Raw genomic sequence first — 57,671 nt, forward strand, 5'->3', positions numbered from 1 at the left:
CGGGCTTTGACACCGCGCAATACACCACCGCCACCGACAACGACGCCGCCGAGCCGCTGTACAACCGGCTGGTGGAGTTCGAGAAAGGCGCCACCAACGTGCTGCCCGCACTGGCCAAGAGCTGGGACATTTCCGAAGACGGCCTGACCTACAGCTTTCACCTGCGTGAAGGGGTGAAATTCCACAGCACGCCCTACTTCAAGCCAAGCCGCGACCTCAACGCCGACGATGTGCTGTTCACCTTCAACCGCATGCTCGACGCCGATCACCCGTTCCGTAAGGCCTACCCGACGGAGTTCCCCTACTTCAACGGCATGAGCCTGAACAAGAACATCGCCAAGGTCGAGAAAACCGGTCCGCTGACCGTGGTCATGACCCTCAATACCGTGGACGCGGCGTTCATCCAGAACCTGGCCATGAGCTTCGCCGCGATCCTCTCCGCCGAATACGCCGAGCAACTGCTCAAGGCCGGCACCCCGAGCCAGATCAACCAGAAACCCATCGGCACCGGGCCGTTCGTGTTCCAGCGTTACCAGAAAGACTCGCAGATCCGCTACGCCGCCAACCCACACTACTGGGACCCGAGCCGGGTCAAGCTCGACCGGTTGATCTTCGCCATCAACACCGATGCCTCGGTGCGGGTGCAGAAGCTGCGGGCCGGCGAATGCCAGGTGACCCTGCACCCGCGCCCCGCCGATATCGATGCGCTGAAAAACGACCCGAAACTGCAAGTCATCGAAAAGCCCGGCTTCAACCTGGGCTACATCGCCTACAACGTGCAGCACAAACCCTTCGACCAGCTCGAGGTGCGCCAGGCGCTGGACATGGCGGTGAACAAACCGAGCATCCTCAACGCCGTGTACCAGAGCGCCGGGCAACTCGCCGTCAACGCCATGCCGCCGACCCAGTGGTCCTACGACACCACCATCAAGGATGCCCCCTACAACCCGGAAAAGGCCCGCGAGCTGCTCAAGGCCGCCGGGGTCAAGGAAGGCACGGAAATCACCCTGTGGGCCATGCCCGTGCAACGCCCCTACAACCCCAACGCCAAGCTGATGGCCGAAATGCTGCAGTCCGACTGGGCGAAGATCGGCCTCAAGGTGAAGATCGTCAGCTACGAATGGGGCGAGTACATCAAGCGCACCAAGAATGGCGAGCACGACATCAGCCTGATCGGCTGGACCGGCGACAACGGTGACCCGGACAACTGGCTGGGCACCCTGTACAGCTGCGACGCCATCGGCGGCAACAACTACTCCATGTGGTGCAACCCGCAATACGACAAGCTGATCAAGCAGGCCAAGGTCGTCACCGACCGTGAGCAACGCAGCCTGCTGTACCAACAGGCCCAGCAGTTGCTCAAGCAACAGGTGCCGATCACACCCGTGGCCCACTCGACGATCAACCAGCCATTGAGCGCAAAAGTAGAGGGTTTCAAGGTCAGCCCGTTCGGCCGTAACGCCTTCTCGGATGTCAGCCTGGCCCCATAACCGATGAGCCAAAACCCTGGGGGCGTTTTTCGCCCCCACGCAGGCGCTTTGCCTGAATTTGGCGAATCAGCCTGATGCAAACGTTTGCGATGCCTTGAATGAGTTCCAAAAACCAGCCGGCCCAAAAAAACCGGCATCTAAAAAAAGAAAACAAAGGAGCTTCACCCATGAAACTGAGCAGCAGCGCATTGTTAGCCTTGGCTATCAGTAGCATCACCGCCACGGCCTATGCGGAGAACGTCAGCCAGGACTTCGTCCCGACTGAACTCAACAGCACCAAGGCCCAGGCTGAAGCCAAGGGGTTCATCGAAGGACAAAGCCTGTCGGGCACCACGCGCAACTGGTACGCCAACGAGCTGAAACGTCGCAATGACCGTTTTTCGTACAACCACAATGGTGTAGATACCTCGACTCCGCGTCGGATCAACTGGGTCCAGGGCACCATCCTCAACTACACCTCGGGTTTCACCGAAGGCACCGTGGGCGTCAGCACCGAAGTCGCGGCCTACAACGCTATTGCTCTGGATCGTGACCGCAAGGACATCGCCGGCAAGAACAACCGCACCCTGACCCATTCCGACGGTGACGCCGTGGGCCAGTGGAGCAAGCTCGGCCTGGCCAACGTCAAGTTCCGCGTGTCCAACACCACCCTGACCGCCGGCCGGCAGAACTTCAGCACGCCGATCGTCGACGTCATCGGCAACCGTGCACTGCCTTCGAGCTTTGAAGGGGTGAGCATCCACAGCGAAGAGTTCAACAACCTGTCGTTCGATGCCGGCACCTTCGACCGGGTATCGCCACGGACCGAACAGAGCCTGTCGAAATTCCGCTCCGAATACACCAGCAACACCGCCGAGACCGACCGCGTGAGCATCGTCGGCCTCAACTACCAGCCGCTGAAAAGCCTGAAGACCAGCCTCTACGCCTCCAAGGTGGAAGACTTCTGGAACCAGTACTACTTCGGCGCCACCCACGAGCTGGGCGACAGCTCGGTGCTGAGCCTGACCACCGGCCTGAACTACTACAAGACCGTCGACACCGGCAAGAAAGAGATGGGCGAGATCGACAACGATACCTACTCCCTGTCCATGGGGTTGACCCACCAGGCCCACAGCCTGACCTTCTCGTACCAGGAAGTCAGCGGCAACGAGTACTTCGACTACCTGCACGAAACCAACGGCATCTACCTGGCCAACTCCCTGCTCTCGGACTTCAACGGCCCGAACGAGAAATCCTTCCAGATCGCCTACGGCCTGAACATGGCCGAATACGGCGTGCCCGGCCTCAAGTTCAACGTCTACCAGGCTCGCGGCTGGGGCATCGACGGTACCCACTACACCGGCAGCGCCTACGGCGGCATCAACTCCGAAGGCAAGCTCTACGGTGTGAGAACCATGGATGGCGAAACCCACTACGAATACGGCATCGGCGCCTCCTACGCCGTGCAGAGCGGGCCACTGAAAGCCACCGCGATCCGTGCCACCTACACCACGCACCGCGCGAGCAAGAACCAGGCCGACGGCAACATCAACGAGTTCCGCCTGGTTACCACCATCCCGTTCAATATTCTCTAACCCACCAGTTGAAGGGCGGATTCATGACGAATCCGCCGTTCAAGCTAATCTGGTTCAATCGATTGCAGAGGGTTCCTGATGAACATGCTTCCCCTGAAAGCGGCCATTGGCGCCGCCCTGCTGAGCGCCGCCCTCGGCGCCACAGCCAAACCCTTGGTGGTCTGTACCGAAGCCAGCCCGGAAGGCTTCGATATGGTCCAGTACACGACTGCAGTCACGGCCGACGCAGTGGCGGAAACCATTTTCAACCGACTGGTGGACTTCAAGCCCGGCACCACTGACATCGAACCGGCACTGGCCGAGTCCTGGGACATCAGCCCGGACGGCCTGCAATACACCTTCCACCTGCGCAAGGGCGTCAAGTTCCACAGCACCGACTACTTCACCCCGACCCGCGACATGAACGCCGACGACGTGCTCTGGAGCTTCCAGCGCCAGCTGGACCCGAAGCACCCCTGGCATGACAAGTCCAGCGTGGGCTTCCCCTACTTCGAAAGCATGGGTTTCAAGGAACTGCTCAAAAGCGTCGAGAAAACCGACGAGCACACCGTGGTCTTCACCCTGACCCGCCGTGAAGCGCCATTCCTGGCCGACATCGCCATGGCCTTCTCATCGATCTTCCCGGCGGAGTACGCCGACAAGCTGCTCAAGGAAGGCAAGACGGCCGACCTCAACAGCAAGCCCATCGGCACCGGCCCCTTCATCTTCAACCGCTACGCCAAGGACGCCCAGGTACGCTTCAAGGCCAACCCGGACTACTTCCGCGGCAAGCCACCGGCCGACCCGCTGGTGCTGGCGATCACCATCGACAACAACGTGCGCCTGCAGAAGCTCAAGGCCAACGAGTGCCAGGTTGCCCTGTACCCCAAGCCCGATGACATCCCCAGCATCAAGGCCGACGCCAACCTCAAGGTCGACGAACTGGCGGCCATGACCACCAGCTACATCGCCATGAACACCACCCGCAAATACATGAGCGACGTGCGGGTACGCAAAGCCATCAACATCGCCTTCGACAAGGAAGCCTACGTCAACAGCCTCTACGGCAAAGGCAACGCGCTGATTGGCACCGACCCCTATCCGCCGACCCTGCTGGGCTTCAACAACAGCCTGAAGAATCCGCCCCGGGACCTGGACAAGGCCCGCGCCCTGCTCAAGGACGCCGGGGTGCCGGACGGTACCGTGATCACCCTGTTCACCCGCAACGGCGGCGGCCCGACCAACCCCAACCCCCTGCTCGGTGCGCAGATGATGCAGGCCGACCTGGCCAAGATCGGCCTCAAGCTTGAGATCCGCGTCATGGAATGGGGCGAGATGCTCAAGCGTGCGAAAAACGGCGAACACGATATGGTGTCGGCCGGCTGGGCGGGGGACAACGGTGACCCGGACAACTTCCTGACCCCGAACCTGAGTTGTGACGCGGCGAAAAACGGCGAAAACTACTCCCGCTGGTGCAATAAGGCGTTCCAGGAGCTGATCGACCAGGCCCGCGGAGACACTGAACCTGCCACGCGCGCCGCGCTCTATGAAAAGGCCCTGCTAGTGTTCGAACAGGACCAACCGTGGATCCCCATGGCCTATCCGAAAGTGTTCACCGCCATGCGCAAGAACGTCGAGGGTTATCACCAGAGCCCCCTGACCACCAACAACTTCGCTACCACCCAAGTGAAGTAATAAGAAACGCCCGCCGTCCTTGACCCCAAGGATGGCGGGAACGCCTAACCGGCTGATTGAGGTACTTCAGAAGATGTTTAGTTTTATTGCCCGCCGTGTGGGGTTGCTGATTCCCACATTCTTCGGCATCACCTTGCTGACCTTCGCCTTGATACGCATGATTCCCGGCGACCCCGTGGAAGTCATGATGGGCGAGCGTCGGGTCGACCCTGAGATGCATGCCCAGGCAATGGAACGCCTTGGATTGAACAAACCGCTGTACGCCCAGTACCTGGACTACATCGGCAAGCTGGCCCAGGGCGACCTGGGCGAGTCCCTGCGTACCCGCACCAGCGTGTGGAGCGAATTCACCTCGCTGTTCCCCGCGACCCTGGAGCTGTCCATGGCCGCCCTGCTGTTCGCCGGCGTACTCGGCTTGCTGGCGGGGGTGATCGCCGCCTTGAAGCGAGGGTCGCTGTTCGACCACGGGGTGATGGGCATCTCGCTGGCGGGCTATTCGATGCCGATCTTCTGGTGGGGCCTGATCCTGATCATGTTCTTCTCGGTAAGCCTGGGCTGGACCCCGGTGTCCGGGCGTATCGACCTGCTCTACGACATCGAGCCGAAAACCGGCTTCATGCTCATCGACACCCTGCTGGCCGAAGACACCAGCGCCTTCTTCGATGCCCTGCAACACCTGATCCTGCCAGCCATCGTGCTGGGCACCATTCCGCTGGCGGTGATCGCCCGGATGACCCGCTCCTCGATGCTCGAAGTGCTGCGCGAGGACTACATCCGCACCGCCAAGGCCAAGGGCCTGTCGCCGGCGCGGGTGGTGTTCGTCCACGGCCTGCGTAACGCGCTGATTCCGGTACTGACCGTGGTCGGCCTGCAAGTCGGCACGCTGCTGGCCGGTGCGGTCCTGACCGAAACCATCTTCTCCTGGCCGGGCATCGGCAAGTGGCTGATCGAAGCCATCGGCGCCCGGGACTACCCCGTGGTGCAAAACGGCATCCTGCTGATCGCCTGCCTGGTGATCATGGTCAACTTCGTGGTGGACATCCTCTACGGCTTTGCCAACCCACGCATCCGTCATCAGCGCTGAGATCAAGACTAATGAGCACTCCAACTTCCTCAGTAGCAGTCGATCAAAGCCTGCTCTATCCGTCCGTCTACAAAGAGTTCTGGCAGCACTTCTCCCGCAACAAGGGCGCGGTGGCCGGCTTGCTGTTCATGCTGCTGATCGTGTTCTGCGCACTGTTCGCCCCCTGGGTGGCACCGCACAACCCCAGCGAGCAATACCGTGACTTCCTGCTGACCCCGCCGGCCTGGCTCGAAGGCGGGCAGATGCAGTTCCTGCTGGGCACCGATGAACTGGGCCGCGACCTGCTGTCGCGCCTGATCCAGGGCTCGCGCCTGTCGCTGCTGATCGGCCTGTCGTCGGTGGTGATGTCGCTGATCCCGGGGATTCTCCTGGGGCTGTTCGCCGGGTTCTTCCCGCGCTTGCTGGGCCCGACCATCATGCGCCTGATGGACATCATGCTGGCCCTGCCCTCGCTGCTGCTGGCCGTGGCGATTGTCGCCATCCTCGGCCCAGGCCTGATCAACACCGTGATCGCCATTGCCGTGGTGTCCCTGCCGTCCTACGTGCGCCTGACCCGCGCCGCGGTGATGGGCGAGCTCAACCGCGACTACGTGACCGCTGCGCGCCTGGCCGGTGCCGGCCTGCCGCGCCTGATGTTCATCACCGTGCTGCCCAACTGCATGGCGCCGCTGATCGTCCAGGCCACCTTGAGCTTCTCCTCGGCGATCCTCGACGCCGCCGCCCTGGGCTTCCTCGGCCTGGGCGTGCAACCGCCGACGCCGGAGTGGGGCACCATGCTGGCCTCGGCCCGCGACTACATCGAACGCGCCTGGTGGGTGGTGAGCCTGCCGGGCCTGACCATTTTGCTCAGCGTGCTGGCAATCAACCTGATGGGCGACGGCCTGCGCGATGCGCTGGACCCGAAACTCAAGAACGCCGCCTGAGGAGATTCCCATGTCACTGCTAGAAATCAAGAATCTCAATGTCCGTTTCGGCGACGCCACGGCGGTGCCGGTGGTCGATGGCCTCGACCTCAAGGTCGACAAGGGCGAAGTGCTGGCCATCGTCGGCGAATCCGGCTCCGGCAAATCGGTGACCATGATGGCCCTGATGGGCCTGATCGAGCACCCCGGCATCGTCACCGCCGATGCCTTGAGCTTCGACGGCCGCGACATGCTCAAGCTCAGCGCCCGCCAGCGCCGGCAGATCGTCGGCAAGGACCTGGCCATGGTCTTCCAGGACCCGATGACCGCGCTGAACCCCAGCTACACCGTGGGCTTCCAGATCGAGGAAGTGCTGCGCCTGCACCTGAAGATGTCCAGCAAGGCCGCACGAAAGCGCGCCATCGAACTGCTGGAGAAGGTCGAAATCCCCGGTGCTGCCAGCCGCATGGACGCCTACCCGCACCAACTGTCCGGCGGCATGAGCCAGCGGGTGGCGATTGCCATGGCGATTGCCGGCGAACCCAAGCTGCTGATCGCCGACGAACCCACCACTGCCCTGGACGTGACCATCCAGGCGCAGATCATGGACCTGCTGCTGAACCTGCAAAAGGAGCAGAACATGGGCCTGGTGCTGATCACCCACGACCTCGCCGTGGTGGCCGAAACCGCCCAGCGGGTGTGCGTGATGTACGCCGGCCAGGCGGTTGAAGTCGGCCAGGTGCCGCAGCTGTTTGACATCCCCGCGCACCCCTACAGCGAAGCGCTGCTGGCGGCGATCCCCGAGCACAGCCTCGGCGCCACGCGCCTGTCGACCCTGCCGGGCATCGTCCCCGGGCGCTACGACCGGCCCCAGGGCTGCCTGCTGTCGCCGCGCTGCCCGTACGTGCAAGAGAAGTGCCGTGCGCAGCGCCCCAGCCTTGATCCGCAAGCCGCCAGCCTGGTGCGCTGCTTCTACCCGCTGAATCAGGAGGTGGCGTAATGGCCGTCGTTCTTACCGCCCGCGACCTGACCCGTCACTACGAAGTGTCCCGAGGCCTGTTCAAGGGCCACGCCACCGTACGCGCCCTCAACGGCGTGTCCTTTGAGCTGGAAGCCGGCAAGACCCTGGCCGTGGTCGGCGAGTCCGGCTGCGGCAAGTCCACCCTGGCCCGGGCCCTGACCCTGATCGAGGAGCCGTCCTCCGGCTCGCTGAAGATCGCCGGGCAGGAAGTCGCCGGTGCCGACAAGGCCCAGCGCAAGCAGCTGCGCAAAGACGTGCAGATGGTGTTCCAGAGCCCTTATGCCTCGCTCAACCCGCGGCAGAAAATCGGCGATCAACTGGCCGAACCGCTGCTGATCAACACCAAGCTGTCGGCCGCTGAACGCCGGGAAAAAGTCCAGGCCATGATGAAACAGGTGGGCCTGCGCCCCGAGCATTACCAGCGCTACCCACACATGTTCTCCGGCGGTCAGCGCCAGCGCATCGCCCTGGCCCGGGCGATGATGCTGCAACCCAAGGTGCTGGTGGCGGATGAACCGACCTCGGCCCTGGACGTGTCGATCCAGGCCCAGGTGCTGAACCTGTTCATGGACCTGCAGCAGGAATTCAACACCGCCTACGTATTCATCTCCCACAACCTGGCGGTGGTGCGTCACGTCGCCGACCAGGTGCTGGTGATGTACCTCGGCCGGCCGGTGGAAATGGGCCCCAAGGAGGACATCTACACCCGCCCCCTGCACCCCTACACCCAGGCCCTGCTGTCGGCGACCCCGACCATTCATCCAGACCCGGACAAGCCGAAGATCAAGATCGTCGGCGAACTGCCCAACCCGCTGAACCCGCCACCCGGCTGTGCCTTCCACAAGCGCTGCCCCTACGCCACCGAGCGTTGCAGCACCGAAGAGCCGGCCCTGCGCCAACTCGACAGCCGGCAAGTGGCCTGCCACTACGCCGAGCAATTCGTGCTGTAGCGGCCATGAAAAAGGCGCTCCCGAATGCCTCCGGGAGCGCCTGAACCTTGTTCGACCCGCCCCTGGCGACGGATTGCGCATCAGTCCGTCGCTGGGGGTTTCTTTTAGCCCTGGCTGTCGCCTTCATCGGTGGTCTGATCGTCATCGCCTGAACTGCCGCCCTGGCCTTCATCGCCCGGCTCCGAGTCGGACTTGGCAAGCATCTGCACCGGTGCGCTCTGGCTCGACTGATAGCCCGGCTCTTTCACCTGCATCAGGTTGTGGGCCCAGGCCGCCGAAGTTCCGAGCGACAGCATCACCAGCACTTTGATCAACAGCACAACGCGTTGGAAAATTCTCATAGCCGATTCCATCCCTTCATAGGTGAATCTTCGAAGGCTGCAAGCCCTGCCGTACAGTGACCACAGCACTGTCTGAAACCTAGTCGTGATCTCCCGGCTTTTCCAGATAGCCCCCTATCGATACCCGAGCCGTCCAAGCCCTTCCGACTAACGGCGCTCCCAGGAAGACACCACAACCCGCAGGGGCGGCGACGGGCCATTCCTGCGCGCATAAAAAAGCCCCGCAGTCTGCACAGCGGGGCTTCGGGGCTTGCCGGCGAACTTAGTGGTGTTCGCGGGTGGCGCGGAATTTCACGTCCGGCCAGCGCTCTTCCATCAGCGCCAGGTTGACCCGGGTCGGCGCCAAGTAGGTCAGGTGACCACCGCCGTCCAGGGCCAGGTTTTCCACCGCCTTGTTGGAAAACTCTTCGAGCTTCTTCTTGTCGCTGCACTCGATCCAACGGGCGGACCACACGGTGATCGGCTCATAGGAGCACTCCACCTTGTATTCCTCCTTCAGGCGGCTGGCCACCACATCGAACTGCAGCACACCGACGGCGCCGAGAATGATGTCGTTGCTGCGCTCGGGGAAGAACACCTGGGTCGCACCCTCTTCGGCCAGCTGTTGCAGGCCCTGACGCAACTGCTTGGACTTGAGCGGGTCCTTCAGGCGCACGCGGCGGAACAGTTCCGGGGCAAAGTGCGGGATCCCGGTGAACCCCAGGGCCTCGCCTTCGGTGAAGGTATCGCCGATCTGGATGGTGCCGTGGTTGTGCAGGCCGATGATGTCGCCAGCGTAGGCTTCTTCCAGCTGTTCACGCTCGGAGGAGAAGAAGGTCAGGGCGTCGCCGATGCGCACGTCCTTGCCGGTGCGCACGTGGCGCATCTTCATGCCCTTCTCATACTTGCCCGAGCAGATGCGCATGAAGGCAATACGGTCGCGGTGCTTGGGGTCCATGTTGGCCTGGATCTTGAACACGAAACCGCTGAATTTCTCTTCCTGCGGCGCCACGCTGCGCTCATTGGCTACACGCGGCAGCGGCAGCGGCGCCCAATCCACCACGGCGTCCAGCACGTGGTCGACACCGAAGTTGCCCAGGGCGGTACCGAAGAACACCGGGGTCAGCTGGCCGTCGAGGAACTCCTGCTGGTTGAACTCATGGCAGGCACCCTGCACCAGCTCCAACTGCTCGATGAAGCGCTCGTACTCGTCACCCAGGTGGGCGCGGGCTTCGTCGGAATCGAGCTTCTCGATGATCTTGGTTTCGGTGCGCTCGTGGCCGTGGCCTGGGGTGTAGACGATGATGTAATCGTCCGCCAGGTGGTACACGCCCTTGAAGTCGCGGTAGCAACCGATCGGCCAGGTGATCGGCGCAGCCTTGATCTTCAGCACTGCTTCGATTTCGTCCAGCAGCTCGATCGGGTCGCGAATGTCGCGGTCGAGTTTGTTGATGAAGCTGACGATCGGCGTGTCGCGCAGACGGCAGACGTCCATCAGGGCGATGGTCCGGGGCTCAACGCCCTTACCGCCGTCGAGCACCATCAGCGCCGAGTCCACCGCGGTCAGGGTGCGGTAGGTGTCTTCCGAGAAGTCTTCGTGGCCCGGGGTGTCCAGCAGGTTGATCATGTGTTCGCGGTAGGGGAACTGCATGACCGACGTGGTAATGGAAATACCCCGCTGCTTCTCCATCTCCATCCAGTCGGAAGTGGCATGGCGGTCGGACTTACGCGATTTGACCGTGCCCGCCACCGCAATGGCCTTGCCCATCAGCAAGAGCTTCTCGGTGATGGTGGTCTTACCCGCATCCGGGTGGGAAATAATGGCGAAAGTGCGGCGTTTCGCGACTTCGGCGGCCTGTTGGGTCATGGGAAATCGCCTGGCGGTGATCAAAAAAGGGCGCAGATTATAGCCCAGACAACCGCTCGCGGGCCACAGCTGCCCCCACCGGCCAGGCGACCGACTGGCAAATGAACGGTGGCTAAATGCTGCCAATTATGGAACCTTTTAAAACGTGGAGACGTCCACTCCCCTGTCACGCTCTGTCGTCTGGGGCTGAAATATCAGCAAGTTAGCTTGACGAAGCTGCGCTCATGGCTCGTTCACCCGCCGCTCTGCCGGCACTCGACGAGCTGCTTTTCGCGCGTACTTTCGCGGCAGCCAGGAATGGCCCTGCCACACGGGAAAGTGCCCGCCGACCGAAAAAAGGAGTCCGCCTGTGGCTATTCGCTATGGCAAAGGGCTGATAGGAGGCGCTGCGGTCATCGCCCTCCTGGCCCTGCTGGTCCACTGGATCGGCATTACTACGATCGAACACTACCGCGACGATCTGTTGTTCTACCTGCAAGCTCATCTGTTCCTGGTCCTGGCGTCCATGCTCGCCGCACTGCTAGTCGGCATCCCCGCCGGCATCTTCCTCAGCCGCCCGAGCATGGTCAGACGCGCCGAACGCTTCATGCAAGTGTTCAACATCGGCAACACCGTCCCCCCTCTGGCCGTCCTGGCCATCGCCCTGGGGATTCTCGGCATCGGCAGTGGCCCGGCCATCTTCGCGTTGTTCCTCGCCTCCTTGCTGCCCATCGTGCGCAACACCTATGAAGGCCTGAAAAACGTTCAGGGCTCCCTCAAGGAAGCCGCGGTCGGCATCGGCATGACCCCGCGCCAAGTGCTGTGGAAAGTCGAATTGCCCAACGCCGTGCCGATCATCATCGGTGGCGTGCGAGTGGCCCTGGCGATCAACGTCGGCACCGCGCCCCTGGCCTTCCTGATCGGCGCCAACAGTCTGGGCAGCCTGATTTTCCCCGGCATTGCCCTGAACAATCAGCCGCAACTGCTGCTCGGCGCCGCCTGCACCGCACTGCTGGCCTTGCTCCTCGACGGCCTGGTCACCCTGGCCAGCCGCCTTTGGCTGGAACGCGGCCTGCGCCCGTCCTAAGCCCGCCCGAGACAAGGAACCGACATGAAAAAACTAAGCCTGATACTTGGCTGCGCCCTGCTGTTTGCCGGGCTGGCCCACGCTGCGGAAAAACCGCTGATCCGCATTGGCGCCCGAGTCTTCACCGAACAGACCCTGCTGGCGGAAATCACCTCCCAGTACCTGCGCAGCAAGGGCTATGACACCCGCGTTACTGGTGGCCTGGGCAGCAACCTGGCCCGCAGTGCCCAGGAAAGCGGGCAACTGGACCTGATCTGGGAGTACACCGGGGTGTCGCTGGTGGCCTACAACCACATCGACGAGAAACTCGACAGCCAGCAGTCCTACGCCCGAGTGAAAGAACTCGACGCGAAAAAAGGCCTGGTCTGGTTGGCGCCGTCCAAATTCAGCAACACCTACGCCCTGGCCCTGCCGGAGAGCGTGGCCAAGGAACACCCGCAGATCAACAGCATCAGCGACCTGACCCAGGCCCTGGCCGAAAAGCCCGAGGAGAACCGCCTGGTGGCCCTGGACACCGAGTTCGCCAACCGCTCGGACGGCATGGCCGGCATGGTCAAGCTGTATGACATGAACCTGACCCGTAAAAACACCCGGCAAATGGACGCCGGCCTGGTCTACACCGCCCTGCGCAACGGCCAGGTGTTTGCCGGCCTGGTCTACACCACCGACGGTCGGCTCAACGCCTTCAAGCTCAAGCTGCTGGAGGACGACAAGCACTACTTCCCGGACTACACCGCCGCCCCCGTGGTGCGTCAGGTGTACCTCGACGCCCACCCGCAATTGGCCGCAGACCTCAAGCCGCTGGCGGCGCTGTTCGATGACGAAACCATGCGCCAGCTGAACGCGCGGGTCGACGTCGACCATGAAAGCCCTTCCGCCGTGGCCGCCGATTTCCTGCGCCAGCATCCGATCAACCACTGATAGAGAGGAGAAGACATGGAATTTTTAAACGCCTTTTCCCATCTCGATTGGGCTCAGGTCCTGCACCTGACCTGGCAGCACATCACCCTGGTAGGCATCGCCGTGACCCTGGCCATCGTCTTTGGCGTACCGCTGGGCATCCTGATGACCCGCTTCCCGACCCTGGCCGGCCCGCTGCAGGCCAGCGCCACGGTGTTGCTGACCATCCCCTCCATCGCCCTGTTCGGCCTGCTGCTGCCGTTCTACTCCAGGTTCGGCCAGGGCCTGGGCCCGCTGCCGGCCATCACTGCGGTGTTCCTTTATTCCCTGCTGCCGATCATGCGCAACACCTACCTGGCGCTGACCGGCGTCGAGCCGGGCATCCGCGAAGCGGCCCGCGGCATCGGCATGACCTTCGGCCAGCGCCTGCGCATGGTCGAGTTGCCGATCGCGGTGCCGGTGATCCTCGCCGGGGTGCGCACCGCCGTGGTGATGAACATCGGCGTCATGACCATCGCCGCCACCATCGGCGCCGGGGGCCTGGGCGTACTCATTCTTGCTTCCATCAGCCGCAGCGACATGTCGATGCTGATCGTCGGCGCGGTGCTGGTCAGTCTCCTGGCCATCTTCGCCGACCTGCTTCTGCAATGGCTGCAACGCTCGCTGACTCCAAAAGGACTGCTCAAATGATCGAACTTCAAAACCTGACCAAGACCTTCCAAAGCAACGGCAAGACCATCACCGCCGTTGACTCCGTAAGCCTGACCGTCAATGAAGGCGAGATCTGCGTGTTCCTCGGGCCGTCCGGCTGCGGCAAAAGCACCACCCTGAAAATGATCAACCGCCTGATCAGACCCACCTCGGGCAAGATCCTGATCAACGGTGAAGACACCACCGGCCTCGACGAAGTGACCCTGCGCCGCAACATCGGCTACGTGATCCAGCAAATCGGCCTGTTCCCCAACATGACCATCGAGGAAAACATCGTGGTGGTCCCCAAGCTGCTGGGCTGGGACAAGCAGCAATGCCACGACCGCGCCCGCGAGCTGATGAGCATGATCAAGCTCGAACCCAAGCAGTACCTGCACCGCTACCCGCGGGAGCTGTCCGGCGGCCAGCAGCAGCGTATCGGGGTCATCCGCGCCCTGGCGGCGGACGCCCCGCTGCTGCTGATGGACGAACCGTTCGGCGCGGTGGACCCGATCAACCGCGAGATGATCCAGAACGAATTCTTCGAGATGCAACGGGCACTGAACAAGACCGTGATCATGGTCAGCCACGACATCGACGAAGCCATCAAGCTGGGGGACAAGATCGCCATCTTCCGCGCCGGCAAGCTGTTGCAGATCGACCACCCGGACACCCTGCTGGCGCACCCGGCGGACGACTTCGTCAGCAACTTCGTCGGCCAGGACAGCACCCTCAAGCGCCTGTTGCTGGTCAAAGCCGAAGACGCGGCGGACAACGCACCGTCGGTGAGCCCGGAAACCCCAGTGGCCGAAGCCCTGGAACTGATGGACGAGCACGACCGGCGCTACGTGGTGGTGACCTGCGCCGAGAACAAGGCCCTGGGCTATGTACGCCGCCGCGACCTGCACCGTCAGACCGGCACCTGCGCCCAGTTCCTGCGCGAATTCAACGCCACCGCCGCCTACGACGAACACCTGCGGATTCTTCTGTCGCGCATGTACGAGTTCAACCGTTCGTGGCTGCCGGTGCTGGATGCCGAACGGGTGTTCCTGGGTGAGGTGACCCAGGAATCCATTGCTGCCTACCTGAGCTCGGGGCGTTCGCGGGGGATGAAGACCAATATCGTTTCGCCGGCTGAAGCGGTGGTTGCCTGATCAATAAATAGCCAACAACGAACCTGTGGCGAGGGCGCTTGCTCCCGCTGGGCCGCGAAGCGGCCCCTCTTGGCAAAAAAGAGTGGAACTGCTGCGCAGTCCGCGGGAGCAAGCTCCCTCGCCACAAGGTTTTTTGCTCGCCAACGCGCCGGAAAAAAATATCAACAGCCACCCCCTTGAACGCTGTCCGGCGACACCTTCCGAAACAGCCAAAATCCCCCTCACACCCGCCTCTCGCCGCTAACGTCGCCGATGTTGACGATTTCACACTTACCAGCCACTTGGCGCGCAAAAGCGTCGAACGTGCAGGTATTTTTAACACTGGCGATTTCTTCGGGAACATCTGCCCGTCATCTGTGTCGGCTACAAAGAGAGGTGTCGTTAACGCACGTCAGACAAGTGCAAAAACGCGACATTTTTTGTTGATCTCAGGCCCCTCACCGCCTAAAGTTCGCGCCGAACGTCCATGCTGGAAACGATCCATCCGGCTCAAGTACTGACGACGAGACAGCAAGGCCAAGGGCAGATTTCCCATGGCCTTTTTGCTTTCGGCGACATGCCTTGGGAAGTAGGCGAACCAAAGTGGGGATACGGAGGACGTTCATTTGCACCCATTGATTTCTAACGTTTGCCAGTAGGAGCTCCCAACGCATGTCGATTAACGTCGAAGACTATTTTGCGCGCGAAACCTTTCAAAAAATGAAGGCGTTCGCCGACAAGCAAGAAACCCCATTCGTGGTCATCGATACCCAGATGATCGCCCAGGCCTACGACGACCTGCGCGCCGGTTTCGAATTCGCCAAGGTCTACTACGCGGTCAAGGCCAACCCGGCCGTCGAGATCATCGACCTGCTGCACGAAAAAGGCTCCAGCTTCGACATCGCCTCGATCTACGAGCTGGACAAAGTGCTGGGCCGCGGCGTCAACCCGGCCAACATCAGCTACGGCAACACCATCAAGAAGTCCAAGGACATCCGCTACTTCTATGAGAAGGGCGTGCGCCTGTATGCCACCGACTCCGAAGCCGACCTGCGCAACATCGCCAAGGCCGCCCCGGGCTCGAAAGTCTACGTGCGCATCCTCACCGAAGGCTCCACCACTGCCGACTGGCCGCTGTCGCGCAAGTTCGGCTGCCAGACCGACATGGCCATGGACCTGCTGATCCTCGCCCGCGACCTGGGCCTGGTGCCTTATGGCGTGTCCTTCCACGTAGGCTCGCAACAGCGCGACATCAGCGTCTGGGACGCAGCGATCGCCAAGGTCAAAGTGATCTTCGAACGCCTGAAGGAAGAAGACGGCATCGAACTCAAGCTGATCAACATGGGTGGCGGCTTCCCGGCCAACTACATCACCCGCACCAACAGCCTGGAAACCTACGCCGAGGAAATCATCCGCTTCCTCAAGGAAGACTTCGGTGACGACCTGCCGGAAATCATCCTGGAGCCGGGCCGTTCGTTGATCGCCAACGCCGGCATCCTGGTCAGCGAAGTGGTGCTGGTGGCGCGCAAATCCCGCACCGCCGTCGAGCGCTGGGTCTACACCGACGTGGGCAAATTCTCCGGCCTGATCGAAACCATGGACGAGTCGATCAAGTTCCCGATCTGGACCGAGAAGAAAGGTGAAGTCGAAGAAGTAGTGATCGCCGGCCCGACCTGCGACAGCGCCGACATCATGTACGAAAACTACAAATATGGCCTGCCGCTGAACCTGGCCATCGGTGACCGCCTGTACTGGCTGTCCACCGGCGCCTACACCACCAGCTACAGCGCGGTGGAATTCAACGGCTTCCCGCCGCTGAAGGCCTTCTACCTGTAAGGGCAGTGGCTAGCTGTTAGCGACAAGCTGCAAGAAAAAGCCCATGACCGGTCATGGGCTTTTTTATGCGTGCGATTCAGTGGCTCAACGATCTTCCCGGACATGCCAAATACGCAGGATGGACAAGGCCATGCCTTGAATCTCATAACGCACCTCGTAATGCCCCACCAGCAACCGTCGAACATCCCTCGGCTTGAATTCCTCCAACTGCTCTCCCAATCGAGGGTTAGATAGAAGCGCATCTGGAGCCCGCACGAGGGATTGCACGGTCCGAGCAGCAGCCGAGCGATTAACCTGGGCGAGAAATTCAAACAGCCGAGCCAGATCGGATAGCGCCTTGCTCGTCCATTTCAACTGTCTCATTTTGGTAAAGGCAGAGGGTTGTCGCCAGACAGACTCTCTGCCCAAGCCAGCACTGACTGATGATCGACAACCCTTCCAGCATCGACATCTGCCAAGGCCTCAAGCGTCAGTCGGCGGCGCTCTTCTTCCTGGTCAACCCAGGCCACCAATGCTTGCTTCACGATCCAGGCACGGGAGCGCTCCAGGCGAGAAGCCAGTTGATCGACCTTATCCGCCAGATCCAAGGGAATGTGGGCGGTCAGTACTTTTGTCGCGGGCATGAGGTAGACCTGCATCAGAATGATTAAAAGCGATTAGCTTTGAATCATAGTGATTTAAGCCAACACAGCAAGCCGCGCTACGTCCCGTTCATCACCCAATTGCGCGGCGCGCTGATGATAAGCCTGGGCCAATTCGCGAATCTCGGGATGCGTGGCATTGAGCAACGCGGCGCAAGCCACTCGCAGGAAATTCAGATTGCCGCCGGCCAGGGCCTGTTGCAGCCAATCTACGGCTTCGTCGATACGACCGGCATCGGCCAGCACCGCCGCATAGCTGAACTGTCCGCGAAAATCTCCACCCTCGGCCGAGCGCCGGTACCAGTCCCGGGCCGCCTCGGGGTCGGCCGGACACACCAGCCCTTCCTCCAGGTAACGCCCCAGCAGGTTCATCGATTTGGCATGGCCAAGGTCCGCCGCGCGGCGGTAGCAGGACAGGGCCGTGGCATGGTTCTGCGCCACGCCACGGCCGGTGGCCAGCAGGTTGGCGTAGTTGTACAGGCCCCAATCCAGCCCCGCTTCGGCGGCCTGGCGATAGTGCCCGGCAGCGCGGGCGGCATCCGCCGGGCAACCCCAGCCGTGCTCATGGCAGCGCCCGAGCATGTTGCGGGCCATCAGGTGACCGCCTTGGGCGGCGATGTCGAACCAGCGCAAGGCCAGGGCCTGGTCCTGCTGGATGCCGTGGCCGTCGAGCAGAATCTGCCCCAGCAGCGCCTGGGCCTCCACCAGCCCCTCGCGGGCCGCCACCAGGATCGCCTGGGCCGCGCGGGCCGGGCTCTGCTGGAGCATGGCGCTCAGTTGCGCGCCGTCGAGGACTTCCTCGCGACGAAGTTGAAAAGTCACCGCTTACACCTCGACCCAGCGCCGCAGCAGGTTGTGATAAGTGCCGGTCAGGCGGATCAGCGAAGGATGCTCGGGCACATCCCGGGTCAGTTCCTGGATCGCCCCGTCCATTTCGAACAGCAAGGCGCGCTGGCTGTCTTCGCGCACCAGGCTCTGGGTCCAGAAGAACGAGGCGTAGCGGGCCCCGCGGGTCACCGGGTTGACCTTGTGCAGGCTGGTGCCGGGGTACAGCACCATGTCCCCCGCCGGCAGCTTGACCCGCTGCAGGCCATAGGTGTCCTGGATCTCCAGCTCGCCGCCGTCATAGTCCTCGGGGTCGCTGAAGAACAGGGTCGAGGACAGGTCGGTGCGCACCCGCTCCGGGCTGCCCTTGGGCTGGCGCACAGCGTTGTCGATGTGGAAGTCGAAACTGCCGCCGGCGGTGTAGCAGTTGATCAGCGGCGGGAACACCTTGTGCGGCAAGGCGGCGGACATGAACAGCGGGTTCTGCCACAGACGATCGAGCATCGCCGCGCCGATCTCCTGGGCCAGCGGATGCCCTTCGGGCAACTGCAGGTTGTGCTTGGCCTTGGCCGACTGGTAACCGGCGGTGATCTTGCCATCCGCCCAGTCCGCCTGCTCCAGGGCTTCACGAATGCGCCCCACTTCATCACGGGTGAACACGCCGGGGATGTGCAGCAACATGGTCAGGTACCTGAGCAGCGAAAGACCGTCAATGATATTGATTCTTATTGCCTGTGTAAAACCCGGTGACGAATGAGAACGCAAAAACCGTAAGGATAAATTGTAAAGATTGTAAATTCAGTGCGAATAGTAATGTTTCGCAATTGATAACAATTGTTTCTTTCCCCTATATTCCGCGGCCTCAAATCCTTGGGGAGGGGAACAACCATGCCACGCCAACAACCACCATCCGCTGTCAGTTCACCACGCCTGCTGGCGTCTGCAATTGGCGTGGCGCTCAGCGCCGGCTCTGCGGGCCATATGGTCCAGGCCGCCGAAGACACTCAGCAAAAGACGGCGGGCAAGGCCATTGCCCTGGATGCCACCAGCATTACCGGTGAGGCCCAGGACAACACCTCCTACCAGGTCGAAAAAGCGTCCTCGCAGAAATACACCGCTCCGCTGGTGGATACACCGCGTTCGGTCACCGTGGTTCCTCAGCAAGTCCTCAAGGACACCGCTGCCACCTCCCTACAAGATGCGCTGCGCACAGTACCCGGCATCACCTTTGGTGCGGGTGAAGGTGGCAACCCTCAAGGTGACCGTCCGTTCATTCGTGGTTTCGACGCCCAGGGCGACACTTATCTGGACGGTGTACGTGACACCGGTGGCCAGAGCCGCGAGATCTTCGACATCGAAACCATTGAAGTGAGCAAAGGCCCGAACTCCGCCTTCGGTGGACGTGGCTCGGCGGGCGGCAGCCTGAACCTGACCAGCAAGATGCCCAAGCAGCAAGACTTCCTCAACGGTGGATTCACCTACGGTTCCGACCAGACCCGACGCTACACCCTGGACGTCAACCGGCAGTTCCTCGAGGGTGCCGCGTTCCGTCTGAACCTGATGAGCCACGAACAGAATGTGGCGGGGCGTGACGCCGTCAACTACGACCGCTGGGGCGTGGCACCGTCGCTGACCTTCGGCCTGGGCACCCCGACCCGGGTCAACGTCAGCTACTACCACATGGAAAGCGACGACCTGCCGGATTCGGGCATTCCCTATGGCTACGGCTCAAAAGCCCCCAAGGCCGCGCATGTCCATGACAAACCCACCGATGGCGGTGATAGCAGCAACTTCTACGGTCTGAAGGACCGTGACTTCCGCAAGACCCGTGCGGACATCAGCACCTTCTCCATCGAACACGACCTGAATGACAACATGACGCTGAAAAACACCCTGCGTCATGGCAGTACCGGCCAGGACTACATCCTCACCCAGCCGGACGACAGCCAACACAACGTCAGCCAGTTCGGCACCGTATGGCGCCGGGCCAACTCGCGAGTGTCCACCACCGAGACCACCACCAACCAGACCGACCTGTTTGGCGAGTTCCACGCGCTGGGTTTCAAGCACAACTACTCCACCGGGCTTGAGTTCACCGGAGAAGAAACCCGGGTCAGCAGCTACAACATCGCAGGCAACTCCGCCCAGGTATGCAATCCGGGCAACACGCCCAGCTGCACCTCGCTGGGCAATCCGAACCCCAACGACCCTTGGACCGGCAGCATCACTCGCAACTACAACGGCACCAACACCAAGGCCACCAGCCGCGCCGCGTACGTCTTCGACACCATCGAGCTGGACCCGCAATGGCTGTTGAACGTTGGCCTGCGCTACGACACCTTCGACACCGTGGCCAACACCAACGCCGTCCCTACGCCCACGGTCAAGGCCAGGAGCAAGCTCAAAGACGACAGCCAGTTCTGGAACTGGCAGGCCGGCCTGGTCTGGAAGCCAATGGAAAATGGCAGCGTCTACGCCTCCTACGCGACCTCGGCCACCCCGGCCGGCGCCCTGGTGGGTGAAGGCGCAGAAGGCAACCCCCTGGCCGCAGGCGCCAGCACCAGCGACCTGCAACCTGAAGAGACGGTCAACTACGAACTGGGCACCAAGTGGAACGTGCTCAACGACCGCCTGTCCCTCACCGCTGCGGTATTTCGCACCGAGAAGAAAAACACCCGGGTCCTGGTCGACGCCCTGACCTACCAGAACGCCGGCGAGTCCCGTGTCGATGGCCTGGAGTTGGGCGCCAGCGGCAAGATCACCGACAAATGGCAAGTCTTCGCCGGCTATAGCTACCTCAAGAGCGAACTGGTGGAGGCAGGCCTGACCGGTCGTAACGGCGTGATCACCGCCGGTGCAGCCTCGGCCAAAGGCAATGAAATGCCCAACACGCCGAAGAACAGTTTCAGCCTGTGGAGCACCTACGCCATCACCCCGAAATTCACCGTTGGTGGCGGTGCGTTCTATGTCGACCAAGTCTACGGCGACACCGGCAACACCGTGTACGTGCCGTCCTACACCCGCTACGACGCCATGGCCAGCTACAAGCTGACCAAGAACGTCGACCTGCAGTTGAACGTGCAGAACCTGACCGACAAGACCTACTACGACAAGGCCTACTCGGCGCACTTCGCCAACCAGGCCGCCGGCCGTACCGCCCTGATGAGCGCCAACTTCCACTTCTGATCCACCGCACCACCTTCCTGTGGCCCCGGCCACAGGCAGCCAAGCCCCACGCATTTCAATGCCTGGGGCTTTTGCGTGTAAAAACGAATGCTTCTCGACAACACACGGCATAATGCGCGCCGTGTTTCCTCTCTCTGGACGAACAAGGCGAGTGATGTGTTGAAGAAAACCCTGTTCCAGCTGCACTGGTTCTTCGGCATCAGCGCGGGGCTGGTCCTGGCCCTGATGGGCATTACCGGGGCGACCGTGTCGTTCCAGGACGAAATCCTGCGCGCCCTCAATCCTTCGGTCTTGCAAGTGGACAAGCTCCCCGCCGGGGTGCTGCCGCCCGCCGAACTGGTGGAGAAAATCCAGGCCGCCGAAGGCAAGACGGTGTCCATGCTCTGGGTGGAAACCGACAGCGGCAACGCCGCGCGGGTGTTCTTCACCCCGCCGCCGGGCGAACGCCGTGGGCAGATGCGCTACTTCGATCCCTACACCGGGGAGTTCCTCGGGGACGCGGTCGGCCAGGACTTCTTCGGCTTCATGCTGCAACTGCACCGCTTCCTGGCCATCGGCGACACTGGTCGGCAGATCACCGGCGCCTGCACCCTGATCCTGATCTTCTTCTGCCTGTCCGGGCTGTACCTGCGCTGGCCGCGCCAGGTCGGCAACTGGCGGGTATGGCTGACCCTGGACTGGGCCAAGAAAGGCCGCGGCTTCAACTGGGACCTGCACGCGGTGTTCGGCACCTGGTGCCTGCTGTTCTACCTGCTGTTCGCCCTCACCGGCCTGTACTGGTCCTACGACTGGTACCGGGAAGGCCTGACCAAGCTGCTCTCCGACTCGCCCCACAGTGAACGCCAGCGTGGCGGCCGCGGCGGCCCGCCGCCCAAGGGCCCGGCCCCGGTGGCGGACTACAACGCCCTGTGGAGCAGCCTCTACAGCGCCGCCGGCAAGGACCTCAGCGCCTACAACATCCGCATGCCGCCGGTGGCCGGGCAGCCGGCGACGGTGTTCTACCTGCTGAAGGATTCGCCCCACGATCGCGCCCTGAACCAACTGACCCTGGACCCCGCCACCGGGGTCATCAGCCGTCATGAGCGCTACGCCGACCAGAGCGTCAAGGCGCAACTGCTCACCAGCGTCTACGCCCTGCACGTGGGCAGCTACTTCGGCCTGATCGGACGCATCGCCCTGGCCCTGGCCTCACTGAGCATGCCGCTGTTCTTCATCACCGGCTGGCTGCTGTACCTGGATCGCCGGCGCAAGAAACGCCAGATCAAGAACGCTCGCCAGGGCCTGGAAAGCGCCGCCAACGATGGCTCGGCGTGGCTGATCGGCTTCGCCAGCCAGAGCGGTTTTGCCGAACAACTGGCCTGGCAGAGCGCCGGGCAATTGCAGGCCGCGGGAATCGCCGCCCGGGTCCTGCCCCTGGGTAGCCTCAGCGAACAGGACCTGCGTGGCGCCCAGCGCGCGCTGTTCGTGGCCAGCACCTTTGGCGACGGCGAAGCCCCGGACAGCGCCCGCGGCTTCGAGCGCAAACTGCTGAACCGCGAACTGTCGCTGCCCGGCCTGCACTACGCCGTGCTCGGCCTGGGCGACCGCCAGTACCCGCACTTCTGCGGTTTTGCCCGGCGCCTGCACGACTGGCTGGCGAACCAAGGCGCCAGTAGCCTGTTCGCCCCCATCGACGTGGACAGCGGCGACAGCTACGCCCTGCGCCACTGGCAGCAGCAACTGGGGCAGCTCACCGGCCATGCGCCGGTGGACCTGTGGCAGGCCCCGGCCTTCGACAACTGGACCTTGAAGAGCCGCAGCCTGCTCAACCCAGACAGCAGCGGCTCCGGGGTCTACCTGCTGCAACTGCTGGCCCCCAGCACCAGCAGCTGGCTGGCCGGGGATCTGGTGGAAGTGATGCCGCGCAACAGCCGCGGCGCGGTTGTGGATTTCCTCACGGGCCTGGGCCTCTCCGGCAGCACCCCGGTGCAACTGGACGGCCTGCAGGAAAGCCTCGAACAAGCCCTGGGCAGCCGCCAGCTCCCGGACATCCGCAGTCATCTGGTAGGCCTGCATGCCCAGGCCCTGGTGGACGCCCTGGTGCCCTTGAGCATGCGCGAGTACTCCATCGCCTCGATTGCCGCCGATGGTTGCCTGGAGTTACTGGTGCGTCAGGAATGCCACCCCGATGGCAGCCTGGGAATTGGTTCCGGCTGGCTCACCGAGCACGCCGCGGTGGGTTCGAGCATCAGCCTGCGGGTACGCCGCAACAGCGGCTTCCACTTACCGGCCGAACCTCGCCCGCTGATCTTGCTGGGCAACGGCACCGGGCTGGCCGGCTTGCGCAGCCTGCTCAAGGCACGCATAGCCGACGGCCAGCAACGCAACTGGCTGATCTTTGGCGAGCGCAATGCCGAGCATGACTTCTACTGCAAGGATGAACTGCAGGAGTGGCGCACCCGTGGCGACCTGACCCGCCTGGACCTGGCGTTCTCGCGGGACCAGGCCGAGAAGGTCTACGTCCAGGATCGCCTGCGCCAAGCGGCCGACGAACTGAAAAAATGGCTGGCCGACGGCGCCGCGATCTACATCTGCGGCAGCTTGCAGGGCATGGCTTCGGGGGTGGACCAGGTGCTCAACGAGGTGCTGGGTGCAGACCACGTCGAACGCCTGATCGAGCAAGGGCGCTATCGCCGCGACGTTTACTGAGCCATTGGCGAGGGGGCTTGCTCCCTCGCTACACAACAGCTATCGGTGGCTGAGGCCAGGACCGTGGGGTCTATATTTTCTTTCTTGGCTGCCTATACGGCAGTGAACTTCTTCGATGATCGCGTCGCTGGCGTTGAGCTTTTCTGAGCTGCCTACACGGCAGTGAACCGACAGGCTGCAGGTGGTCCCGCTGTCGTCGATTTCTGAGCTGCCTACACGGCAGTGAACAAGACGGCAAACCGGTTTACGTGCACGACGATTTTCTGAGCTGCCTACACGGCAGTGAACGCGCGGCGCCGAGCCATCATATGAGACTGGCGTTTCTGAGCTGCCTACACGGCAGTGAACATCTTGCGCGACATTCGCAACGTTCAGCCCGATTTCTGAGCTGCCTACACGGCAGTGAACCCCGAGCCGTCAACCTGTTGGCAGCGGGAACATTTCTGAGCTGCCTACACGGCAGTGAACTTGGCCATCGCGACGTGCAACGCCGTTGTGCCTTTCTGAGCTGCCTACACGGCAGTGAACGGGATCTCGGTCAGCTGTACGCCACCCTCGCCTTTCTGAGCTGCCTACACGGCAGTGAACGTGCAGCGCCGAGGTCTGCTCAGCGATGAATTTTTCTGAGCTGCCTACACGGCAGTGAACTGCGTAAGGCCATTATTGCCCATGCCACTATATTTCTGAGCTGCCTACACGGCAGTGAACCTGCTGGGCTGAATGGGTCATGAGCTGGCCCTTTTCTGAGCTGCCTACACGGCAGTGAACATCGCGTCAGCGACAACTTGCGCCTGGCTTTTTTTCTGAGCTGCCTACACGGCAGTGAACGGCTGCTCGAGTTTCATTATTCGCTTCCTGCTTTTCTGAGCTGCCTACACGGCAGTGAACACACATCTAGCCCAGCAAACACAATGGCTTGTTTTCTGAGCTGCCTACACGGCAGTGAACGTTGGGGTCAATTGAAATGAGCAAGCCCGACTTTTCTGAGCTGCCTACACGGCAGTGAACGCGCTCTCATGCGCCCGCAGCGGCTGCTTCTTTTTCTGAGCTGCCTACACGGCAGTGAACCGGCTGCGCGCCCGGGTTGTCCTGGACGGCAATTTCTGAGCTGCCTACACGGCAGTGAACCACTGGTTTGGGAGTGCGTGAAGTGCGTCGATTTTCTGAGCTGCCTACACGGCAGTGAACAGAAAGCATCCCGCTCTCGATCGCAGCGAGTTTTTCTGAGCTGCCTACACGGCAGTGAACCCAATTCAGCAACGGGTGGAGGGGCTGGTGGTTTTCTGAGCTGCCTACACGGCAGTGAACGCTGCTGATAGGTTACTTCGCCTGACTGGTCATTTCTGAGCTGCCTACACGGCAGTGAACCGCATGCTGAACGAGATGGTGCGCATGGACATTTTCTGAGCTGCCTACACGGCAGTGAACTAGAGCTCTCTCCCCCTAACCCCAAGATTTTAAAGAGAGATATAGCTCGACAGCACATTTAACCCTCTTTTTATTGCCCTCTGTAACTGCTTGATTTTACAAGGAGCATCCCACCGGCTCAAAAAGAGGGTCAGCAGCATAGGGCCAGATCATGGCATTCAGATTATCTGAGCACATGAGGTTTAGCCTGGATTTCTCCGAAGGCGGGGACCGCTGGCTAGCGATGGGCTCTGTGTTGGAGGCGGCCTGCTACCGCCATAGCCGAGGGTGCTGAAAAGAGGGCTGTGGCGAGGGAGCTTGCTCCCGCTCGGCTGCGCAGCAGCCGTAACTCCTGAGTGCGAGGTCTGTCTGACAGGCTGCAATGGCTGGCCTTGGGCGCGCTGCGCACGCCAGCGGGAGCAAGCTCCCTCGCCACAATAAGCAGTCTGCCAGTGCTAGCCCCTCGCCACAGTCGGTGCTTTGGCTACATCAACCGGGAGCGTGACGATTACCGTCGAGCAAGGCATCGACCACGCCATGGGCCATTTCCACCGAATGCACCAAGGACCAGATCAAGCCAAGTTCGATGCCACTGGCATGCTCGGTGATCTCGTCGGACACCTCCTCGGCCGCCTTGAGCAGCATGGAAACATGGAGGCGCTAATGCCAGGAAGGACGGCGAAGGGGGAACCGGTGCGCCCGAAGGCGCCCCCACGCACAGCCGCCATGACAGAACACCGCATACGTTGCTTGCGTCCGACCCGGGCTGCTAGTCCCGATCACCGATAGGCAGTGACAAGCCGAGGCTAGTCAGCCGGGTAGGTAGCCGCAGGCGCCAAGGAGTGCCCCGGAAACGCCTTACAAAAGAAAGAGACTCGACCGACTGTTGCCACTGCCAAAGGCTGCAACAAGCCGGGACGCAGCCTGTAATAACGACTGCCCCGGATTGAACGACAAGGAGAAAAGGCAAGCCAGGCTTGAGGCCGGCTTCTACGGGGCGTGGTGTGGGCGGGAACGCCTACACCGGCTGCAGTTTTTGCTCGTACACCGCCACGCCATCCAGGTCCCGCAGGATCACGCTCAGCTCGGCGCTCTGCCCGTCAATCTGCACTTCGCCAAAGAACTGGAAGCCGGCAAAGGGCGAGGTGTTCTGCGCCGGCGGCGCCTTCTGGAACACCACGTCCGGGCCGAAGGTCTTGTCCAGCACATTGGGCCCGAAACTCCCGGCATTCAGGGGGCCTGCAACAAACTCCCAGAACGGCTCGAAATCCTGGAACGCCGCGCGATCCGGGTGGTAATGGTGGGCCGCGCAGTAATGCACATCGGCCGTCAGCCACACATGGTTGCGCACCTGGTGCTTGCGCAGGTGCGCCAGCAGTTCGGCAATCTCCAGCTCACGCCCCTGGGCCGGTCCCGGGTCACCGTTGGCAATCGCCTCCCAGCGCGCCACGCCCGGGCTGACCTCGCCATCCGGCACACCCAGGCCAATCGGCATGTCCGCCGCCACCACTTTCCACTGGGCCGAAGAGTCCTTGAGTTCGCGCTTCAACCAATCCAGCTGTTCACGGCCCAGGAAGGGTTTCGCGCCACCGAGGTTGTCATCGTTGGCGCCGCGATAACTGCGCATGTCCAGCACGAAAACATCCAGCAGCGGCCCATAGCTGAGCTTGCGGTAAATCCGCCCGCCGCCATCGGCGCTCTGCCGGCGCATCGGCGCATACTCCAGCCACGCCTGACGCGCGCGGCCCACCAGGGTCTGGATGTCCTTGACCGCGTAGCGCTCGTCCAACTGCTTGCCGGGCGACCAGTTGTTGACCACCTCATGGTCGTCCCACTGCCAGATCTGCGGCACCTCGGCGTTGAAGCGGCGCAGGTTGTCGTCCATCAGGTTGTAGCGGTAGTTGCCCCGGTACTCGTCCAGGGTTTCAGCCACCTTGCTCTTGGCCTCGGTGGTGATATTGCGCCAGATGCGCCCGTCCTCCACGGTCAACTGCGCCGGCACCGGGCCGTCGGCGTAGATGGTGTCGCCGCTGTGGATAAAGAAGTCCGGCAAGCGCAGGCGCATGGCCTCATAGATACGCATGCCACCGATGTCCGGGTTGATGCCGAAGCCCTGGCCCACCGTGTCACCGCTCCAGACAAAACGGATGTCCCGGCGTTGCGTCGGCGCACTGCGCAAATGGCCGAACCACGGCTCACTGGCCACACCGCTCTGGGCGTCCTCGAAGGTCACCCGATAAAAGATCGCCTGATCGGCCGGCAACCCGGTCAACTCCACCCGCGCCGTGAAGTCGGTCCGCGCATCGGCCAGGGGCGAGATGAAACGCCGGGGGTTGCTGAACATGCTTCGCGTGTCCCACTCCACCACCATCCGCGCCGGGCGATCGCTGCGGCTCCAGATCATCGCCTTATCCCCCAGCAGATCCCCGGACTGCACCCCATCGGTGAGCTGCGGCCGATCCTTGACCGACGCAATCACCGCCGGCGCCAGGCTCGGCAGCAACAGCCCCGCCCCGGCGATTTGCATGATCCGACGACGGCCGAGGTTGAACTCGCTCATGGTGACTCCCTGACAATGGTCAAAAGGCAACCTTAGTCAGCGGGGATGAAGGGGGTGTGACAGGACAGTGGCGAGGCGTGACCTGGCTCAACCGAGTGCTCTTGAGTCGCTCTTTTTCAATGGTTTGCACGGCAGTGCCTCCCCAGCAATGACGGTCAGTCGGGACGTAGCATTTCTTGGCTGCCTATGCGGCAGTGAAGGCTGACACTTCGGTGACCGATGCCAGCGATAATTTCTTAGCTGCCTACACGGCAGTGAAGGTGGTCTTGAGGCCTACCAGGCTGATTACCTCTTTCTTAGCTGCCTACATTGCAGTGAAGGAGGTGCTGCGTGAAAACGCAAACTTCCGGGCTTTCTTAGCTGCCTACACGGCAGTGAAGTGGGGCAAGCGCCATAAGGCCCTGGGGTTGAATTTCTTAGCTGCCTACACGGCAGTGAAGGTCTCTCCAGCATGTCCATGTCAGGCGCTCCATTTCTTAGCTGCCTACACGGCAGTGAAGGGAGTGCGGACGGGCGCCCCACTGCACGCCCTTTTCTTAGCTGCCTACACGGCAGTGAAGAAACGCTCGGGCGCTTTCAGGGCCCATGCCTGTTTCTTAGCTGCCTACACGGCAGTGAAGGCTACGAGCATGACCTTGAGCGATCCTTCGGTTTTCTTAGCTGCCTACACGGCAGTGAAGATGCTCGATCACCCGAGCATCGGAATAGCCCTTTTCTTAGCTGCCTACACGGCAGTGAAGCCCGTCAGCTGTCTGACGAACCACACGTTTAATTTCTTAGCTGCCTACACGGCAGTGAAGTCAAAGCGGAAGCGATCAAGTGCAAGCATTGTTTTCTTAGCTGCCTACACGGCAGTGAAGGATGAGGCAGCCAACAACCTGAAGAACTGGATTTTCTTAGCTGCCTACACGGCAGTGAAGCAAGCCGCCACGGCGCTTAATGAGGTCGCCATTTTCTTAGCTGCCTACACGGCAGTGAAGGATGTAGGAAGCGGCAATACGAGCGCTATCTATTTCTTAGCTGCCTACACGGCAGTGAAGAATGGCGGTCGCGGCGGTGTTGCGCGGTCGGTTTTCTTAGCTGCCTACACGGCAGTGAAGTACTTGTAGGCCTGCTTGACGCAGGTCTTCTTTTTCTTAGCTGCCTACACGGCAGTGAAGAGCGTGAAGAGTGAAACTTAAGCAGACGTGGTTTTCTTAGCTGCCTACACGGCAGTGAAGCAGCGGCTCGCGCCTGATCTTCCTCGGTCATTTTTCTTAGCTGCCTACACGGCAGTGAAGAACAGGCCACGCGAAACGCTCGGGCCTTTCATTTTCTTAGCTGCCTACACGGCAGTGAAGACGGTTCGGGGGTTCAGCACGCCGTCATCTGTTTTCTTAGCTGCCTACACGGCAGTGAAGCTCTGCAGCGGCTTCATGCTGTCCACTGAGTTTTTCTTAGCTGCCTACACGGCAGTGAAGGCCGAGGTCGCGAACACCGACCCGATGTCCAGTTTCTTAGCTGCCTACACGGCAGTGAAGTAGAGCATTTCCCCTATAACCCTTTGATTACGCCCAGAAAAGGCGCCCAAAGACTCCACATACCCTTTTTCTGAGCCCCCTTGTAAGTCATTGATTTTACAAGAGGGCTCAGTCCCCTCAGAAAAAAGGGTTAAAACCAGGGCACCGTTGCGCTTGAGCTCAAGCCATAAGCGTTGAATGTTCCTGCCTGTGGTTGCTCAAGAAGCGGGCCGTGCCGGATGAACAAGTGGAACACTTGTTGGCTGGTATGGCTGCGCATGACAGCAAAAGGCAGGTCACAGCGTTTCGCTGCTGTATCGGGAAGACGCCGACGTGCCTCGTCCTCGGAAAGCCCGTGACGCTTGATCAGACGGCGCCGCAGGCGTTCAGGGTTGCTGTCGACCTGCACCCGGCAGACATGCCGATGTTGCACGTGTGCCGGCACAGGGCATGGCTGGCCGATATGCACATGGTCGCGCATCCCAGTCAGCCAATTGATGGCCAGCAATTGGTCTAGGGCCTCGTGGCTCCCGTGAAGACGCAGGTGCGAGCCCAGGTGGCGGATCGAGTGTCGAGTATCGGGAAAACTGATGCCGATATTGTTTCGCCGCACGTCATGCAGCGCGCGATGAAGTTTATTGAGTAGCGCACTCATCAACTGCGTCGGCGGAAACTCCGGGTCGGGCAGCAGTTTCAGGTCGAGGTAGTGATCCATGGCTCAACCCGCCTCACCGAAGACGCCGCCCCGGATCAAGGTGGCAATCACGAAGTGTTGCTGTTCAATGGGCGGTACCTGGTCTTTCAAGACCCAGCCATCCAGCAAGGTGTAGAAGTCATCCTTGCTGCCGCGTGGCTGGCGATAGGCTTTGCCCTGGGTGGTCACCGAACCATAGGGTTCCACGGCGATCGGCCCGTTGCCGTCTGCCTCCTGATACCAGGTGTCGATGCTGCGCAGCGCGTTGCCGATTTTCTGCGAGTGGATTCCGGCGATGTTTTCAACGCTGTACAGCGTTTTGCTCTTGTCACCGCGCCCCCGCTCCAGAATCAGCTCCTGGGAGGGAAAAACTTCCTGCCCGGCGCCTATGCGTGCGTAGGCGGTGATGCGCAACAGCACATGCTGCTCACCGGCCAAGCCCTTGGCGATCAACTGCGTGAGTTGCTGCAAGGCGTTGGCGTGCTCCCCCTCCTCGTTGAAGTGGCGCAGTGACAGACTCAAGCTGTCGAAAGTCCATTGCGAGGCGCTGCTGCCTCCGACCAGGTGATCGACCTCGACCTGCACCTGCTCGGCGCCCATTCGGTTGCGCCACAGGAAACGTCCGTTGGCCAGGTTATGTGCGTAACGGCGCGCCAACTCGTTGAAACCGTTGGCCTGTACATAGCCCTGCACGGTATCCAGCAGTTTTTTCCGGTAGGCGAAATCGTTGCAGGCCGAGGGCTGACCGGTACCTGCCAGCACACGCAGGGTAAAAGTAACCCGCAGGGTGTCGGTATCGTGGGGCAGAGTGGCGACATCCACGGTTTGCAGGTTGGGGTTTTCAATCGCGGCATCCAGCTTGGCCGGGTCCAGTTCCTTGGCTTTGAGTCGGTTGGAAATGGTCCCGCGTACGGATTTTTCGCGCACAACGACAGGCACCCAATGATTTCGGGAGTGCCAGTCCCCGGCGTGGAACAACGCATCGGACGGATCAAGCTTGCGTTCGAAGGCCAGGACAGAAGCGGTTTTCAGGGCGTCATTGCTCATGTTCGTATTCCTTTGCTCAAAAGGGCTATCAGTCGAAGTGGGACATTGATTGCGCACGGTAGTCATTGCGGCAGCGGTACAGCCCCTCGTCACTGTGGCAGTCGGCGTACCAGAGCAACTGCTGCACCGATTGCAGGCGGTGGGGGCTGATCCACTGCCCCACGCCATAGAGGCTCTCCACGAAACGGAACGGGGTCTGGGCATCACGGGCGCGAGCAACCGAGCCGGCTGCCTGAAGTGGAGTGAGCGCGCCATAACCCACAGGGATGGGCACTATCCATCCCAGGCCCTTGCGATCGTTGGTCCATTCAGTGTGGCGTGGGGATTCGCATTCGCTCGCGGGGGTAACGCTGGACCAGTTGATCCGTGACAGCGACAGCCAGGCATCCAGTAGCGTGGCCTGGGGCTGGCTGGCTTGCAGGTCCTGGTGACGCTGCTGCAGAAGATCTTGCCGCTCTACCAGTACAAACCCAGGCAGCAGGCGCAGCTTGGTCTCATAGAACAGTCGCTCGCGCGCCTCTTCGTCACCGGTCATGGGAATCACATAAGGCTGCTGCTTGCGATGAGGGGCGCTCGAAGGGAGCACACTGCCTCCCGCGATGCGCATCTGCATCAACAGTTCACGTACCTGATGCGCGATAGCTCTGCCATCGCTCTGGTCATTGAGCGCTTGGCTTTGTACGGCAAACACCAGGCTGATCTGAAGGTGGATCCGACCTTCCTCGACGATTGCCGCGGTGCTGCCATCCCTGTTGAGTGGGTTGCGGGTCAGGCGCAGGGTGTTGACGAAGTCGCCGTGGGTCACTTGTTCTTCGTGATGATGGGCGACCACGCTGACTGCGTTGAACTGCAAGTCGAGGCCTTCTGCATGAGTTTTCCTTTCCAATGCCCACATCAACCCCAGGAAAGCCGTAATAGAGGGAAAACCATGGGTCAGGGGACTGGAGAGGCTGTTGGCGTTTTGCACCCACAGGTGAGGGATGACCAGCAGGTGCTCAAAGTGCGGACACTCAGCCATGCATCACCTCCACAACGGGTTCATCAACGACCCAGGACTGTAATGTTTCGGCTTCGATAACGGCCTGTCTGGCCCAATGCGCCTGTTCGGTATCGCCTACCGGCAAGCCGCGTTGCAGCAAAATACCGTTCAGCCAGTTACCAAAGCGATGGGCAACTTCTTCCGCCCAGGCCTGTCGGGCGAAGGCTGCTGTAAAGGCCTGGTCCGCTTCGATGTGCTCCTCACGCGGCGGCAATTGAGCGCGTTGCGGATCGAGCCAAAGCTGCTCACACAGTGCTAGCCGGCATTGACCATCACGGCTCCAGCCGGCGGGGAGAGAGGCGCGAAAGCTCAGGCCGAAGGCCGCCAGGGCACGCCCCAACGCGCGCTCTATACGCTCACGCCGCAGGCGGGTGTGCATGGTAGGCGGAGGGTCGGTCTGGAGCAGTGTGCAAAGGGCCTCGATCAACTCATCCACGTCCTCAAAACGCCGCAGGCGGGTGAAGGCCGAATCCAGGTGCAGAGCGCTGCCGGGGTGCTGCTGCTTCCAAAGCGGAGGAAGAGAAGCCAACAGATAATTCACGCCTCCACGTTCACTGTTGAGCTGGCTGATGTTCTGCGGTTTGGTCCCCCCGAGTTTGCGCACCACCAGTTGCGGGTAATCGCCGTAGGTTCCTGTGTAGGGCTGGCGATTACGCCGAGCCAAACGTGCCGCCTTGTTGGCCTCGCCAAAGCGACGCTCGTTGATATCAGCGTGTACGGCATGAACCAGGCTGCTGGGAAACATCGGTTGCAGCAATTCAAAGCCGGCATCGTCGCTTGGCTCGCCCGAAACACACCAGAAAACCTGCTTGGCCAAGCTGTGGGAAACCAGGGTTTCGTTCGAGCGAATCAAACCCTTGAAGGCCTGCGCCCAACTTTGCGCCAGGGTCGGATCCGGGCTCAGGGCAGCCAGCAGATCGACGTCGTCCTGCTGCAGCCAGTCCAGCAGCCGGCTTCCTTCTACCTCCAGCTTGAGAAACTTGTACACATCCAACGCCGCGGCATTACCCACGATGTCTTCAACGTAGTCGCTAGCCAGTACATGGGTACCGATCTCCTGATGCTGCGTCAGCGTTTGCGGAGCAGCATGGAGGCTGCTGCCGCGAGCATCGGGGTGGGTGGCTTTGAGGACATGGGTGACGGCCTGGATTTGCGCTACTCGGCGGGCCGCGTCGGCGAGCCAGGTGCTGTATTCGTACTTCGTTGCATCACCTGCCTCATCACCTTTCAGTTTTGCGTCCCGCCGCTCATTGATGAATGTGGTGATTGTGTTGCGAAAAAGCGTGGAGCGCGCAGCTAGATTCGATCCTTCGTTCATGTCCCTTCCCTGCAGAGAGAACTTGTCGATGGCAAGTCCGTAACGGTTCGAGATAGCACTTAGCTATCGCGTTTTTAGCAATCTGCCCATCATCCTTCAAGAAGCGTGTGATTCGTGGACATACGTCATGGGTCAGTGTTTTTTGCCAAACCCCAGCACTGGATGAAAATGCCAGCCCTGGGTGCTATCGATCAGCTTCGCGGTGGTAAATCGCTCGGCACAGGCCCGTAGTGAAAGGCCCTGCACCTCGGTTTGTCGAACCAACAGTTGCATCAGGTCGTGCTGGCCCCAGGGGGCGATGCGCGGGCCTGACAAACTATCAAGATCGATCTCGTCCAGCAGATTCGTCACGGGAACGTAGGCCTCGGTTGATCCTGGGGCGTATTTTTCATGGATGCGATGCAACACCAGGTTTTCTTCATCCTCGTCCGGCAACCACAGCACCTCGACTTCCCTGACGGTGTTTTCGCGGAAGGGTTGCTGCTGTGGCAGAGCCCAGGTCAGGGCGGCCTGGGGGTACTGCCACGCGCAGGCCGCATCCAGTTCGAAAGAGGCAGGCTTGACCCCGCGTGGCGTCGGTTTACCCAAGCCGCTCCGATCCTTGGGCAGCATCTGCGCACTGATCCGCGCATGCTCCAGATCCACCAGGTTGAGCTTAGGGCGCCAAGCCTCGGTGGCCCTGGGCTGGATTCGAGGGCGGGCACTGATGCACTGGTAATCGGCCTGATCCAGCAGTTGAGCAAGGCGATGGCTGGCCAGGCGCCAAGGGTGCTCGCGCTGGCCACTCTCACTCTCGAATCCAGGTCGGATAAAGGCCGCGGCACCTGGCTGCTCGAAATGTCGCAGATTGCTGTCGAACACCAGGACATTGGCGCTCTGGCAGGGACGATCACGGTGGCGCTGTACACGACCGGCGAGCTGGATCAGTGAACGCATCGATGAAGGCTCGACCACTGCCCAGTCGTAGTCATGGTCGCGCCCTACTTCGGTAACCGGCGACCCCAGCACCACAAACAACTGATCCTGCTCGGGGTACTGATCAATCAACTGGCGTATCTGCGGATGGGCATACAGTGCATTCGGCTCCCTACGGTTCAGGCAACTGTCCAACTGAGCTTCGATGGCCGAACGCAACAACAGCGGAAAACGCGAGTGATAAACACACAGATGAATGCGCTGGCCAACTGGAGCCCCCAATGCGAACAGCGCTTGGGCAACGTCGAACAAGGGTTCGATGTTCGCCATACGCACCAGGCCAACGCTGATTTTCTTGCCACTGTACGGACATGCCTCGGCATGGCGTGCATGCGCTTGCAGCATCGCCGCGTGGACGTGTTCAGCAAAAGCGCGACGCATGGCACCCACGGGCTGCGCATCGATCTTCAGAGGAATGAGCTCGCCGCGCCGGCGTGGCTCGATGCCCTCAAGCGCCTGTACACGGCGCCCAACGAATACGCTGTGTTGCTGGACAAAGCTCTCGGCGCTGTTGCAAGTGCCCTTGTGGGCACCGAACTCATCAACCCACAGGCAAGGGATTTCGCTGACGGGAGAACCGGGCTCTCCTCGATTGCGTCGGTAATGCAGACGGCCAGCACGATAAGCCTGGAACATCCCCTCCAGCAGAGCCGGAGGAAGGGTCGCCGACGATAGCAGCACCCGGGTGCCCAACAGGCCGGCCCAATACACCAGACGCGTCAGCGCAGGCAGGTCGGCGAGGTCGAAGTCATCCAGCTCATCAAGAACCAGGTCACTGCTGAGCAGGCGCAACATGGGCGCTATCTGCCGACCGGCTCTCTGTGCTTCGGTCGCGGGCATCAGGTGATCGATGGTGCACACCAGCATCGGCGCATTGAGCAGGGCCGTGATCTGGGGATTATTCATCACCTTGGACAACAGGCCATGGGCTTCCATAGCGCCCTCATAACGCACATGGCTGTCTTCTTCGATCAGGGCTTGGGTAGAGGCCGACCCGCAGGCCTCGGCCTCGGCTTGGTGGTAGTCGAACAAGGCCCGGCTTGCAGAACCTCCGACCCTGATGGCCAGGTCGTCTTCACCCAGGTTCAGATCCTCGCGGTAGCTGTGGCCGGTTTGCAGGGTCAGGGTGCGCAGGCCCAGGGCGAAGGTACAACGCATACCGATCTGTGGGTCGGCCAGAGCGTACATGATTCGGGCATTGGCCAGCGTCTTGCCGCATCCGGTGGAGGCCATATTGACGATAAAGGCGCCGTGCTGTTGTGCCTCCACGCGCAGGCTTGTTGCGGCATCCGCGGCCTTGTCCTGCCAACTGAAACGAGGGGCACCGCTGCGTTTGCGCAAACCTGGATGACGGGCCAAGCGGGGTAAATGACGCTCGAAACCAGGCAGGCCGTGAACGACGCTGCGGGCCATGCGCGCCACCCCGAGCAGGTGTTCGTCCAGGGGCTGCTTGAGTTGGCCATCGGTGTGCGTGTTGGCAAACAAAGGATGCTTGTCATCGCCCTTTACCCGTTGGCCCGACTCGGGCGGCAAGCTGGAGTAGTAGTGATCGCTCAACATCAGGCTCATACGAGCCAGATGCATGACATAGGGGTTGTTCAGCCAGTCGCCATGACCGGGCTTGGCTTGCAGTGTCAGCAGGCGATTGGCGAGCTTGGCAGCCTGCGCCCGCCATTTGGGCCAAGTCACCGGCAGCCCATGCTCGAACTGCCAAAAAACCTCGACGTCCTCGATGGAGGCTGGGCGGCTGCACTCATTCCACTCGTGGGTGATGCCCTCGATCAGGTTGTCCAGCATCGACGGATTGAAACGGGCAGACTTCTTGCCCAGCCATTGCTGTTCTCCGTTGGTGCTCTCATCCCAACTGGGCAGTGTGGGCAAACGGTGGTGGCTGACCACAAGCCAGGCAATGGCGGCCGCCAACGGCGCAAGCTGTTTGAAGGGCGGGGGCGTCGCGGCATCGAGCCCATCGCGCTGATAACGGCCTGCCGCCAGCCAACTGTTGTCATCCTCGTCCGTGGGCGCCGCCAGCCGCCGCAACCAGCTGGGATCATCATCAGAACCAACGAACGCCAGGAACAAACGCAGTGACACCCACTCATGGCGATACAGGTTCCTTTCCACACTGCGCAGGCGCAGTTTGTTCTGGAAGGCAATGCTGGCCTTGCCCAAGTCGTGCAGCAGCGCCGCCATCTGCGTCAGCAGCGAGATGTCTTCAGCACAATGCCAATCATTTTCATCGTCTTTGCGTAGCACATTGCGCGCAGTGGTATGGGTCGGCACCGCCCCCTGTTCATTGAAACGCTTGGCGTCACCGACGATCCACAACAGCTCGCTGTGATCCAGCCCGCGAATCCAGTGGCAGGCCACCGCGGTATTGCGGCGGGCGCTTTTCTTGAGCAAGCGTCTGAGGGTATCCAGGCCGGCCTGCGTGATGGGTGTTTGCCAAGTACGCTCGCCACGCCGTTCGGCAAACTGATCGAGAATTCGCCGGCTTTGCACCAAGGCCTTTTTATCGCACTGACAGATCAGCATGACGTTCATAACGCCCGCTGCTCCATCTGCTGAGCGACAGCCTTGAGACTGTCGATCATAAAATCCAGGGCTTCACCACGGGTCAGGTTGTCAATGCAAGCCTGGCGGAAGGCTTGTTCGTCGTCACCTCGCTTGGCCGACAGAAAGGCCTGAGGCAACACCAGCGCATCCTTCACCAAATCGGCTACATCAAAAACCAGGCCCCCGCGGCGAGTCTTGCCATGCAGCACCGCCAGCCCATGAGGCAACCCCAGCACCCAGGTGGCGGTCGCCGCCAAACCGTAAGCCAGGTAGTTGCCGTGATCGAGAAATCGATTGGCTGGGTCTACGCCACTGCCACCTTTGGCCCGGACGAAATCGCCATAAGCGGTTGCCGTTGCGGCCAACTTGAACAGGCGCTTGGTCAGGCGAGCCTCTTCGGTCAGCAGGTAAGTCACGTCCGGAGCAGCATTCAATGAGCTCAGCGATTGCGCCAAGGCGGACTCCAGCGCCGAAGAGTCGATGTCGAAACCGGCTTTTGCCAGGGGCCCCTGCGACCGCCAATGCTGCCGGATGCAGCCCAGGCGCAACCTCTGGAAAGCCTTGGCCGCCTCCAGACGTTGTTGTTCATCGAACCAGAACCGCACCCAGCGTTGCAGATACTCAGTGGGGCGATATTCGCTTTGTGGGGAAAACCAAGCGACTTCAATATCGATCTCATTGGCGCTGAACAACGGCGTGCCACCGCCCCCGCAGAACCCCACCAGAACGCCAGCCTTGGCCAGTTCGCGCATGGCTGCCTGGGTGACTGAGGTGCCGGTCCCCAGTAGCACGGTCGTGGTATTGGCGATTGGGATATTCCAGTACAGCGACTGCTTGCCGGCATCGGTTACATACTCGACCCGACCACCATTAACCAGCACCCGACAGTGCTGCAGGTAATAGATATTGGCGCGCTTGGAATGAAGAATCGTTTTTAGATCTGCGGAGCTGATGTCTTCCATGAGAGAGAGCCGCCTGCTGCATCGTCCATTGAGCGGTAGCGGTTATAAGCAATGTCGGGTTGTTCGTCTATGCCACGTTGGAAATTCAGATCGTTGCCTCGCGCCAGTGCAAATAGAGCTGCCGGGCAAACCTGCTGGCGAAGTTTGAAGGTCACCGGTTGCTACTCAATGCTTTTGGGCCAGGTTTTTAGCTGCCTGTACGGCAGTGAACGCTGTCCGGGTATCTGCGTGCCATCGCAGGCCTTTCTGAGCTGCCTATACGGCAGTGAACAACAAGGACCGCGCCAAGTTCATAACGTTGACTTTCTGAGCTGCCTATACGGCAGTGAACGTTATCGATAGCTCCAGCGAGAACCAGGACATTTTCTGAGCTGCCTATACGGCAGTGAACGTCGAGGTGCCGCGAAACATCCAGACCCCAGATTTCTGAGCTGCCTATACGGCAGTGAACATCCGCCACGATAGCGTTGTGAAGCACCGCCATTTCTGAGATGCCTATACGGCAGTGAACACCGTGACCAGCGACTTCCAGGGGCTGGGGATTTTCTGAGCTGCCTATACGGCAGTGAACTGGGCGCGGTGTGAGTGCATTCGGATGGATTCTTTCTGAGCTGCCTATACGGCAGTGAACCCGCAGACGCCGGCGGCGCGCCGGCCGTCAGTTTTCTGAGCTGCCTATACGGCAGTGAACACAGTCACAGTGATCATGCCCACCGGCAAGGCTTTCTGAGCTGCCTATACGGCAGTGAACTTTGCTCCACCGCCTGTAACGCCGGTTTGACTTTTCTGAGCTGCCTATACGGCAGTGAACATTGAGCGCCGCTCGGTATTGATCAGGTAAATTTTCTGAGCTGCCTATACGGCAGTGAACAACCAGCAGGCAACCGCTCAGCAACTGAGTCATTTCTGAGCTGCCTATACGGCAGTGAACGATATTTTGCCAATCCGTATGAGGTTGGCCATTTTCTGAGCTGCCTATACGGCAGTGAACAAGAAGGCAGCTCAAGAGCTTAAAGACGCTATTTTCTGAGCTGCCTATACGGCAGTGAACATTGTCGATTGCGCCGTACTTGCTCGCGTTGTTTTCTGAGCTGCCTATACGGCAGTGAACTACTACTTTGAGTACGCCAACGCGACTGAGAATTTCTGAGCTGCCTATACGGCAGTGAACGTGCCATTGAGCTGTATCCCAAGGTTGGTGTGTTTCTGAGCTGCCTATACGGCAGTGAACATTGCCTGCGGGTTATCAGCCTCGCGCTGCAATTTCTGAGCTGCCTATACGGCAGTGAACGTCCACTGAGTTGGCCACGATGATCTTGCGCGTTTCTGAGCTGCCTATACGGCAGTGAACGGACATCGATCCCGACGTTGTGCAGCGTTTCCTTTCTGAGCTGCCTATACGGCAGTGAACCAGACAACTTCCTTCATAACCCAATGATTTAAAAGAACAACCAGCTAAACAACCCGCCTGACCCTCTTTTTAGAAGCCTCTGTAAGTGATTGATTTTACATAGGGCTTACCCCCCCTCAAAAAAGAGGGTCAGCCCTAAACATCAGATCGGCAGGGCACAGACTATAGACTTCGAACCTATTTATTTGAGGTTCAAGTGAGAAAAGTGACGGTTACGCAGTGACCAAGGTGGAGCGAGGGAGCACCTCCCTCGCCACAGAAATCAAGCCGTTCAGCTGGGAGAACGACGATTACCATCGAGCAAGGCATCCACCACACTGCGGGCCATTTCCACCGAATGCACCAGGGACCAGATCAAGCCACGCTCGACGCCGCTGGCGTGTTCGGTGATTTCATCGGACACCTCCTCGGCGGCTTTGAGCAGCATGGAAACGTGGAGCAAGGCCTCTTCGGCGCTGATGCCGGGGCGGACGCTGAAGGGCGAGTCGGAGCCCGCAGGGCCACCCGCCGTGGGCTTCAACGCCGTGACCAATGAACGGTTCAGCGCATTGTTGGCCAAGGCATAACGAACCACTTCATTGGCCAGATCGTGGTCTGGATTACGACGGGAAACAGAATAGGAAACAGGCGGATCGGGGACGATCTTTTTCATGGTGTAACTCCTGACTAAGGAGCTTTCACCCATCGCTGCTAAACGGAGGGTGGCAGCTGGACGCGGGTTAGCAGACCAGGCAGTCAGGCATGCCCAGCGCGCTCGAAGGCGCCCCGCGTACAGCCGCCATAAACGCAAAGATCAACATCAGAATGCTGACCAAGCGGATAGGTGCTTGCATGCCTGAATTTGGTAGGGCTGCTAAACCCGATCACTGAACATTCAGTGACACCCCGAGCCTAGTGAGCCGAGTACCCAGCCGCAAGCGCCAAGGAGTGTCTCGGAAACGCCTTACAAAAGAAAGAGACTTGGCCGACAGCAGCCTATGCCTGTGGCTGAGTCTGGTCTCGAATTGGACACAAAATGTCTAGTGGCCTTCAGATCGCCGCGTCTCCTACGGAGCCGTTCGCAGCCTGCGGCAGCGGCTACACGAAGCCGCCTGTAGCCGCTGCTGAGCCTGCGAAGCTGCGAAAAGGACCGCAGGGCCTTGCTTGGCGATTTCACGACGAACCTCGGGCGGGTTTGGAATCGCCGCGTCTCCTACGAGGGAGTGCCGCCCAGAGCGTTCGCAGCCTGCGGCAGCGGCTACAGCGGGTGCCGTTGCGGGATTGCGCCGCAACGGATGTGCCGTGGAGGTCAGGCCGCCTTGGCCGGTTCCAGGGCCAGTTCGACGGTCTCTGGTCGTTTCACTAGGGCATAGACAACCGCCGTCAGCAGGCTGCCGGCGACAATCGCCAGCAGGTACAGCAGCGCATGGTTGATGGCATTCGGGATCAACATCACAAACAGGCCACCATGGGGCGCCATCAGTTTGCAGCCGAAGTACATCGACAAGGCCCCGGTCAGGGCACCGCCAGCAATGCTCGCCGGGATCACTCGCAGCGGGTCCTTGGCGGCAAACGGAATCGCCCCTTCGGAGATAAAGCACAGCCCCAGCACCAGCGCCGCCTTGCCGGCTTCGCGCTCGCTCTGGGCAAACTTGCGCCGGGCAATGAAGGTAGCAATGCCCAGGCCAATGGGCGGCACCATGCCCGCGGCCATGGTCGCGGCCATCGGCGCATAACTCTGGGACGCCAGCAGCCCCACCGAGAACGCGTAGGCCGCCTTGTTGATCGGCCCGCCCAAATCCACGCACATCATCCCACCCAGCAATACCCCCAGCAGAATGGCGTTGGTGGTGCCCATGCTGTCGAGGAAATGGGTCAGGGCTTCGAGCATGCCCGCCACCGGTTTGCCCACCACGTAGATCATCACCAGCCCGGTGAACAGGCTGGCCAGCAGCGGGATGATCAGGATCGGTTTCAGCGCCTCCAGGCTTTGCGGCAAGCGCGCATATTTGTTGATCGCCTTGGCCGCATAGCCGGCGAGGAAGCCGGCGACAATGCCGCCGATGAAGCCGGCGCCCAGGGTGCTGGCGAGCATGCCGCCGATCATTCCCGGCGCCAGCCCCGGCCGGTCGGCGATGGAGTAGGCGATGTAACCGGCCAGCAGCGGCACCATCAACTTGAAGGCGGTCTCGCCGCCGATCTGCATCAGGGCCGCGGCCAGGGTGCCCTGTTCCTTGAAGGCGGTGATGCCGAAGACGAACGACAGGGCAATCATCAGGCCGCCCGCCACCACCATCGGCAGCATGAACGACACGCCGGTCAGCAGGTGTTTGTAGACCCCGGTCTTTTCCTGTTTGGCCGCAGCCGCGGCGCCTGGCGCGGTGGACTCCAGCTGGCCTTCGGCCAGGGCCTTGTTCAGGGTGGCCTCGGCTTGCTTCAGGGCCACGCCGGTGCCGCAGCGGTAGATGCGCTTGCCGGCAAAACGCTCGGTGGCCACTTCGATGTCCGCCGCCAGCAGCACCACGTCGGCGGCGGCGATGGCTTCGGCGCTCAGCGGGTTGCGCGCGCCCACCGAGCCCTGGGTTTCCACTTGCAGGTCGTAGCCCAGGCGCTTGGCGGTCTGCTGCAAGGCCTCGGCGGCCATGAAGGTGTGTGCCACGCCGGTCGGGCACGCGGTGATCGCCACCAGGCGCGGCGCGCGCGGGCCGGCCTCGACCAGCGGCTCGGCACTGGCTTGGCTGGCGACATGGATCCGGGCCTCTTCGGCACCGCGACGCAGCACCGCATCGACGTCCTGCAGGGCCTGGGACGGGGTGCTGCGGTACACCCGCTTGCCGACAAAACGCGACAGGTCCACAGGCCCGGTGCTGACCACCAGTACCCACTCGGCGGCTTCGATGGTCGTGGCCGACAGTTGGCGTTCGGGGTGCGCGTCATCGTGCACTTCCACGCTGGTGCTCCAGCCCTGGCGCTGGGCCGCGGCGTCCAGCAGGCGGGCGCAGAGTACGCTGGTGACCATGCCGTTGGGGCAGGCGGTAATAATGGCTAACTTCATACGCAACCCTCTTATTGTTCTATGAGGGGATGCACGCGCACCCCCTGCTCCAGCCGGGCCAGTTGCGCCCTGTCGCTGATGCCGAAACCGATCTGGGTCACGGCCATGGCGGCAATCGCCGTGGCGGTGCGCAGGGTCTGTTCGAACGGCTGGGCGCCGAGCAGGCCGTGCAGCATGCCCGCCAGCAGCGAGTCGCCGGCGCCCACGGTGCTGACCACGCTGACCTTGGGCGGCAAGGCCTGCAGGGACGGCGCGGCGCTGAACCAGTTGACGCCCTCGGCGCCGTGGGAGATCACCACGTGCTCGACGCCTTGGGCCTGCAGCAGGCGCGCCGCCTCGGCCTGCACCGCCACGGAAAGCACCGGGCTGCCGAGGACGTCCGCCAGTTCCTCAGTGTTGGGCTTGATCAGCCAGGGCCCCGCCGCCAGGCCGGCGCGCAAGGCGGCGCCGCTGGTGTCGAGCGCGACCTTCAGGCCCAGGCTTTTCAGGCGCAGCAACAGCGCCTGGAACCATTCGGGGCTGATCCCTCGCGGCAGGCTACCGGCCACCACCACCGCGTCATGCCCGGGCGCGATCTGGTCCAGGCGCTCCAGCAAGGCCTGTTGCGCCGCCTCGCTGACCTCGGGGCCGAGGCCATTGATATCGGTAATACGCCCGTCGTCTTCGGCCAGCTTGATGTTGCTGCGGGTGTCGCCGGGCACGCGGATAAAGGCATCGACAAAGCCGCGCTGGGCGAACAACGCTTCGAACGCCTGTGGATTGTTTTCCCCGAGAAAGCCGCTGACGGTCAGTTGATGGCCGAGGTCGGCCAGCACCTGGGCCACGTTCACGCCCTTGCCCGCCGCGTGGGTGTGCAGGGCGTTGCTGCGGTTGACCTGCCCCACCTCCAGGCGGGCCAGTTGCACGGTCAGGTCCAGCGCCGGGTTGAGGGTCAGGGTGAGAATTGCTGCCATTACATGGCCTCCACTAGGGCGCGCACTTCATGGGCGCTGCCGACGGCCAAAGCCTGTTGAGCAAGGGTTTGCGCCTGGGTCAGGCTAAGTTCGCGAATCCGCGCCTTGACCTCGGCGATGCTGCGTCCGGAGACGCTCAATTCATCCACCCCCAGGCCCACCAGCACCGGCACCGCCAGCGGGTCGGCCGCCAGCTCGCCGCAGACCCCGACCCACTTGCCGTGGGCATGGGCGGCCCGCACGGTGATGTCGATCAGTTGCAGCACCGCCGGGTGCAGGCCGTCGGCCTGGGCGGAAAGGCTTGGGTGGCCACGGTCGATGGCCAGGGTGTATTGGGTCAGGTCGTTGGTGCCGACGCTGAAGAAGTCCACTTCCTTGGCCAGCACCGGCGCCAGCAGGGCGGCGGAAGGCACTTCGATCATGATCCCCAGTTGCAGGTCGGCCACCGGGATCTCTCGGCGCAGGCGCTCGGTCATGTCCCGGGCCTGGCGCCACTCTTCAACGCTGCCGACCATGGGGAACATGATCCGCAGCGGGCGGTTGTCCGCCGAGCGCAGCAGCGCGCGCAATTGCGCTTCCATGATGAGCGGCCGCTGCAGGGTCAGGCGGATGCCGCGCACGCCGAGGAAGGGGTTTTCTTCCTTGGCGATCGGCCAGTAAGGCAGCGGTTTGTCGCCGCCCACGTCCAGGGTGCGCACCACCAGCGGCCGCCCGGCGAGGCCGTCGAGCACGCGGCGGTATTCGGCTTCCTGGGTGGCTTCGTCCGGGGCCTGGGGATGGGCCATGAAGATCAGCTCGGTGCGCAGCAGGCCAATGCCTTCGGCGCCGTTTTCCACGGCGGCGGCGACACCGGCGCTTTCACCGATGTTGGCGAACACCTCCACCGCGTGACCATCCGTGGTGCGGGCCTGTTGATGGCGTTGCTCGGCGGCGGCCTTGAGGCGTTGCTCGCGGGTGTCGCGTTCCTCGGCGGCCCGCTGCAGGGTGTGACTGTCGGCGTCGACATGCAGGCGGCCGCGCTGGCCGTCCAGCAGCAAGGGCGTGCCGGACTTGATCAGCAGCACGCTGGCGCCCGCGCCCACCAGGGCCGGAATGCCCAGGGCCCGGGCGACGATGGCGCTGTGGGCGGTGGCGCCGCCGCGGGCGGTGAGAATGCCGGCGACGCGAGCCGGATCCAGGCGCGCCACGTCCGAAGGGCCGACTTCGTCCATCACCAGGATGTAGGGCTGGTCCGGCTCGGCCGGGGTTTCGATGCCGCACAGTTGCGCCAGCACTCGGCGGCCGATGTCCCGCAGGTCGGCCGCGCGTTCGGCGAGCAAGGCATCCTGCAGGGCTTCCTGTTGTTGGGCGGCGGTTTCGATCACGGTCATCCACGCCGCTTCCGCGCTTTCACCCTGCTTGAGCCGGGTGTCCACTTCGTCGGTCAGCTCGGGGTCGTCGAGCATTTCCTGGTGGGTGATGAAGATCTCGCGAATGGCCTTGGACTTGCTGCGCTGGACCAGCCCGCCGATGTCCTGGCGCACGTCGGCCAGGGCCTGCTGCAGGCGCTGGCGCTCGATGGCGGTGGACTCGCCCCGCAGCGGGTAGTCGATGGCTTGCTGAACCTGAATGTGGGCCGGGCCGATGGCGATGCCGGGGGCGGCGGCGATGGCCTGGATCAGGCTGCCGGAAGCCGGGGCGCTGATCGGCACCACGACCTCCTGCGGTTCTTCCCGGGGAGCGCTGACCGCCGGCAGGGGCTCGACGGCTTCGCCCAGGCCCGCTGCGATGGCCGCCAGCAGGGCCGGCAAGGCGTCGGCGGCAATGCTCGGTTCAGCGATCAGCTCCAGCACCTGGCCGCGTCGGGCGCCCAGGCTCAGCAGCTTGCTCAGGCTCTTCACCGACACCGCGGAATCTTGGCCATCGACGATGCGGATGCGGATCTCACCGGCAAAGTTTTTCGCCAGTTGCGCCAGCTCCTTAGCCGGGCGCGCATGCAGGCCGTGGGCATTGGCCAGGGCGATGCGGGCGCTGGGCCAGTCCGCCGGCAACTCACCGCCGAGCACTTCCAGCACCGCGCGACGGCTGGTGGCGCGGCCCAATTCCTGGCCACGGCCTTCGATCAGCAGCGCACACAGGCGCTCCAGCAGGGCTTGATGGGCTTCCCCCAGGCTGGCCAGGCAGAACAGACCGCTCAGGGGCTGGCCCAGGTAGCGGATGGGTTTGTCCGGGGTGACGAACGCCAGCCCGGGGCGCAGCACGGTTTGCTCGCTGTGCAACCACCACAGGCCGTCGCCCAGGGGCAGCGCATCCACCTGTTGCAGCACCGCGGCAAAGCCGTTGCTCACGCATTCGGCCTGGCGCAGCAGGCGGGCGCCGCGCCAGACCAGCTCTTCGAAATCTTCCGCCGCCACCCCGAGGCCGATCATCTGGGCGTCCAGCGCCAGTTCCTGGGGCGCCCCCTGCAACAGCTTGAGCAGGGCCTCCGGGGAACTGGCGCGACGCAGGGCCTGGCCCAGGTCGGTTTCACCCAGGGCGCGGGTCAACAGTTGCAGGAGTCGCAAATGCTCGTCGGATTTGGCCGCGATGCCGATGGCCAGGTAGACGATCTGCCCGTCACCCCAATCCACGCCGTCGGGAAACTGCAACAGGCGCACGCCGGTGGCAAAGACTTGATCGCGGGTTTCCGGAGTGCCGTGGGGAATGGCGATGCCTTGGCCAAGAAAAGTCGAGCCCTGGGCCTCGCGGGCCTTGAGCCCGGCCAGGTAACCCTCGGCCACCAGGCCGTCAGCCACCAGTTTGTCGGCCAGCAAATGCAGCGCCGCGGACTTATCCACAGCCGACTGGCCCATGGATATCTGCTCTACAGTGAGCTCGAGCATGGCTTCTCCTATTTAGCGCGGCAGGGGACAGCGCTAGGTATTGTTTTAAGTAAGCAGCGTAGGTGTCTTTATGGCCACAAACGGGACTTGTTACCTGGCAGGGGTGTTTTTCCGTTTATGATCTAGTCTAGAAAATACGCCTGCTGAAACGTTTAATCTAGCAAGTTTGCTAAGTTACTCGATAATCTCGGCGCCTTGAAGCCCTTCCGCTCGATGGCCGGTTCCGACGTTGGTCGCCTGCCCAGATCAGGTAGGATTGGCGAAAATGTCGGGGCAAGCACCAAAAACAAGGAAATCCCGGGTTGAAACTCAGTGATATCGCTCGCCTGGCCGGTGTGTCCGTCACCACCGCCAGTTACGTCATCAACGGCAAGGCCGAACAACAACGCATCAGCAACGCCACCGTGGAACGGGTGCGTGCGGTGGTGGAAGAACACGGCTTCACGCCCAACCCTCAGGCTGCCGGCCTGCGCAGCCGGCACACCCGGACGCTGGGGTTCATTCTCCCGGACCTGGAGAACCCCAGCTACGCGCGCATTGCCAAGCTGCTGGAGCAAGGCGCCCGGGCCCGGGGTTATCAGTTGCTGATCGCCAGCTCCGACGATGCGCCGGACAGCGAGCGGCAATTGCTCCAGCTGTTTCGCGCGCGGCGGTGCGATGCGCTATTCGTCGCCAGCTGCCTGCCACCGGAAGACGACAGCTACCAGCAGTTGCAGGCCCAGGGCCTGCCGATCATCGCCATTGACCGGGTGATGCCGCCCGAGCTGTTCTGCTCGGTCATCAGCGACGACCTGCAAGCCAGCCTGCACCTGACCCAAAGCCTGCTTGAGCCCGAGCCCAAGCAGATCGTGCTGATTGGCGCCCGCCCGGAGTTGAGCATCAGCCAGGAGCGCGCCACCGGTTTTCGCCAAGCGCTGGCAGGCTTCGGCGGCGAAGTGCTGGTGGAGCACGGCGAAGCCTTCAGCCGCGAGTGCGGCCGCCAACTGATGGAAGAGTTGCTGCAGCGCCTGGGCCATCTGCCGGATGCCCTGGTGACCACCTCCTACGTGCTGTTGCAGGGGGTGTTCGATGCCTTGCACGACTTCCCGCTGAAATCCCGGCCGCTGCGCCTGGGCACCTTTGGCGACACCCAACTGCTCGATTTCCTGCCGCTGCCGGTCAATGCCATGGCCCAGCAGCATCAACTGATCGCCGAGAAAGCCCTGCAACTGGCCCTGGCGGCCATTGAAGAGGCGCATTACCAACCTGGCGTGCAGGCCATCGCGCGGACCTTCAAACAGCGCATCCAACAGGGCTGAAGCGTGGAGCTGATCGACAGCCACACCCACCTGGACTTTGCGGATTTCGACGCCGATCGCGGGGCGCTGCTGGCGGACAGCCGCGCCCTGGGCGTCACGCGGATGGTCGTGCTGGGGGTCTATCAGGCCAACTGGCAGCGGCTGTGGGAGCTGGTGCAAAGCGATTCGCAGTTGTACGCCGCCTTCGGCCTGCACCCGGTTTACCTGGACGAGCACCAGCCCGAGCATCTCCAGCAATTGGGCGACTGGCTGACGCGGCTGGCGGGGCATCGGCAGTTGTGCGCGGTGGGCGAGATCGGCCTGGATTACTTTCTTGCGCACCTGGATCGCGAACGCCAACAGGCACTGTTCGAAGCACAGCTGCAACTGGCGGCGGATTTCCAACTGCCCGCCCTGCTGCATGTGCGGCGCAGCCACGCGGCGGTGATCGCCACCTTGAAGCGCTTCAAGCTCAAGCGCGGCGGGATCATCCACGCCTTCGCCGGCAGCCGCGAGGAAGCCCGGGAGTACCTCAAGCTGGGGTTCAAGCTGGGCCTGGGCGGCGCCGCTACCTGGCCCCAGGCCTTGCGCCTGCGCAAGGTGATCGCCGAGCTGCCGCTGCAAGCCCTGGTGCTGGAAACCGATTCACCGGACATGGCCCCCGCGATGTTCCCCGGCCAGCGCAACAGCCCGCAGCATTTGCCGGCCATCTGCGCCGCCCTGGCAGACATCATCGGCATCACGTCCGAGCAACTGGCCAGCGCCAGCACCCGCAACGCCTGTGAACTGTTCGGCTGGCCTTCAGCCGGCCTGTAGCAGCAAGGGCCGACGCTGGCGCCGACGGGCCACCCCCATCACCAGCAGGTAGCTCGCCAGCATCAGCGTCGAAACGCTCAGTTGCTGGCCCAGGCTCACCAGCCCGACCCACTCCAGCACCAGGGTCACCAGCAGCACCGTGGCGCACAGCACGATCATGATCGCGCGCAGGGTGGCCAGCGACCCCAGGGACTTGAGCCGCTTGATCTGCTGGGGGCAACTGAGTTTCAGCGGTGCGTGGCAATGGTGGCAGTTGAAGGGTTCCTGCAACGCCATGGCATTGAGTTGCCAGGGTTCGAGTTCAAGAAGGGTCTGGCAATGGGCGCAGCGGCCCTGGATTCCAGAAGTGGCAGTCATCAACGTATTTCCTCAGGGCCATGCAAGGCGCGCGGCCGACTGGTCGAACGGCCTCCGGAAACACCGGGGCTAAAAAATCAGACGCGCAGGAAAACAGGAAAGACGCGACAAACAAAGCGATTATTTACTACCGATTGTATGCAAGGCGGCGAAGCCCCTGGTTCCCGGGGCTTCGCCGATGGCGGGGGCCAATGGGTCAGACTCGAAAGGCGCCGATCAACTGCTTCAACTGCACCACCTGGGCCGACAACTGGCGGCTGGCATCCTCGGTCTGGTGCGCGCCCTCGGCGGTACGCTCGCCGGCGCGGTTGATCTCGACGATGTTCTGGTCGATGTCGTGGGCCACCGCCGTCTGCTGCTCCACGGCCGCGGCGATCTGCTGGTTCTGGTCGACAATCATGCCCACCGCACCGAGGATGTTTTCCAGGGCCTGCTGAACCTTTTCCGACTGGTCCACCGTGCCGTTGGCCATGGCGTGGCTGCTGCCCATGGCCTTGACCGCCGCGCTGACGCCGCCATGCAGCTTGCCGATCATGTCCTCGATTTCCTCGGTGGACTGCTGGGTACGCTTGGCCAGGGTCCGCACTTCATCGGCGACCACCGCAAAGCCCCGGCCCTGCTCGCCCGCGCGTGCGGCTTCGATGGCCGCATTGAGGGCCAGCAGGTTGGTCTGCTCGGCGATGCTCTTGATCACCTCCAGCACCCGGCTGATGGACTGGCTGTCGCTGGCCAGCTGGTTGATCACCAGCACCGACTGATCGATCTCACTGGCGAGGCGGGCGATGCTGCCCTGCTGGGACTCCACCAGCCCCCGGCCGCTGATGGTTTCGTCATTCACGCTGTGAGCGCTGCTGACCGCCGCCGCCGCGCTGCGGGCCACTTCCTGGGAGGTGGCGGACATCTGGTTCATCGCCGTGGCCACTTGCTCGATCTGGCTACGCTGGCCGGCCACGGCCTGGTTGCTCTGGGCCGACACGCTCTGCACCTGCCCGGCCTGGCGTTCCACTTCGCTGACGGTGTGGCCAACCCGCTCGATCAGGTCGTGGATCTTCAGCACGGTGCCGTTGAACACGCTGCCCAGCTCTCCCAGTTCGTCGCGGCTGTGGGCGGTGAAGCTGACGGTCATGTCCCCCGCCGCCACCTTGTCCATCATGGCCCCCAGGCGACGCAGGGTGGTGCGGGTGGAGGCGTAGAAGCCGCCGTACAGATAGACGATCGAGAGGAACACCAGGGCCAGGGCCGCCACCAGCAGCACCATGTGGCTGCGGTTCTGCTCCAGGCGCTTTTGCAGCTCGACGTCGAGGAATTTCAAGGTGCCTTCATTGAGCTGGTAGGTCTGCGCCATCAGCCCGCTGATCTGGTCGTAGAACCCCTGCCAGGGCGCATCCAGGGTGTCGGCCATCACCACCTGCTCCTCGAACAGCTCGCTGGCCTGCTTGAGGCTGCCCTTGCTGGTGCTGGCCTGCGTTTCAAGGGCGTCGTGGGCGGCGCGGCTGGAGCCCAGGGCATCCTGCAGTTTCAGCCCGTACTCGGCCTGGAGTTTTTCGATCTGCACCAGCAATTCGTCGAAACGGGTACTGGACGACGAATTGAGGAAACCCTGGCCCAGGGAGTAGGCGCCCATGGCCCGCCCCTCGCCAAGGAGCTGGGTGACGTACGGGGTGACGCTGGTGATCAGCTCGCTGAGCTGGCGGATATCGCCCTGGCCATCGCGGCTCAGCCCCGACTGGCTGGCGATGATCTGGCTGAACAACTGCGCACTGCCCAGCAGCTTGCCGATCAGGCCGCTCTTGTTCAGCAACGAGCTTTCCACTTGCTGGGCCTTGAAGGCGGCAATCAGTTCATCGCGCTTGGCGTTGAACACCTCCACCTGCGCTGGATCCGTGGTCACTGCCTGGAGTGCCTGCAGCCGCTCCAGCACGGATTTCTCCAGCGCCACGATCTTGCCCTCCAGGTCGCCCGCCTTGCCGGACTGGCCGAGGCTGGCGTTGATCTGCACCAGGTTGTTGAGGGTTTCCAGGTCCCGACGCAGGGCCAGGCTGCTGCCCAGCAGGTCGAGGCTTTGCAGCTCGACCCGGGTGCCCTGGAACTCGCGGTAGGAATCGCGCACCAGATAGAAGTTGGTCACCAGCATGGGTAGAAAGAACAGCACGCTGATCAGGCTGAACTTCATGCCGAAGCTCAGGCGGTTCATCAGCGCGACAGCGGGATAGAGCAAGCTCTTCACAAAGAAGTCTCCCTTTTCTTTTATTTTTATTGGCAGGCAGGCGAAGGCAGCAGATAGCCACTATTCGGCGCTCCGTCTGTATAGCTCAATTTAGTGGGAGGTTTTGTAACTTAAAGTTAACCGCTGCCAATGAGGGAGCACGCTCCCTCATTCGCTCAGGCCAGGACGGTCCACAGGGCAAAACCGGCGTACCAGAACACCGCCGCCCGCAGCAGCAGCTCCCAGATACGGTCCAGGCTGTTGATGCCTTCAGGCCCGACTTCCGGTGGCGGGATTTCAGCGGCCACCAGGCCGACCCTTTCCACCAGTTGCGCGGCGCTGATATGCCAGTTGAGCAGTTCGTGGAGCATCACTCGGCCAACCGCGACAAAGTTGCCCACCAGGGCGAAACTCGCCGCCAGCAGGCGCACCGGCAGCCAGTCGAAAGCGTGCCGCAGTTGCCCCGCGCGCTCGACCAGGGCCGGGTTCTTGCCATGTTCGGCGGCCAGGGCCAGCAGGCGATAGCTCAACGCCGCCACCGGCCCCAGCAGGAAGTACCAGAAGATCACCGCAAAGAAGCTTTGGAAGGCCTGCCACAACAGATGGCCCTGGACCCGTTCGAGCAGTTGCTCGCCACTCTCGGCGCAGATGTTCAGGTCACGCTGGGCTACATGGGCCGCGGCTTGCAGATCCCCGCGCCGCCAGGCATCGCGGAACGACCCCAGCTCCCCCAGCAAGTCGCCGCGCCCCAGGGCGTAGATCACCACCAGCAGGTGCACCGGCAAGGCCAGCAGGCCATAGGCAATCGGCTGCAGTACCAGCAGCAATAGCGCGAGCAGGGCCACCGGCAGCAGCACCATGACAATCAACAGCCACCAGGGATGCCCGGCCAGGCGCGGGCTCGACTCCAGGCGCGCCAACTCCCTCAACCACCGGCCATCACGCTGCACCCGCTGACGCAGGGCCGAGAACTTCTCGATCCACACCGCCAACAGCAACACCAGAAAACTCATTGTCCTTCCCCCTTCTCCAAGGCGGCACGGTAGCGTGCCCAGTCGAACGCCTGGCCCGGGTCGGTCTTGCGCCCGGGTGCGATATCGCTATGACCACAGATCCGTTGTGCAGTGATGGCGCAAAACACCGCCTGCAATTGTTCGGTCAATGCACTCAAGGACCGGTACTGGGCGTCGCTGAACGGCAAGTCGTCCGTGCCTTCCAATTCGATACCCAGAGAAAAGTCGTTGCACGTTTCACGCCCCTCGAAACTCGAGACACCGGCATGCCAGGCCCGGTCCAGGCAGGAAACGAACTGGGTGACGGCGCCGTCACGCTCGATCAGGAAATGCGCAGACACACGCAGATCGGCGATCCCGGCAAAATAGGGATGCTCTGTGACATCAAGGCGATTCTGGAAGAATTCCTGCACCTTGCCGGTGCCGAACTGCCCCGGCGGCAGGCTGATGTTGTGAATCACCAGCAGGGAAACCTCGCCAGCCGGACGTTCATTGAAATTGGGTGACGGGCAATGCCGTACGCCATGACACCAACCCGTGGCAGGGTCCAGCCGCATACCGATTCCTTCAACTAAAGCCTTGAGTGGCCCAGTATGCCGCGTTACCCCCTCGGGTTGCGATCACTTGCCGTGATTGAGTCGCTGCAGATTGCCGATCACCGATTCCAGGGCGCGGTCGAACAGCAGGGTGTCGTCCAGGGCCCTGACCGCACCGCGCTGGAACTCCAGGGCCAGGCCCATGCGCGTGCGCTCCAGCACCTTCATTCCAGTGCGGTTGACGAACACATACTTGGCCACCGGATGGGGGACAATCGCCGCCAGTTTGCAGCGCAGGGTATTGTCCTCGTCCTCCTGGAACTCGACCCAGGCGCCCAACCGCAACTGGTCGACCTGCAACACGTTGGGGTCGTTGGCCGGCAAAGCCAGTGGCGCCACTTCCAGTGGCCCCTCTTCAGCGCTGGGCAGGACGATCTCCTCGGCCACCACCATCATTGGCCCAGGTGGCGCCGCCGGCACCACGCCCTGCTGCGGGGCCACGGCTTCGCGCTCGAACGCCTGCAGGTGCAAGGCCTCCAACTGGCTGAAGAATTCGCTGGTGGCAAAAGGATCGAAGGCGGCTGCGCTCAAGCCCTCACGCAGGCCCTTGAGCAGTCCGGGCACCAACGCCAACAGGCGCATGGCAGTGTCGGGCTGTTCATGCTGCTGCACGCTCCAGATCAGCTCGAGCAGGGTTTGCTGCGCGGTTCGCCACTCCTGCGACGCATCGCCGTGCTTGAGGCAACTGAGCAGCATGACCTGACTCCAGGCATCGCGGACAAACTCCACCACGTTCTGTGGCAGCACTTTGCCCAACAAGGCCTCATTCAGGGCCTGCTCCACCCTGCGCCGGGCAAGCTCCACCTTGGCCCGCCCTTCCTCGGCGTCGCGGGTACGCTGTTCCAGCAATTCGGCACGCCGCCGTTCGTCGGCGGTGAAGGCCAGGAAGTCCGCCAGCAGCTCGGAGAAGATCGTCGGATCGTCGCTGAATTCACTCAGCAGGCGCTGCACCACCTGCTCGATACGCAGGTACAGGCTGTCGCGCTGATGATCGTCGCAGCCGCCCCAGCCCATGGCCGCGGCGGCTATTTCATTGAGCAGGCGCCGGGCCGGGTGATTGCTGCGGCTGAAGAAACTCTTGTCCAGCACCGCCACCTTGAGCATGGGAATCTGCAGGCGCCCAATCAGCGCCTTGAGCGAATCTGGCAGGTTGCGATCATCGAGGATGCATTCGAAGAGCATGGCGATCAGGTTGATCACATCTTCGTCGGCCACATCCACCACCCGGGATTTGCCGCTCTTGACGCTGACCCGGGTCAGCAGCTGTTCCAACTGGTTGCGCAGGTCGAAATCATCCTGGGCACTGGGCACCGGTACGTATTGCTGCAGGTGCGACAGCAGGCGCATGAGGTCGCGGGTGGAGATCGGCTGGGTCTCGGCGCTGGCCTCCAGGGTCGGCGCAACGCTGCCGCGCACATGAAACAGCAGGGTCTGCAAGGCGGCGAACACTTCCTGCACGCTCTCGTCGAGCTGCGACTGCGCAGACTTGGCCGCGCCGCCATCGGCTGCGGCGGCACGCGCCTCGGCCTGAGCGCGATCCGCAGCCCGGCGTGCCGGGGCGGGCATCAGCTCCGGCAGGATCCCGGTGGCGATCAGCAACTGGTTGGCTTCGGCGTAGAGCTGCTCGGCATCGCTGAGCACATAACGTTCAAATAGCTTGAGGATGATCAGCTTGACCTTGATCTCCACCCCCAGGCTGCGCCCGGCCTGCAGGAAGTATTCACAGAGCAGCGCCGGCGCCAGGGGGTTGTCGCCGTCCACCAGACGCCGCCCCAGCAACACCCCCAGGCGCGCGGTCAACTGCCCCAGGGCAAAGCCATCACGGTTCAGCACCTTGGCCACCATGGCGTCCACCGCCACGGTCTTTTCCAGGTCATCGTGAGCCGGGTCCAGCGACGGGTCATACGCCACCGCATGGGGAATGGCCAGGACCGGGTCGTATTGCACCAGCCCGGCAAACGCCTGGAAGAACGCCTCGAGAAAGCCGCGCTCGATGCTCTTGCGCTTCAAACGCAGGTCGCGCATGGCTTCGAACAGGGTGTTTTGCTCGACATTGTTCTGCGCCCGGTCGGCCATTTCGAACAAGGTGTCGTCAGCGTTATCGAACAGTTCCTGCAAGCCGTGGCGCAGTTGCTGGGCGGCCTTGTCACGAACCTGAAGCAGAATCACAGGCAGGCGGGCAAGCGGCGATGCGTTCGCCTGATCTGTAGCCGCCTTGTGCAAAGGCACTACATTCCCGTCGTTGTGCATCCAAGCCTCCTGGAAAGGTGTTTCTTCGGTTCGAGATCAAGATTCAGTCAAGCCGACGACGCTCACAGTCGGCTCTCAGCGGAGGCGGATGCACTCCACTGCACTTCATTTAGGGGGAGCCAAAGACACGTCAAAGCTATGACGTCAATTACAAGTCATATTATCTTGTAAAAGCCCCCTCTTACGCCAGCAGACTCTGTGGCCTCCTCCGAAATAACCTTAAGACAGACAAGAAAAGTCTCCCACGCTCATCAGACAAAGCGACCAAGGACAGGTTCGGCATAGCCTTGCGGGCATCTGCCGCCTTGGGTTCGCCGATCCCATGGCCCTATAATCGGCGCACTTTGTTTGTGGAGCCCGTTATGCCGAATCTACGCCTCGCCGATTTGAACGCCGAAATCGAAGCCAACGTGCGCCGTGCGTTGCTGGAAGACATCGGCAGCGGCGACATCACCGCACAACTGATCCCGGCCGAACGTCTGGCCAAGGCCACCATCATTACTCGCGAAGCCGCAATAATCGCCGGCACCGCCTGGGTCGATGCCGTGTTCCGCCAGCTGGACCCGCGGGTCGCCGTGCACTGGCAGGTGGCTGACGGTGAACGCGTGGTGCCCAACCAGGCACTGTTTCACCTCGAAGGCCCGGCCCGTTCGCTGCTGACCGGTGAACGCAGTGCTCTGAACTTCCTGCAACTGCTGTCGGGCGTGGCCACCCGCGCGCGTTATCTGGCCGACTTTGTCGCGGATACCCAGGTCAAACTGCTGGATACCCGCAAGACGCTGCCTGGCCTGCGCCTGGCACAGAAATACGCGGTTACCTGCGGCGGTTGCCACAACCACCGCATCGGCCTGTACGACGCTTTTCTGATCAAGGAAAACCATATCGCCGCCTGCGGTGGCATTGCCCAGGCCATCAGCGCCGCCCACAGGATTGCCCCGGGCAAGCCGGTGGAAGTGGAAGTGGAAAGTCTGGGAGAGCTGAAGCAAGCCCTGGCTGCCGGCGCCGACATCATCATGCTCGACGAACTGAGCCTGGATGACATGCGCGAGGCCGTGCGCCTGAATGCCGGCAAGGCCAAGCTTGAAGCCAGCGGCGGGATCAACGAAAGCACCTTGCGCCCGATCGCCGAGACCGGGGTGGATTACATTTCCATCGGTGCCATGACCAAGGACGTCAAAGCGCTGGACCTGTCCATGCGCCTGAGCCTCTGAGCCATGAAAAACGCCAGCCTGGTTCAGGCTGGCGTCATGCTCAACTGTCGATCTCGTTGAGCTGCAAATAGTCCTCGAGGTCCATGCCCAGCGCTTCAGCCACTTCCTGATGCACTTCCAGGCGCATGGCCTTCAGCTCCTCCGGTGTTTCTGCCACCAGATCGAGCACCAGTTCCCAGGGCTCGATGCCGCGGGATTCCGCCTCGTCCTCGAACGCCCATTGCGCCTGCTGCTTCTGCTCTTCGGGGCTCAGGGCGCTGATTTCCTCTTGCAAGGAAGGCGTGGCAGCCAGGTACCGTTCAAGCGCTACGTCGATTCTTGCTTCTTTAGGAATCATCTCGTTCTCTCTGATCATGGGAATGGAAGATGGATCTGGATCGTTGGGATCTCTCTGCCGCAAAAAACCGTTTCAATCGTCGATTTATCTGGCCTTCAGAACCATTCGGGATCATCTGAAAACAGCATGCTGGTACTCAGACAGGAACCGAATATAGGACCTTTGGGCGACGATTTATATGACCTGATGCAGCAATCGAGTAAAAACCCCTACCCCTCCACTGCGCCGCCCTAAAGCCTGTCCGGAAACCGGTTTTCAGAATCACCGCCATAGCGATGTGCGATATCGGCACTTCACAGGGAAGCCCAGTGATGCCCAATCGCTCAAAGCCTGCGTCCGCCCAAGAGGCCCAAGCCGGTATCGAGCTCAAGACCGACAGCAGTTTCCGAAGGGCACACCGAAAGTGATCGTCCAGAAGGACGATGTTTCATTTCACTGTGCTTGTGATGATTTCTTAACGTTCGTCCCACATGAGGCGCCCAATCGGGTGCCACTGTCCGCCAGGCCAAATAGCCATTCGTGAGCGAGAATCAGTGATGAGCAATAGCGCTATAGAAATGACCAATCTGCTTTACCGCTATGCAGAGAGAATGGACCGGGGTGACCTTGAAGGTGCCGCAGCCCTCTTCCGACATGCGCGCGTCAAAGTCTCAAACTGCGAAAACCTTCTTGATGAGGCTGGAATACTGCTCATCTGGAAACAACACGTAAAGATCTATCCTTGCGGAACTCCGCGCACAAAACATGTCATCACCAATCCGATCATCGAAATCGATGATGCCTCAGGCAAGGCGACAATAGACTCCTACTACACAGTTCTTCAGGCGACCAACGAGCTCCCCCTCCAGCCAATCGCTGCGGGCCGCTACCACGACGAATTTGAGCGCGTCGGCCAGACATGGCGTTTTTGCTTTCGCGATTATTCCCTGCTGGAGCTAACGGGTGACCTGAGTTTTCATCTGCAGGGCCTATAAGAGTTAACCCCCCAATCCATCCTTTGGCCGCGACCCTGGCTTGGGCACCGGCCACTGACTGAAGGGTGGATTGCAGGGCAAGGATGCCCGCTGGGCCGTGGCATCGCATCGCCATCGAGCGGGGTTAAATCGTCTCGACTGGAGCGAAGCTGGCTCGTTTCAGTCGCCGTTCCTTCTTACCTGGGCACACGATGGAAATGCCGAAGCATGCGCATCTGCGCTCGAATCTCGCTCTCCTCTGCGGGAACAAGGCAGTAAGCCAGCCCGATGCGACTAATCAACGCAATGATGTTTTCCAAAGTGGCAGGAGATGGGCCATACAGATCGACATCACGGCGGTACGGCCCTTCCAGCACGTTGTTCCACATAGGTGCGATGTTCTCAAGAATGTAGGAGAACACCTCTGAGGTCACATTTCTCGCCAGGTAGTTATGGTGGAAACCGCCATGGTGGCGGTCGCGATATCGGACT

44 protein-coding genes, 1 pseudogene and 3 CRISPR repeat arrays (2 of these 48 running past the window's edge) are annotated in these 57,671 nt (G+C 61.9%); of the genes and pseudogenes, 18 read left to right on the top strand and 27 right to left on the bottom strand.

Features of this window, described 5'->3' with window-relative positions; genetic code table 11:
• The 7 genes from LXM55_RS08005 to LXM55_RS08035 form a co-directional block, all read left to right on the top strand.
• Positions 1 to 1,490: the 3' portion of an ABC transporter substrate-binding protein gene (locus LXM55_RS08005; RefSeq protein WP_233319884.1), read on the top strand. 112 nt of this gene lie to the left of the window's left edge; 1,490 of the gene's 1,602 nt are visible here — the last part of the coding sequence; its start codon lies beyond the left edge, outside the window; it ends in the stop codon at positions 1,488 to 1,490.
• 167 nt (positions 1,491 to 1,657) lie between these two features.
• Positions 1,658 to 3,064, top strand: a complete 1,407-nt coding sequence (locus tag LXM55_RS08010; RefSeq protein ID WP_233319885.1) for an OprD family porin — start codon at positions 1,658 to 1,660, stop codon at positions 3,062 to 3,064.
• Between the two features lie 78 nt (positions 3,065 to 3,142).
• Positions 3,143 to 4,738 (top strand): ABC transporter substrate-binding protein, encoded by a 1,596-nt coding sequence (locus LXM55_RS08015; RefSeq protein ID WP_233319886.1) that lies wholly within the window; start codon positions 3,143 to 3,145, stop codon positions 4,736 to 4,738.
• 73 nt (positions 4,739 to 4,811) lie between these two features.
• Complete coding sequence (locus LXM55_RS08020; protein WP_233319887.1) at positions 4,812 to 5,822, top strand: ABC transporter permease subunit; 1,011 nt, start codon at positions 4,812 to 4,814, stop codon at positions 5,820 to 5,822.
• An 11-nt stretch (positions 5,823 to 5,833) separates the two neighbouring features.
• On the top strand, positions 5,834 to 6,745 hold the full coding sequence (locus LXM55_RS08025) for an ABC transporter permease subunit (RefSeq protein WP_011059232.1): 912 nt from the start codon (positions 5,834 to 5,836) through the stop codon (positions 6,743 to 6,745).
• Between the two features lie 10 nt (positions 6,746 to 6,755).
• Entirely contained in the window at positions 6,756 to 7,724 is a 969-nt protein-coding gene (locus LXM55_RS08030) for an ABC transporter ATP-binding protein (RefSeq protein WP_233319888.1), read from the top strand.
• Entirely contained in the window at positions 7,724 to 8,695 is a 972-nt protein-coding gene (locus LXM55_RS08035) for a peptide ABC transporter ATP-binding protein (protein ID WP_011059230.1), read from the top strand. Before LXM55_RS08030 ends, LXM55_RS08035 begins: the two co-directional genes overlap by 1 nt.
• A gap of 104 nt (positions 8,696 to 8,799) precedes the next feature.
• On the opposite strand, the gene LXM55_RS08040 is transcribed toward LXM55_RS08035, so the two are convergent.
• On the bottom strand, positions 8,800 to 9,036 hold the full coding sequence (locus tag LXM55_RS08040; protein ID WP_233319889.1) for a hypothetical protein: 237 nt from the start codon (positions 9,034 to 9,036) through the stop codon (positions 8,800 to 8,802).
• A 262-nt stretch (positions 9,037 to 9,298) separates the two neighbouring features.
• Positions 9,299 to 10,882 (bottom strand): peptide chain release factor 3, encoded by a 1,584-nt coding sequence (locus tag LXM55_RS08045; RefSeq protein WP_233319890.1) that lies wholly within the window; start codon positions 10,880 to 10,882, stop codon positions 9,299 to 9,301.
• A gap of 349 nt (positions 10,883 to 11,231) precedes the next feature.
• Between LXM55_RS08045 and LXM55_RS08050 the strand changes: the two genes are divergently transcribed.
• From LXM55_RS08050 to LXM55_RS08070, 5 genes are all read left to right on the top strand, one after another.
• On the top strand, positions 11,232 to 11,948 hold the full coding sequence (locus tag LXM55_RS08050) for an ABC transporter permease (RefSeq protein ID WP_233319891.1): 717 nt from the start codon (positions 11,232 to 11,234) through the stop codon (positions 11,946 to 11,948).
• A gap of 24 nt (positions 11,949 to 11,972) precedes the next feature.
• Positions 11,973 to 12,869 carry a glycine betaine ABC transporter substrate-binding protein gene (locus LXM55_RS08055; protein ID WP_233319892.1) on the top strand — a complete coding sequence of 299 codons (897 nt, stop codon included), beginning with the start codon at positions 11,973 to 11,975 and terminating at the stop codon, positions 12,867 to 12,869.
• Positions 12,870 to 12,884: 15 nt separating this feature from the next.
• On the top strand, positions 12,885 to 13,538 hold the full coding sequence (locus LXM55_RS08060) for an ABC transporter permease (protein ID WP_233319893.1): 654 nt from the start codon (positions 12,885 to 12,887) through the stop codon (positions 13,536 to 13,538).
• Positions 13,535 to 14,692 (top strand): osmoprotectant ABC transporter ATP-binding protein OsmV, encoded by a 1,158-nt coding sequence (locus LXM55_RS08065; RefSeq protein WP_233319894.1) that lies wholly within the window; start codon positions 13,535 to 13,537, stop codon positions 14,690 to 14,692. The genes LXM55_RS08060 and LXM55_RS08065 overlap by 4 nt, the downstream gene beginning before the upstream one ends.
• Positions 14,693 to 15,343: 651 nt before the next feature.
• Entirely contained in the window at positions 15,344 to 16,507 is a 1,164-nt protein-coding gene (locus LXM55_RS08070; protein WP_233319895.1) for a type III PLP-dependent enzyme, read from the top strand.
• A gap of 84 nt (positions 16,508 to 16,591) precedes the next feature.
• On the opposite strand, the gene LXM55_RS08075 is transcribed toward LXM55_RS08070, so the two are convergent.
• Genes LXM55_RS08075 through LXM55_RS08090 form a run of 4 tightly spaced genes read right to left on the bottom strand, consistent with a single transcriptional unit; the run spans position 16,592 to position 18,654 of the window.
• The gene (locus LXM55_RS08075; protein ID WP_060845068.1) at positions 16,592 to 16,870 is read right to left on the bottom strand and encodes a type II toxin-antitoxin system RelE/ParE family toxin; all 279 of its coding nucleotides are present in this window, start codon (positions 16,868 to 16,870) and stop codon (positions 16,592 to 16,594) included.
• A complete protein-coding gene (locus tag LXM55_RS08080) occupies positions 16,867 to 17,130 on the bottom strand; it encodes a CopG family ribbon-helix-helix protein (RefSeq protein ID WP_083236103.1) in 264 nt (87 codons plus the stop codon). The genes LXM55_RS08075 and LXM55_RS08080 overlap by 4 nt, the downstream gene beginning before the upstream one ends.
• A 54-nt stretch (positions 17,131 to 17,184) precedes the next feature.
• The gene (locus tag LXM55_RS08085; RefSeq protein WP_233319896.1) at positions 17,185 to 17,970 is read right to left on the bottom strand and encodes a tetratricopeptide repeat protein; all 786 of its coding nucleotides are present in this window, start codon (positions 17,968 to 17,970) and stop codon (positions 17,185 to 17,187) included.
• A 3-nt stretch (positions 17,971 to 17,973) separates the two neighbouring features.
• Positions 17,974 to 18,654 (bottom strand): Fe2+-dependent dioxygenase, encoded by a 681-nt coding sequence (locus tag LXM55_RS08090; RefSeq protein ID WP_102861107.1) that lies wholly within the window; start codon positions 18,652 to 18,654, stop codon positions 17,974 to 17,976.
• 207 nt (positions 18,655 to 18,861) lie between these two features.
• Between LXM55_RS08090 and LXM55_RS08095 the strand changes: the two genes are divergently transcribed.
• Together LXM55_RS08095 and LXM55_RS08100 are read left to right on the top strand one after the other, a co-directional pair.
• Entirely contained in the window at positions 18,862 to 21,159 is a 2,298-nt protein-coding gene (locus LXM55_RS08095; protein ID WP_233319897.1) for a TonB-dependent receptor, read from the top strand.
• Between the two features lie 156 nt (positions 21,160 to 21,315).
• Positions 21,316 to 23,847 (top strand): PepSY domain-containing protein, encoded by a 2,532-nt coding sequence (locus tag LXM55_RS08100; protein ID WP_233319898.1) that lies wholly within the window; start codon positions 21,316 to 21,318, stop codon positions 23,845 to 23,847.
• An 80-nt stretch (positions 23,848 to 23,927) separates the two neighbouring features.
• A CRISPR array of direct repeats spans positions 23,928 to 25,275; the repeat unit is 28 nt; unit sequence TTTCTGAGCTGCCTACACGGCAGTGAAC.
• Positions 25,276 to 25,743: 468 nt separating this feature from the next.
• Here LXM55_RS08100 and LXM55_RS32615 read toward each other — a convergent pair.
• The 13 genes from LXM55_RS32615 to ptsP form a co-directional block, all read right to left on the bottom strand.
• Complete coding sequence (locus LXM55_RS32615; RefSeq protein WP_233319899.1) at positions 25,744 to 25,899, bottom strand: hypothetical protein; 156 nt, start codon at positions 25,897 to 25,899, stop codon at positions 25,744 to 25,746.
• A gap of 373 nt (positions 25,900 to 26,272) precedes the next feature.
• Complete coding sequence (locus LXM55_RS08110; RefSeq protein ID WP_233319900.1) at positions 26,273 to 27,814, bottom strand: alkaline phosphatase D family protein; 1,542 nt, start codon at positions 27,812 to 27,814, stop codon at positions 26,273 to 26,275.
• Between the two features lie 172 nt (positions 27,815 to 27,986).
• Positions 27,987 to 29,334: a CRISPR direct-repeat array (repeat unit 28 nt; unit sequence TTTCTTAGCTGCCTACACGGCAGTGAAG).
• A gap of 130 nt (positions 29,335 to 29,464) precedes the next feature.
• Complete coding sequence (gene cas6f / locus LXM55_RS08115) at positions 29,465 to 30,028, bottom strand: type I-F CRISPR-associated endoribonuclease Cas6/Csy4 (RefSeq protein ID WP_233319901.1); 564 nt, start codon at positions 30,026 to 30,028, stop codon at positions 29,465 to 29,467.
• Between the two features lie 3 nt (positions 30,029 to 30,031).
• The gene (gene csy3, locus LXM55_RS08120; RefSeq protein ID WP_233319902.1) at positions 30,032 to 31,054 is read right to left on the bottom strand and encodes a type I-F CRISPR-associated protein Csy3; all 1,023 of its coding nucleotides are present in this window, start codon (positions 31,052 to 31,054) and stop codon (positions 30,032 to 30,034) included.
• A gap of 28 nt (positions 31,055 to 31,082) precedes the next feature.
• Positions 31,083 to 32,072, bottom strand: coding sequence for a type I-F CRISPR-associated protein Csy2 (gene csy2 / locus LXM55_RS08125; protein ID WP_233319903.1), 990 nt, complete (start codon positions 32,070 to 32,072; stop codon positions 31,083 to 31,085).
• The gene (csy1, locus tag LXM55_RS08130) at positions 32,065 to 33,411 is read right to left on the bottom strand and encodes a type I-F CRISPR-associated protein Csy1 (protein ID WP_233319904.1); all 1,347 of its coding nucleotides are present in this window, start codon (positions 33,409 to 33,411) and stop codon (positions 32,065 to 32,067) included. The genes csy2 and csy1 overlap by 8 nt, the downstream gene beginning before the upstream one ends.
• A gap of 132 nt (positions 33,412 to 33,543) precedes the next feature.
• Positions 33,544 to 36,930: a type I-F CRISPR-associated helicase Cas3f gene (cas3f, locus tag LXM55_RS08135; RefSeq protein WP_233319905.1), complete on the bottom strand. Its 3,387-nt coding sequence runs from the start codon at positions 36,928 to 36,930 to the stop codon at positions 33,544 to 33,546.
• Positions 36,927 to 37,904 (bottom strand): type I-F CRISPR-associated endonuclease Cas1f, encoded by a 978-nt coding sequence (gene cas1f, locus LXM55_RS08140; RefSeq protein ID WP_233319906.1) that lies wholly within the window; start codon positions 37,902 to 37,904, stop codon positions 36,927 to 36,929. The genes cas3f and cas1f overlap by 4 nt, the downstream gene beginning before the upstream one ends.
• On the bottom strand, positions 37,877 to 38,059 hold the full coding sequence (locus LXM55_RS08145; protein WP_233319907.1) for a hypothetical protein: 183 nt from the start codon (positions 38,057 to 38,059) through the stop codon (positions 37,877 to 37,879). The genes cas1f and LXM55_RS08145 overlap by 28 nt, the downstream gene beginning before the upstream one ends.
• A gap of 28 nt (positions 38,060 to 38,087) precedes the next feature.
• Positions 38,088 to 39,315: a CRISPR direct-repeat array (repeat unit 28 nt; unit sequence TTTCTGAGCTGCCTATACGGCAGTGAAC).
• A 271-nt stretch (positions 39,316 to 39,586) separates the two neighbouring features.
• Positions 39,587 to 39,967 (bottom strand): DUF3077 domain-containing protein, encoded by a 381-nt coding sequence (locus LXM55_RS08150; protein ID WP_233319908.1) that lies wholly within the window; start codon positions 39,965 to 39,967, stop codon positions 39,587 to 39,589.
• A 636-nt stretch (positions 39,968 to 40,603) separates the two neighbouring features.
• Positions 40,604 to 42,349 carry a PTS fructose-like transporter subunit IIB gene (locus tag LXM55_RS08155; protein ID WP_233319909.1) on the bottom strand — a complete coding sequence of 582 codons (1,746 nt, stop codon included), beginning with the start codon at positions 42,347 to 42,349 and terminating at the stop codon, positions 40,604 to 40,606.
• Positions 42,350 to 42,360: 11 nt separating this feature from the next.
• Positions 42,361 to 43,302 carry a 1-phosphofructokinase gene (gene pfkB, locus LXM55_RS08160; protein ID WP_233319910.1) on the bottom strand — a complete coding sequence of 314 codons (942 nt, stop codon included), beginning with the start codon at positions 43,300 to 43,302 and terminating at the stop codon, positions 42,361 to 42,363.
• Positions 43,302 to 46,163: a phosphoenolpyruvate--protein phosphotransferase gene (gene ptsP, locus LXM55_RS08165; RefSeq protein ID WP_233319911.1), complete on the bottom strand. Its 2,862-nt coding sequence runs from the start codon at positions 46,161 to 46,163 to the stop codon at positions 43,302 to 43,304. Before ptsP ends, pfkB begins: the two co-directional genes overlap by 1 nt.
• Positions 46,164 to 46,465: 302 nt before the next feature.
• Between ptsP and cra the strand changes: the two genes are divergently transcribed.
• Both cra and LXM55_RS08175 read left to right on the top strand, forming a co-directional pair.
• Positions 46,466 to 47,461 carry a catabolite repressor/activator gene (gene cra, locus LXM55_RS08170; protein ID WP_233319912.1) on the top strand — a complete coding sequence of 332 codons (996 nt, stop codon included), beginning with the start codon at positions 46,466 to 46,468 and terminating at the stop codon, positions 47,459 to 47,461.
• Positions 47,462 to 47,464: 3 nt separating this feature from the next.
• On the top strand, positions 47,465 to 48,256 hold the full coding sequence (locus tag LXM55_RS08175) for a TatD family hydrolase (RefSeq protein WP_233319913.1): 792 nt from the start codon (positions 47,465 to 47,467) through the stop codon (positions 48,254 to 48,256).
• On the opposite strand, the gene LXM55_RS08180 is transcribed toward LXM55_RS08175, so the two are convergent.
• The 6 genes and pseudogenes from LXM55_RS08180 to LXM55_RS08200 all read right to left on the bottom strand — a co-directional run bounded on the left by LXM55_RS08180 (position 48,242) and on the right by LXM55_RS08200 (position 54,678).
• Positions 48,242 to 48,613: a hypothetical protein gene (locus LXM55_RS08180; RefSeq protein WP_233319914.1), complete on the bottom strand. Its 372-nt coding sequence runs from the start codon at positions 48,611 to 48,613 to the stop codon at positions 48,242 to 48,244. The two genes, LXM55_RS08175 and LXM55_RS08180, sit on opposite strands and share 15 nt — an antisense overlap.
• A 196-nt stretch (positions 48,614 to 48,809) precedes the next feature.
• Positions 48,810 to 49,523 (bottom strand): methyl-accepting chemotaxis protein, encoded by a 714-nt coding sequence (locus tag LXM55_RS32620; protein ID WP_404944722.1) that lies wholly within the window; start codon positions 49,521 to 49,523, stop codon positions 48,810 to 48,812.
• 144 nt (positions 49,524 to 49,667) lie between these two features.
• Positions 49,668 to 50,807, bottom strand: a pseudogene (locus LXM55_RS32625) (HAMP domain-containing protein); the annotation flags it as partial.
• A gap of 188 nt (positions 50,808 to 50,995) precedes the next feature.
• A complete protein-coding gene (gene ampE / locus LXM55_RS08190) occupies positions 50,996 to 51,832 on the bottom strand; it encodes a regulatory signaling modulator protein AmpE (protein ID WP_233319916.1) in 837 nt (278 codons plus the stop codon).
• Positions 51,829 to 52,389 carry a 1,6-anhydro-N-acetylmuramyl-L-alanine amidase AmpD gene (ampD, locus tag LXM55_RS08195; RefSeq protein ID WP_233319917.1) on the bottom strand — a complete coding sequence of 187 codons (561 nt, stop codon included), beginning with the start codon at positions 52,387 to 52,389 and terminating at the stop codon, positions 51,829 to 51,831. Before ampD ends, ampE begins: the two co-directional genes overlap by 4 nt.
• A gap of 63 nt (positions 52,390 to 52,452) precedes the next feature.
• Positions 52,453 to 54,678, bottom strand: a complete 2,226-nt coding sequence (locus LXM55_RS08200; RefSeq protein WP_233319918.1) for a DUF1631 domain-containing protein — start codon at positions 54,676 to 54,678, stop codon at positions 52,453 to 52,455.
• Between the two features lie 362 nt (positions 54,679 to 55,040).
• On the opposite strand from LXM55_RS08200, the gene nadC reads away from it, so the two are divergent.
• Entirely contained in the window at positions 55,041 to 55,889 is an 849-nt protein-coding gene (gene nadC / locus LXM55_RS08205) for a carboxylating nicotinate-nucleotide diphosphorylase (protein ID WP_233319919.1), read from the top strand.
• Positions 55,890 to 55,929: 40 nt separating this feature from the next.
• Here the strand turns inward: nadC and LXM55_RS08210 are convergent, their stop codons facing one another.
• Positions 55,930 to 56,226, bottom strand: a complete 297-nt coding sequence (locus LXM55_RS08210) for a DUF6388 family protein (RefSeq protein ID WP_047283892.1) — start codon at positions 56,224 to 56,226, stop codon at positions 55,930 to 55,932.
• Positions 56,227 to 56,762: 536 nt separating this feature from the next.
• Between LXM55_RS08210 and LXM55_RS08215 the strand changes: the two genes are divergently transcribed.
• On the top strand, positions 56,763 to 57,200 hold the full coding sequence (locus LXM55_RS08215; protein WP_233319920.1) for a nuclear transport factor 2 family protein: 438 nt from the start codon (positions 56,763 to 56,765) through the stop codon (positions 57,198 to 57,200).
• A gap of 176 nt (positions 57,201 to 57,376) precedes the next feature.
• On the opposite strand, the gene LXM55_RS08220 is transcribed toward LXM55_RS08215, so the two are convergent.
• Positions 57,377 to 57,671 carry the 3' end of a TetR/AcrR family transcriptional regulator gene (locus LXM55_RS08220; protein ID WP_233319921.1) on the bottom strand. 308 nt of this gene lie beyond the right edge of the window, so 295 of the gene's 603 nt are visible here — the last part of the coding sequence; its start codon lies beyond the right edge, outside the window; the stop codon is at positions 57,377 to 57,379.

Source organism: Pseudomonas sp. Au-Pse12 (genome assembly GCF_021341665.1).
GTDB lineage: Bacteria > Pseudomonadota > Gammaproteobacteria > Pseudomonadales > Pseudomonadaceae > Aquipseudomonas.

Coding starts and splice junctions, on each gene's coding strand:
- LXM55_RS08010 (WP_233319885.1), top strand. CDS start 1,658: ATGAAACTGAGCAGCAGCGCATTGTTAGCCTTGGCTATCAGTAGCATC.
- LXM55_RS08015 (WP_233319886.1), top strand. CDS start 3,143: ATGAACATGCTTCCCCTGAAAGCGGCCATTGGCGCCGCCCTGCTGAGC.
- LXM55_RS08020 (WP_233319887.1), top strand. CDS start 4,812: ATGTTTAGTTTTATTGCCCGCCGTGTGGGGTTGCTGATTCCCACATTC.
- LXM55_RS08025 (WP_011059232.1), top strand. CDS start 5,834: ATGAGCACTCCAACTTCCTCAGTAGCAGTCGATCAAAGCCTGCTCTAT.
- LXM55_RS08030 (WP_233319888.1), top strand. CDS start 6,756: ATGTCACTGCTAGAAATCAAGAATCTCAATGTCCGTTTCGGCGACGCC.
- LXM55_RS08035 (WP_011059230.1), top strand. CDS start 7,724: ATGGCCGTCGTTCTTACCGCCCGCGACCTGACCCGTCACTACGAAGTG.
- LXM55_RS08040 (WP_233319889.1), bottom strand. CDS start 9,036: ATGAGAATTTTCCAACGCGTTGTGCTGTTGATCAAAGTGCTGGTGATG.
- LXM55_RS08045 (WP_233319890.1), bottom strand. CDS start 10,882: ATGACCCAACAGGCCGCCGAAGTCGCGAAACGCCGCACTTTCGCCATT.
- LXM55_RS08055 (WP_233319892.1), top strand. CDS start 11,973: ATGAAAAAACTAAGCCTGATACTTGGCTGCGCCCTGCTGTTTGCCGGG.
- LXM55_RS08060 (WP_233319893.1), top strand. CDS start 12,885: ATGGAATTTTTAAACGCCTTTTCCCATCTCGATTGGGCTCAGGTCCTG.
- LXM55_RS08065 (WP_233319894.1), top strand. CDS start 13,535: ATGATCGAACTTCAAAACCTGACCAAGACCTTCCAAAGCAACGGCAAG.
- LXM55_RS08070 (WP_233319895.1), top strand. CDS start 15,344: ATGTCGATTAACGTCGAAGACTATTTTGCGCGCGAAACCTTTCAAAAA.
- LXM55_RS08075 (WP_060845068.1), bottom strand. CDS start 16,870: ATGAGACAGTTGAAATGGACGAGCAAGGCGCTATCCGATCTGGCTCGG.
- LXM55_RS08080 (WP_083236103.1), bottom strand. CDS start 17,130: ATGCCCGCGACAAAAGTACTGACCGCCCACATTCCCTTGGATCTGGCG.
- LXM55_RS08090 (WP_102861107.1), bottom strand. CDS start 18,654: ATGTTGCTGCACATCCCCGGCGTGTTCACCCGTGATGAAGTGGGGCGC.
- LXM55_RS08095 (WP_233319897.1), top strand. CDS start 18,862: ATGCCACGCCAACAACCACCATCCGCTGTCAGTTCACCACGCCTGCTG.
- LXM55_RS32615 (WP_233319899.1), bottom strand. CDS start 25,899: ATGCTGCTCAAGGCGGCCGAGGAGGTGTCCGACGAGATCACCGAGCAT.
- LXM55_RS08110 (WP_233319900.1), bottom strand. CDS start 27,814: ATGAGCGAGTTCAACCTCGGCCGTCGTCGGATCATGCAAATCGCCGGG.
- cas6f (WP_233319901.1), bottom strand. CDS start 30,028: ATGGATCACTACCTCGACCTGAAACTGCTGCCCGACCCGGAGTTTCCG.
- csy3 (WP_233319902.1), bottom strand. CDS start 31,054: ATGAGCAATGACGCCCTGAAAACCGCTTCTGTCCTGGCCTTCGAACGC.
- csy2 (WP_233319903.1), bottom strand. CDS start 32,072: ATGGCTGAGTGTCCGCACTTTGAGCACCTGCTGGTCATCCCTCACCTG.
- csy1 (WP_233319904.1), bottom strand. CDS start 33,411: ATGAACGAAGGATCGAATCTAGCTGCGCGCTCCACGCTTTTTCGCAAC.
- cas3f (WP_233319905.1), bottom strand. CDS start 36,930: ATGAACGTCATGCTGATCTGTCAGTGCGATAAAAAGGCCTTGGTGCAA.
- cas1f (WP_233319906.1), bottom strand. CDS start 37,904: ATGGAAGACATCAGCTCCGCAGATCTAAAAACGATTCTTCATTCCAAG.
- LXM55_RS08150 (WP_233319908.1), bottom strand. CDS start 39,967: ATGAAAAAGATCGTCCCCGATCCGCCTGTTTCCTATTCTGTTTCCCGT.
- LXM55_RS08155 (WP_233319909.1), bottom strand. CDS start 42,349: ATGAAGTTAGCCATTATTACCGCCTGCCCCAACGGCATGGTCACCAGC.
- pfkB (WP_233319910.1), bottom strand. CDS start 43,302: ATGGCAGCAATTCTCACCCTGACCCTCAACCCGGCGCTGGACCTGACC.
- ptsP (WP_233319911.1), bottom strand. CDS start 46,163: ATGCTCGAGCTCACTGTAGAGCAGATATCCATGGGCCAGTCGGCTGTG.
- LXM55_RS08180 (WP_233319914.1), bottom strand. CDS start 48,613: ATGACTGCCACTTCTGGAATCCAGGGCCGCTGCGCCCATTGCCAGACC.
- LXM55_RS32620 (WP_404944722.1), bottom strand. CDS start 49,523: ATGAACCAGATGTCCGCCACCTCCCAGGAAGTGGCCCGCAGCGCGGCG.
- ampE (WP_233319916.1), bottom strand. CDS start 51,832: ATGAGTTTTCTGGTGTTGCTGTTGGCGGTGTGGATCGAGAAGTTCTCG.
- ampD (WP_233319917.1), bottom strand. CDS start 52,389: ATGCGGCTGGACCCTGCCACGGGTTGGTGTCATGGCGTACGGCATTGC.
- LXM55_RS08200 (WP_233319918.1), bottom strand. CDS start 54,678: ATGCACAACGACGGGAATGTAGTGCCTTTGCACAAGGCGGCTACAGAT.
- nadC (WP_233319919.1), top strand. CDS start 55,041: ATGCCGAATCTACGCCTCGCCGATTTGAACGCCGAAATCGAAGCCAAC.
- LXM55_RS08210 (WP_047283892.1), bottom strand. CDS start 56,226: ATGATTCCTAAAGAAGCAAGAATCGACGTAGCGCTTGAACGGTACCTG.
- LXM55_RS08215 (WP_233319920.1), top strand. CDS start 56,763: ATGAGCAATAGCGCTATAGAAATGACCAATCTGCTTTACCGCTATGCA.